Here is a 57,671-nt window from a genome sequence, read left to right as displayed (position 1 = left end):
GCGTATGGCAATCATACCCCACAAACGTTTACCCGCACCATCGAGCCTAAGTATTACCTGCGTCCCGTACCACAAGCACAGATTGATGGTATGGAGGCGACGGCCGAGGAGAAAGCCGCTTATCAAAACCCCGGTTACCAATAATAAGTGAACAGTCGTTTAATTGCAGAGATTGGTTGCCTTCGTGGCAGCCAGTCTCTTTTTTTTTGTGCGTACCTCAACCTTTTTTCAGGGAGGAGGCACGTACGATGAGGTCGGCCCGGAGTGTAATGGAATTGGTGCTGTAGAGGTCGCTGATGCCTTTGAGGTGATTGATCAGGTTGGTGACCGCCGTGATGCCCATGTTGTCGCCGCTGTAATCGACTGTCGTCAGGTTGGGGGCAATGATCTTGCTGATGGGGTCATTGTTGAAACCCGCTACAGCCAGGTCCTGCGGAATGCGTAGACCCGCTGCCTGTAACGCGATCATACCATGCACCGCGGCCGTATCGTTGGCAGCAAACAACCCATCTGGTCTTTTGGCGGGGGGAAGGCTGAGGATATGGCGGGCGGCGGCGTCACCTGCTTTTTCGGACAGCGTACTGACGAGGTGCCATTTGTCCTGGAAGGGCAGGTTATTGTCTTTAAGGGCCTGGCGATAACCATTGAAGCGGTCATTGTACACATTCCGCAGCAGGTTGCCGCCGAGGTGCATAATACGTTTGCAGCCCTGGTCGATCAGGTGTTGGGTGACATTGTAGGCGGCAGCATAGTTGTCGATGACCACCGATATGCTATCGTTGTGGGGGTGCACCCGATCGAAAAAGACGACGGGGATCTTTCGCTTGAAAAACGGTTCGAGGTGTTCGATGTCCTGCGTGTCGTACGCCAGGGAGATGAGCAGGCCATCGACCCGCTTGTTGAACATGGTAGCGGCATTGACCTTTTCTTTCTTCACGTCTTCCAGCGACTGGGCAATGATCAGGTGGTAGCCATGCAAGTTGGCGGCTTTTTCCATACCTGCCAGGGCAGATGACATGAAATAGCTGTTGAGCCTGGGTACAAGTACGCCCAGGGTGTTGGTGCTTTTGCTGCGCAGGCTGCTGGCAAAGGTGTTGGACTGGTAGCCCAGTGCAATGGCTGCGTCGGCTATCTTCTTCCGGGTATGCTTGTTGACAGAGGTGCTGTTCTTGAGTCCCCTGCTGACCGTAGCAGCAGAGATCTGGAGGTATTCCGCGATATCATAGATCGTAACTTCTTTGTCGTCGGCCATGCTGGGAGCAGTTGAAGGCCAAAGGAAACAAGGTTTTGTGAGAAAACAAAATTGGGTCGCAGTGACGCTTGTTTATGAATCAGGGCAAAGGCGTTGGTCTTGGTTGGCTACCCGCCCGGGCGGCTGGTGTCATAATTACGATGCGAAGTGTCGGTCTATTTTGTATGTTATGGATGCTGGGGGGCTGCCGGGAGCCGGTTCCTGTGACAAAGGATAATTTTGCCAGGGCAGAATCTCAATGGCATTTTGCCCGCTTTGTGGAGCGGGGTGCGTTGGGGCATTTCTACCATTTCAGGCGCTTGGGTATTACCGACCAACCGGGTATGCGGCCCAATACCGATGCTTACCACTCGGTAGCGGTCTTCGACCTGGATGCCGGGCCTGTTACCATCACGCTGCCGGAAGCCGGTGAGCGATTTGAGTCGATGAGCATCATCAATGAAGACAACCTGGTGGTGGGTACGGACTATACGCCGGGGCCTCATGTATACTCGAAAGTTCAGGCAGGATCCCGTTATGTGATCGCCATCGTGCGGTTTTTTACGGATGGAGACGTTTCACTTGACAGTCAGATCGTGCATGGGTTGCAGGACGAGCTGGTGGTACAACAAGCTGGTCCGGGCCAATTCGATATGCCAACGTATGATGCTGAAAGTCAGCAAGCCGTGCGGCATGGACTGCGTGCATTGGCCGGCTCCCTGACCAACTGGCGAAGAGCTGCGGGTAGTAAACAGGAGGTGGACCCGCAACAGCACCTGGCGGCTACTGCGGCCGATTGGGGGCTACCCGATGAAGATGACGCGCAATATTTTACCGGTTCTGCGGCGACCAATGATGGCAGTGGTGTTTTTCAGCTTGTTTTGCGGGAGGTGCCAGCTGATGGCTTCTGGTCGGTGAGCGTGTGTGATTCGACGGGGCATGTGCCACAAGGCGCGTATGACCAATTTACCATCAATAATACGACCGCGCATAGCGGACCTGACGGTGGCATTGTTATTCAGTTTGGTGGTTGTGATAGCGGGGTAGACAATTGTCTGCCCATCTTCCCGGGTTGGCGCTACACAGTACGGCTGTACCGGCCAAGGCCGACTGTATTGGATAGCACCTGGACCATGCCGCGGTTACAATGGCTACGTTAATTTGTTGAGGGCAGATGGCGGAATCGATGTTGGAGCAGTGTCTTCAATCTACACAATGGAAGACTAAATAAATCGAGATGCTACAGCAATTGTTCAACCGGATAATGATCATGAGCGTGATTTTCTTTTGTATGTCGCAAGTGGTTTTTGCGCAGGAAGGTAAACAAGAAGTAGATGAAGAAACCTTGAAGAAGGCAAACGATCCGATGGCCGATGTGAAAGCTTTCAATGTGCAAAGTTACCTGGTTTCCAAATTATACGGCTTGCCGGACAATAGTGTAACTCAAACGCTGGCGCGTTATTCCCAGCCTCTGGGCAAAGTCCTGTTGCGCGTGACGATGCCTTTCATTGTTTCATCTGAGGCTACAAAGGCGCCCACCACAGGATTCGGCGACCTCAGCCTTTTTGCGATCTATTCCTTTCCTGTTTCGGCGGGTAACAAGATCGGTATTGGCCCCAACCTGACTTTCCCGACGGGGTCGCATAATCTGGGTGCCGGCAAGTGGCAGGCGGGCTTATCCTTCCTGGCGTTTATGGCGAGCAATAAGCAGATACAATGGGGCACCTTATTGCAATGGCAAACTTCTTTTGCGGGTGATGATGACCGGCCGGATGTAAGTTTGCTGACTCCGCAGGTGTTTGGCATTTGGCAACTCGGCGGAGGCTGGAATTTGCGCAGTACGGGCATTTGGAGCTTCAATCTGCATACGGGCGATTATAGTGTGCCCATCGGGCTGGGGGCAGGAAAAGTTATGAAAGTAGGCAAGCTGGTATTCAATTTGTTTGCCGAACCACAGTTTACGGTATTCGCGGAAGGTGTGGGACAGCCCAAATATCAAACATTCGTAGGCTTTAATACGCAGTTTTAGCAATTGAGCTGAGTGTGATTGATGAGTGGGCCGGCCACCGTTAGGAGCCGGCCCAAATTTTCAAAATATGTAATGGATTCATGCGTCACAGTTCCCTTTTCAGAGCGCCTTCCTCGGGAGGCGCTTTTTGTGTATGGAATGGGATAGTTGTGCGGCGGCCTGGTGTCGCGATAAGTGTCATAACGTATATGAAACTTATCAGTGTTCCGCGAAGGACTCATTACACGATCATCGGTTGGCTTGTGTCCAGGCCGGTAGTAGTTATAGCGATGTGGCTTTGGCCGTCCTGCCTGTACGCCCAGACTCCTCCTTACGAACTGGGGTTTATTCCTGCTTCCGTTGAAGAAATAGACGTAGCCTTTCCCCTGGTGAATAAATGGCATTTGTCGGGCCAGGCAGATGTACAACTGGTAACGCAGGGCGCCTATACCAATTCAAATCCTTTTGCATATGCCCAGCGGTTCGTGTTTCGGCCCTGGTTGATATACTCCGGGTTCAATCACATGACTTTTTATGCGGGCTATGCACGAAACAAGAAGTATGCGATCAAAGAGGCGGGGAACCCGGAGATACTGGAGCACCGGATCATTTTGATGGGAACGTATTCACAAAAGCTGCCCAAAGGAAGTATGTTTGAGCAGGTACGGTTTGAGACCAAATTCTTCGAGGACCAGAACGGCGTACATCAAACCATCCCGCGCTTGCGCGCCAGATTTGGCGTCAATCATTTTCTGCGGCAGGGTGCCAGGTCTGCAATACAACAGCATAATGTCTCCTATTACATCGAGCTGATGCTCAAATTCCCTTCTAAAGATTATGCGAAGTCACGCTTCGATATTTTACGACAATCGGTGTATTACTCAGCGGGGCTGACCAAAAACCTGACCATGCTGGCCGGTATCATCGGTCAAATGCAATTGCGGACCAACGGCAAACAATTCGATGTGTACTGGGGGCCGACGGTTGCCCTGAAATGGAACTTCCGACCACGTGGCCGTGAAACCTTCGATCATATCGATGGAGGGGCAGACTAGGCGGACTTTGGTAATTCCTGCGTGACAGAAACCAACGGTAAGTTGCCCAGTGTGATGATGGCACCTCCTGTTGGCCGGTTGTCGATGGTGATGGCAATGTTCAACAGTTTGCAAAAGTCACCAATAAAATAATAGCCATAACCGCTGTTCTCCTTTACAGTTCCCAGGCTGTTGAAGGACTGTTGGGTGATCTTGCGCACATGGGCAAGGGCTATTGGGTTGAATCCACGACCTGTATCACTGACGGTTATTGATGCGGTATCGCCATTCGTCGCGACCTGTAGGGTGATGATCCCCTGCCGGGTATGTTTGTTGGCATTATCGACCAGGTTGCGCAGGATGATGAGTAACAGTTGCCTGTCTGATCGGATGGATACAGCCGGGGCGCTAACTATTTGCAGTGTGTTGCCTTTTGATCGTAGTTGTTCAGCTACAAACTCGTTGACATCGTTGAACAGGGAAGACAACAGCACTTCCTGCTGTTGTACCGAAAAATCTTTATTCAAGCTTTTGATCCAATAACCAAATTCCTGTAAAAAACGATGCACCGTGCGCGAGGTCTTCAGTAATTCACCACTTAATTCGGCCGCAGGTTGATCGCTGGAGCGCAGCGATTGATCGTGCAAAGTTGCCGATACATCTGCGAAGAATCGAAGCGGCGATTGCAGGTCGTGGGTGATGGTCATGGACAGCATTTCCAGTAGGCGGCTATAATGAGCCAACTCATTTTTGGATAACTCCAGGCTTTGCACTGTCGATTCCAGCTGGCTGATCAGCTTCAACTGTTCCCGGGTGCGGAATGCGACTTCGCCTTCGAGTCTTTTTTGCTGGCGGTTCATAAAGCGAAATCGGTATCGTACAATTGACCATAGCAACATCAACACTGCTAGCGTCAGTAATGCAACAAACCATCTTGTTTCATAAAAAGCAGGCCTTACGATAAACTCCTGGATGGCCATGGTCACGTTGTTGCCGAAACCAGTGCGTTTCCTAAATTGCAGGGAATACTTTCCGGCACTCATCCTTTCGAAACTCAGCAGTCCGTCAGCAGGTAATCTACGCCAGCTGTTGTCCATGCCTGCCATCCGGTATTCGATGACGTGATTGTGGTGATTGCCATAAAAAGGCGAAGAGACAGCGAACTGCAGGAGGTGAGTGCCTGATGGAATTTCCATGGATTTGCCATCCAGTAGTAAAACGGTGGAGTCGGCCAATACCTGGTCTATGTGTAGTTGATTGGCGGATAAGATAGGTTTGATCGATAGCGGATCAAATTGAACCACCCCCCGCATGGAAGGAAAGGAAAAAATGCCGCTGTTGGTCCGGATGGCGGCTGGAAAGCATCCGCCATTAAACTCATTCGTCAGAAAGCCATTGTCTGTATTGTAGTAGTGATAATAGATGTCTTGCTGGCTGCCGGACATGTACGCCCGCAGGTCTTGTGTACGGGCCTGGAATAGCCCTTTATTGGTACTCATCCAGGTATAGCCATGGTCATCCTGCATAAAGGCATGGACTCCCTCCATGAAGCCGCTGGGGTCAGTAGGGAATTTGGTGAGCCGATCATTTTTCAAAGCATAAAAGCCATTGCCATAGGTGCCGATCCAGAGTATGCCTGTCGAGTCGAGGTATATGGTACGTATGCCCTTGTTGCGCAAGGCCGGTATTGGCCCTATGCGATTGCTGGCCACATCATATCGGGCAAGCCCTTCGTGCCCGGCTAACCAAAACAGTTGCGGTGTGATTTCCTGCATAGCTTGTACGGCGATATGCTCCTGGGGTGACGGTGCAGGTTTCCAACTGATCGCGCTGTCTTTCAACTCGCCCAGGAATTGGTCTTCCGTCCCGACCCATATGCGGCCATCACTGGATTGAAAAAGACAGGTCGTCGATAAGCGGGGATGTGGCAGGAAACCATTTTGCCGAAAGTTGCTATCGAAGAAGATGAGCCCGTTGCGCGGTCTGTCGTACCATTTGGTGAGGATGTAGCCACCATTCTGCAGGTGTAAAATGGTTCTGCTGCGGAAGTTGCCAAAAGCCGGGGGCTGATGGATGGTGAGAATGCCCTTTTCTGTTACCACATCATGGCTGCCTATGGGTGCCTGTGCATAAAAAACGTTGTTGGGTGTACCCGGAAACAGCTTGGTGGTAAATTCTTTGCGTGAGAACTGATAAAAACCATCGGTCAGCGTACCTATAAAGAAAATATGCGGATTGGGTGTTTCCTGGATCACCGTCACCATGCCCAATCGACCTATGTATTTAATGTCCCTGACTGTAGTTTGTGGTTGACCACCTTCCAGGGTTATCGAACCAATATGATTTCCCCATTGCAGGTATAGTTTTTTGGTGTCCCAAATGATCCTCGCTACAGACTGACTATCGGTCAGCGGCGGAAGTCCGGTTAGCGTTATTCGTTGAAAATGATGCAGGGCCGTATCGCAAACCACCAGTTCGTGGTGACGATTGAGCCAGTAATAGTAGTTCCCGATGCTGGCATAGCTTTTGGCGGAGCGCAGCAGGTTGTCTTGCCAGTGAGGCGTGATCCAGTCGGGTTGTTTACGGTCGCGTACCAGCTGGTAGCAGGCATTGTAGATGGTTTCCTGCGACAGGTGTGGAGCGCGGTCTGGCGCAGCTGGGTAGGGAAGGAGGCTATCGTAGCCCGCCGGCCTGTAGTGGCGATCTTTGCCCCGGTACATAATAATGGTATCGTTGTTCAATTGCCCAAGGGAGGAGGGCCGTTGGCGGAAGCGACTACCGTCGCGTAATTTGTCGTAGGTGTGAAAGTTCTGTCCATCAAAGCGCAGCAGGCCTGATTCAGTAAGCAACCAGAGATATCCTTTGGAGTCGAGCTGCATGCCTTTGATGCTGTTTTGCGGAAGTCCGTTTTCTGCGTTGTAGTGGCGCAGAAAATAGCGGCTTGAATCCTGCCCATACATGGGCCAGGTAAACAAGGCAAGCAGCATAGCTGTCAGCACGGGGCAGATGTGACGTTGGCGGAGGCGTACGATCAATGGTTAAAGATTATGTTCGGTCGGGTAACGGTCTCAGAGAGTCGGATAGTCGGTTTCGTAATTGTTATGACACGAATTTAGTTGATTAGATGACAAAATAACCTGACAACCTGCTCTATATCATAAACACAGTTTACCAATTAATAATTCCTGTCAGAATCGATGTCCGGGTGGGGTAGTAGACCTGGATTTGAATTGTCTAAGACTGAAAAAGCTGGGTGTTGCCGGATATAGGCGGGTACGGTAGTGTTCTTGCCCGGCAGCATCAAGGGATCACGCGAATAAGGGTATGACCACCTATCTTTGCGGCGATCTCAACGTATTCGCTATGGCAACAAACACCCCCCGTAAATGGTCAGTCAGCAGTTTTATTCACCAGGAATTCTCCGGGGCCATCGTCCTGTTTGCCTGCGTCGTATTGGCCATCGGTTGGGCCAATTCACCCTGGAGCGACAGCTATCACCATTTTTGGGAGACGCGGTTTGCGGTCAGCTTTGACGACTACCGGCTCGATCAACCCTTGCACAGCTGGGTCAATGACGGCCTGATGGCCATCTTCTTTTTTCTGATCGGATTGGAGTTGAAGCGGGAATTCATGGCCGGCGAGTTGTCGACGGCGCAGAAAGCCACCTTGCCCGCCGTAGCTGCACTCGGTGGTATGCTGGTGCCGGGCTTGATCTATTTCCTGATCAACCGGGGCACGCCTTCTGAAGGTGGCTGGGGAATACCCATGGCCACTGATATTGCGTTTGCCCTGGCACTCATCTCTCTGGCGGGTAAACACATTCCCGCTTCCCTTAAAGTATTCCTATCGGCACTGGCAGTAGCAGACGATCTTGGTGCGGTATTGGTGATCGCTTTTTTTTATACGGCTAAGATCGCGCTGGTGCCCTTATTGATCGGCAGTGGCCTGCTGTTGGTGCTGGCTTGGGGCAACCGGATGGGGGTTCGCAGCCTGTTATTTTATGGCGTCATTGGTATGGCCATTTGGATCTGTTTTCTCCTTTCCGGCATCCACGCTACGATCGCCGGTGTGCTGGTTGCCTTTATGATCCCCGCACGTACCCGGATCAATGAAGACGAATACATGGACAGTATGCTACGGCTTACCGAACAATTTAGGCATGCTGACCGGTTGAATAGTCCCCTGATCACCCGCGACCAATTGCTGCTGATTGCCGAAGCTAAACAGGTGAACCTGGATGCAGAAACACCCTTACAGAAAATTGAATATGCCTTACACCCCTGGGTGACTTTCGTGATCATGCCTTTGTTTGCGCTGTGCAACGCGGGGATCCCTATCAAAGCCGATTTCTTTTCACAACTCGCCAACCCCGTGAGCGTAGGGGTAATGGCCGGTCTGGTGATCGGTAAATTCACGGGCGTATTTCTCTTTACCTGGATCATGGTCAAATTAAAACTCTCCTCGCTACCCCTCGGTGCCCGCTGGCCACAGATGGCAGGCGTTGCTTTGCTGGCGGGTGTTGGTTTTACGATGTCGTTGTTTGTAACGGAACTGGCTTTCGAAGATTCCGTGCTGATCGATTACTCCAAATATGGGATCCTGCTGGCGTCCATTGTATCAGGTGCCTTCGGCCTTTTCGTCCTGAAAAGGTCGGCGCGTCGACCAGGTTGAACCTCCGATAGATATTGCCGATGTTGCACCGTCTTACAAATAGGTGCGTGGGGTAGGCGGCAAAGCCTGCCCATCCGTGTCTTACGGGTGTGTTTTATCGGATTTATCAAAAAACTTATTATTTATGAAACTGTTTTCCACATCTCGGTGGGGCGGCGTCTGTATGCTGCTATCGGGCATGCTGTTATCGCTCACCACGCAGGCTCAAAAGAAGCCCAATATTCTCGTGATCTTTGGTGATGATATCGGGGTGCCACAGGTAAGCGCCTATACCATGGGTATGATGGGGTACCGTACCCCCAATATCGACCGTATCGCCAAAGAGGGTTGTCTGTTTACGGATGCTTATTCTCAAAACAGTTGCACGGCGGGCCGAGCATCATTCATCCTGGGCCAGGAACCTTTCCGTACTGGGCTTCTAACCATCGGTATGCCGGGCGATCCCCATGGTATCACCGACTGGATGCCTACCATTGCTGACGTTATGAAAGGACAAGGCTATGCGACCGGCCAGTTTGGAAAGAACCACCTCGGTGACCAGGACAAACACCTGCCGACCAAACATGGCTTTGACGAATTCTTTGGCAACCTGTATCACCTCAATGCCGAGGAAGAGCCGGAAGGATACTTCTATCCGAAAGACCCTGCTTTCAAAAAGAAATTTGGTCCGCGTGGCGTGATCCGCTCTACCGCTGATGGTAAGATCGAAGATACCGGTCCCCTCACCAGTACGCGCATGCCTACAGTCGATGAAGAATTTCTTGGTGCTGCCAAGACTTTCATCGACCGGCAAGCTAAGGCCAACAAGCCGTTCTTCGTGTGGTTCAACAGCACCCGGATGCACGTGTTCACACACCTGAAAAAAGAGTCACTGGGCAAGACCGGCGTAGGCATCCATGCAGACGGTATGGTAGAGCATGACGGCATGGTGGGTGAGTTGTTGAAACAACTGGATGACCTCGGCATCGCCGACAATACGATCGTCGTGTATACCACTGATAATGGCGCGGAGATCGCCCTTTGGCCTGATGGGGCGATGACGATGTTTCGTGGTGAAAAGGGAACTACCTGGGAAGGCGGTTTCCGTTGCCCCATGATGGTGCGTTGGCCTGGTCATATAAAACCTGGCATGGTATCCAATGAGATCATCTCATTGATAGATTGGTTCCCCACCCTGGCAGAGGCAGCCGGAGCCGGTGATATCAAGGCAAAAATGAAAACCGGATTCAATACAAATGGCAAGACGTTCAAAGTACACCTCGATGGTTATAGCTTTTTGCCCTATCTAGAAGGCAAGACTACCAAAGGCCCTCGCGATGTCATCTATTATTTTGACCAGGGTGGTAACCTGAATGCGTTACGCTGGAACGATTGGAAGCTTTCTTTTGCCACCTCCGACGGTAATATCGCCACCGGTACCCGCAAGGTTTCAGCCTGGGCATTGATTGCCAACCTGCGGATGGATCCTTATGAAAAGGGATTGGAGGAAGGTGGCGGTGCAGTTGATTTTCTCGCGCGCAATATGTGGCTATTGGTGCCCATTCAGCAAAAGATCAAAGAATTCTTCAGTGATTTCGACCAGTTTCCCTATCAGGCTGGTAGTACACTCAATCCCAGTGGAATAGGGTATGGCTTATTGCGACAGCAGGACGCGTTGAAGCGACTGAAAGAAGTGGAGGGCATGTCGACCCCAAGAAATTGACCCGCATAGGGGAAATCCGATTTCCTATTTGTTGTCTGTGTATAGAAAAGGCTGTTTCCGCAAAGGAAATGGCCTTTTTGTTGGGGGTGGCGGAAAGCTGCTCCTTCAGGTGTCTTACAGGTAGATGAGAAGCCTATACTTATTGTGGATATGTTTTCTGTTGGCCCGCTTCGTCGCCGCGCAGGATACGCAATACTGGACCCAGCAGTTCGGCACGCGCTCTGCCTTGATGGGCGGCGCCGTAGTTGGCGGGGTGAAAGACAATACCGCCATCTTCTACAATCCCGGCGGTATGGGCTTCATCGACACAACGTCGGTATCTATCAATGCCAACCTGTACCGGTTTGAAAATATCAATATTGAAAATGCCCTGGGCCAAACCAAGGGATTCAAGAGTGCGGGTTTCACCTCATTTCCTGTATTGGTTTCCGGTATGGTTGCCACCCGCAACCCAAGGCTTAAATTGGGATATGGCCTGGTGGTGCCTGTCGATTTCAGTTTCAAGGCAACGGCTCGGGTGGATGGCGATTATGCGGTGGTGCCCGACGATGAAAGTCCCGGACTGGAATCTTTCATTGGGCAGGTTGCCTTTAATTCGCGGGTAAACGAAACATCGGTGGGGTTGGCCATTGGTTACCGGCTGGGACAGCATTTTTCTATAGGGCTTACCAATTTATTTTCCCTCCATAGTCAATCGTTCACCAAAGCATCTCTATCGCGCTTTTACCTGAATACAACCGACCGCCGGTTGGTGAGCAGTGATGTGATCCAGAACTTCAGCTACAACAGTTTTCGCTACAACGCGCGTCTCGGGCTTACCTGGTTGAGTAAAAACGTTTCCATCGGCCTGGTCGCAACCAGTCCGGGGTTGCGTATGTTCGGTAAAGGCGTTGTGGCGGTCGATATTACTGCCAATGACATCAAATACAACGGTAACCGCATCGACCTACTGGCCAATGACCGGCAGGGAAAACTAAAAGCCGATTTTAAATCTCCATTCATGGTAGCAGCCGGCATCAATATACGTTTTCACCGTTCGGAAATTGGTGTAGCCACGCAATACAATGCGGCGCAGGATGTGTACGATGTACTGCAGGCGAAGCCGGCTGCGTTTGTGCGGCCGCCGGAAATTTATCCCAACCTGGGCAGTGATGAATTCATGCGCGTGAAAGGGGGTGCCAAAGCAGTGTGGAATGTCAGCGTGGGATATGAGTATTTGTTAAGTGATGTCGTGACGCTGAATGCCAGCGTACGATCAGACAGGAGCTATTTTGATAAGGATGTGCTGGCCACCCGCGGCATCAAACCGACCATCTCCACCTGGGATATCTATCATTTTGTAGGAGGCGCCACCCTGCGCAGCCGCCGAAGCACGTTGAGCCTCGGCGTGTTGATCGGTTCTGGCAAGGATAATAACCGCGAGCAGGAAGGGAACCTCAGCACGCCTTCCGAAGATAATTTCCTGTCGGGTTCTACGACGATTACCCAGGCCACCTATCATTCCATCGGACTATTGATAGGGTTCACTTTCAATTTTAAAAAGCCTTAAAAGACTTCAAATTCATACTTATGCAATGTAGATCAGTGTACACCTTTTGGGTAGGTATTATTGTGCTGGCCTTTGCCAGTTGCGCTGGTGACAATTCCACGGGCAGCAAGCCGGATACGTCTACCAGCGAGGCTGACCCACTGCCTTCCTGGAATGAAGGGGCGGCGAAGAAGGGCATTATCGATTATGTGCGGGCAGCTACCGATTCGGCGGGTGGTCAGTTTATCCCGGTGCCAGACCGCATTGCGACTTTCGACAACGATGGTACGTTGTGGAGCGAACAACCGGTGTATTTTCAACTCTTCTTTGCGATCGATCAAATAAAGGCCATGGCGGCCAGTCACCCGGAATGGAAAAACCAGCAGCCTTATAAGGCGCTGTTGGAAAATGATATGGGTACCTTGATGAAACAGGGGGAAAAGGGATTGGTAGAGATCATGATGACCAGTCATGTGAACAATACCTCGGATGAGTTTGCTGCGACCGTAAAGCAATGGGCCGATACGGCCCTGCATCCCACAAAAAAGAAGAAATATACCGAACTGGTGTTTCAACCCATGCTGGAACTGATCCACTACCTGCAGGCTAATCACTTCAAGACCTTTATCGTTTCGGGTGGGGGTATCGAATTCATGCGCCCCTGGGCCGAGCAGGTGTACGGTATTCCCAAAGACCAGATCGTGGGCAGTAGCATTGGCACGGCGTATGATTACAACAACGGTAAACCAGTATTGCGGCGACTGGCGAAGATCGATTTCATCGATGATAAGGTCGGCAAGCCGGTTGGCATCAACCGCTTTATCGGACGCAAACCCGTGTTTGCCTGTGGCAATTCAGATGGAGACCTGCAGATGTTGCAGTGGACAGATAGTAATCCATTGAAGAGTTTCAAGCTGTATGTTCACCATACCGACTCTACACGAGAGTGGGCTTATGACCGGCAATCTCATATCGGTACTTTGGACAAGGGCTGGGATGAAGCGGTAGCGAAGGGCTGGACGGTAGTAGATATGAAGAGTGATTGGAAGGTGATCTATCCTTTTGAACGTTAAAGCAGCTGCCTGATGAAAACATCATGGACATATGGCAGGCTGATTAGCTATGGTGTGACGCTGTGTTTACTACTGGCGGGAATCGGCATGAAAGCGCAGGAAAAGGAGGCATTCCGCCCGAAACACAGTCTTGGGCTGAACATTGGTCATGAACATTCCTTTCATGGTATCAATGAAGATGGTAGCAGCAAAACAATCATCCTGCCTTACTGGGGATTCGACTACAATTTTCAGTTTGCCCGGCATTGGGGGATGGGTGTGCATGTAGATTATATCAACGAAGAGTTTGAAGTGGAGAAGAACCTGGAATCGGGCGAGGAGTTGATAGAACGAAAGCGCCCCCTGGCTCCGGCATTGATGGCTTTTTACAAACCCACTGAACGGTGGAGTTTTGCCTTGGGGGCAGGTGGTGAATTTTCCGGTGGGGACAATTACTTCCTGAACCGGTTGGCCATTGAGTACGGGGTTGAGATCAGGAAGGGATGGGAAGTTTATGGGGTTTTACAATACGATATCCGGTGGAAGGCTTACGATACCTGGACGATTGGTTTGGGGATCAGCAAGGAGCTGGGCAAAAGCAAGGAATGATGGATAGGTTCCATACTTTGTTGATCCGAACAATTTGTTGCTGCCTGGTGATACCGGTTGGCTGGCAATCGGCGTTGGCGCAAAAGGAGATGGACTCGCTACCGAAGGCAACGGTGCAGTATGGCTCGAAAGGTTTTGAGTTCAATACGACGGATAATAAGTTTCTGCTTCAAATACAAAGCCGGCTGCAATTCCGGTTTGCTACACCGGAGGATGAGGATCCGGTGACCTTCGATGATTTCAGTGGTGAGAAAAAGCCGGTATTTAAGATCAACCGGGCACGTCTCAAAGTAGGTGGCCATGCTTTTGTGCCCTGGCTGAAGTATTACTGGGAATATGAATTGAGCCAGTCGAATTTGCTCAACTATACCATTAAGGTGGAGAAGTGGGACTGGCTGAAATTGCAGGTAGGGCAATGGAAGGTGGAATATTCCCGGGAGCGTCGAATCAGCAGCGGCGAACAACAAATGATAGACCGATCGGTGATCAACCGGCCTTTTACTGTTGACAGGCAGCAAGGGGCTGAGCTATATGGCCGGCTTAAAGGAAGGGGCGTGGCTGATTTTAATTACTGGCTGGCTGTGGCGACTGGTACAGGCCGGGGCAATACCGATAACGATGACAATCACCTGATGTACTTCGGCCGCGTTCAATGGAATTGTTTTGGTCGCTACCTGGATTTTGAAGGCAGTGATCTCGAGATCCATCAGGAACCTGCGGGTGTGGTGGCAATATCGGCCGTGACCAATCGAAGTCCGTATACCCGTTTTTCGCAGGCTGGTGGGGGCTCGCTGGAAGGATACGAAGATGGTCAGCCTGCTCAATACCGGGTAAACCAGGCCAATATAGAAACCGCTTTTATGTACAAAGGGTTCAGTTGCCAGGCAGAGGGGCATTGGAAAGAGATCATTGATAAACTGAATAGTGATGAAACCGATGAATTATATGGTTACTACTGGCAATTGGGCTATTTCTTTCACCAGTCACTCGACTGGTGGCCTAAACCGCTGGAGCTTGCTTTTCGCAATGCCGGTTACCGGCCAAATCGTGCTGCTGACGCTACGCGCAAAACAGAGTGGTCGGGGGCGGCCAACTGGTTCTTCAAAGGGCATAAGAATAAATTGACCTTTATGTGCAGCCATTATAACTACGATAAAACGGGTGGCATCCCCGCCACCCAATGGCGTTACCGGTTACAATGGGATATATCCCTGTAGCCAGCTGCTCTACTTATTTTCTTTCTTAGTTGATTCAGATTGTAACAGGAAGTTGGTGATGATGGCTTTCAGCCGGGTATTTTCCTGTTCCAGTTCGTCGATGCGTGCCTGCATTTTTTCGAGGTGGCGGGTAGCGTGTGAGGCTTTCAGTTGAAGCTTCCAGCGTGCGTACACACTGTACGAAAGATTGTACTCCTGTAGCACTCGTGCAACGCCGAGTTCCTGCGCCTGCGCGATTATGAGCAGTTTTTCATCGTTGGTGAAAGATCGCCGCTGCGCTGTCATGTGGGTGATTTTGTTAGCGTATGTGCATGCTGCGAGGCCCGTAGTGTTTCGTATAAGACACTGGCCGGGCTTTGTTGCCTCCAATCAATGCAATAAATATAGCAGTCTGTTAGTCTATGAAGCCATTGGCCTCCAGCAATTTTACCAGTGAAAGAAGATTCTCCACATGCAATTTGTCGAATATGCGGTTTTTATAGGTCACTACGGTGCTGTAGCCGATGTTCAATAGCCGGCCGATCTCGGGTAACGAGGTTCCTTTCTGCAAAAGCCTGGCAATCTCCATTTCCCGGGTAGATAATTGGTTGAGGGGATTGGCCTCCTGGTTGCCCTGCAATTGATTCACCATGATTTCCGCCAACTCGGATCCAATGTATTTTTTGCCTTCCAGAATCGTGTTGATGGCTTGTACGATCTGTTCATTGGTGGCCGATTTGTTGAGGAAGCCGTGGGCGCCGGACTGCAGGCTGCGCACACCATAGGTGTGGGCGGGATATGTTGTAAAGATCAGCATTCGGCACTCGGGATCGGTCGTTTTGATCCAGGGAATCAGGGAGGCAAAATCTGTGTCGGGCATGTTGATGTCGAGTATAGCCAGGTCGTAGTGGTTGCTTTTGATCAGCTCTGCGATCTCATAACCATCACTGGCTTCATCGATGGCCGGCTGAATGAATTGTTCGCGCAGCAAGTTTTTGATACCTGATCGTACAATACTGTGGTCGTCGGCTAAAAGGAAATGCTTCATGTTGTTGACTTGTCAGGTTAGTGTTGTGGTACTGGTAAAGTACAGGTGTTGAATAGCGTTGGTCCTATTGCGTGATGAGTGCGGGGAGCGGATAGCCGATGTCGTAGATTCTATGACACGAATTTACTTGTTTAAATGACAGATAAGCCAGTAATCAAGGCTTAAATTTGCCTGTATTCATGCTAGTTGGCGCATTTTAATGCCCAAAAGGATGATGTTCCTCTCTCCACGACTACTGATACGCTACAATGATCTATTTCTGCCCGTTTTACCGTATTTATAAAAACGAGCAATATTCAGCTTTACGTGTTCAATATATTGTAACCTTAATTCAATACTATGTCTATGTACTTTACATCTACTTCTTCGTGGAATCCGGACAGCTGGCGTGATGAGATCCTTTATCCTGTACAGGAAACTGCCACACGCAGAATTGCTTACAGGCCGCTCTCGCTGAGCGACGAGGCCGCAACCAATATAGCCAACCAATTGGCTACGCTGATGGAAGAGCAAAAGCCTTTTTTACAGGTTGGTTATTCGTTGAAAGCAATGAGCCGGGCTATTGGCATTCCGTACTACCTGTTGTCGTTTTACCTGAACCGGCAGGCGGGTATGCGGTTTACGGATTACCTCAATCAATACCGGGTGGCTTATTTTGTAGACCTGGTAGCGAAAGGTGAACTGAATAACCTTACGCTGAGCGGTATTGCGGCGCATTGTGGTTTTCAGAACCGCAATTCACTGGCGATGGCCGTAAAGCGTTTTACGGGAATGACGCCCTCTGACCTGGCGCGGGGTAACAAAATGGACCATTAAATAAAATCCTGGGCGAAAGTCTGTTCACCCTGACCAGTCAACACGCTAGCGGGTGTTGACTGGTCAGGGCTTTTATTTACATACTGGTTTCCGTTATGTAAAAAATACGAAGTAGTGTGCGTAAAAATACCTGTAGTTTATGGTGTTTTCTGAAGATTATGTGTATCTTGCCCCTGCTTAATTGATTGAAAGTTGCTGAGTCGTCTCATTTCCACTCATTTACCCTTTTCGTTGACAATTCCCTTCGTTTGTTTCGCACTGTAAGTCGTTTGTTGTGTGTCCTGCCGCCGAGGTATTGGGCATCGTACGATCTTGCCATCGAATGACCGTTCAAAAGGTGCTGTCCCTGGGGGGAGGAATGATTCTATTTGCCAAAACATTGTCAGATAGCCAGGGACACCCTTTTTAAATTATTGAAGCCACGCGCTGAAGCGCAATAGTACCCGGATGGCAATCCGTTTTTTTTATGCCCCTTTTTGCCTGCTGCGCAGGTATTCGGACGGACTGACGCCGGTCATTTTTTTGAACGCAATACTGAAAGTATTGCGGTTGTTGAATCCACATAGGGATGCGAGGCCATTGATGTTGAGGTGATCGGTCTGATTGCTGGCGATCATATCGAGGCAGTATGCGATCCGTTGCTGGTTCAGGTAGTCATTGAAGTTGCTGCCGTTCACGTTGTTGATGAAAGCCGATAGTTTATGTGGAGGCATACTCAGTTCATCGGCCAGTTGCTGCAGGCTGTAATCTCCATCCAGGTAGGGCTTTTTTTCCTGCATGACCCGGGCCATCTCCCGGTTGATCGACTCGATGTGGTCGTCTGAGAAAGACGGTTTGGGATTGGAGGAGGGTTCCCGGACCAAAGGAGCCGTGGCGGTGCCGTACAATATCCTGGGATACATGATGAGCGTGATACAGGTAAGGATCGACATGGTGGCCGGCGGCACCACGCTGGCCCATACGGATGGTTTTTGGGTAATCTGCGTCAGCAAGGCGGGAATGAAAACCGGTACCTGCAGAGTGGTATAAATGACCAGCCACCGGGTATATCCCGGGAACCGGGGCTGTTGTTGTTCCGTATACAACACGAGGGTGTGTACCTGCATGATCCAGTACAGTGCCATCGTGAGGCAGGTCGCGGGTACGTGAAAATTATCGGGGAAGATCCAGCCGCCCCAGATGGGGATCATCGCTTTTACCCGTGACCAACCCATAGGGTCGGTAGGGCGGATGCCATGCCCCTGGATGAAGTAGGGCAGGTAGTCGATAAGGAATACCAGTAGCGGCAGCAGGTGTACCAGGTCTTTCCAGCCCACCGGTTTTGCATCGTATAGGTACCGAACGTAGAGATAGGGCATGGGCAAGTAGATCAACCAAAGGATATGGGGGATCTTGTACCAGCGATGGTCTGCTTCCTGCGGATGTGCCATAAAGAAAAGCCCGAGACCAAAACAGAGCGCTAACAATACATAAGCTGTACCCAGCAGGCGATGGCCATACCTGACGGTGTGTGGTGGGCGTACGAGTAATATGAACCCGGTAAGAGCACACAATACAAAGGCCATACAGGACAGTAGGCCAGGTTGCAGGGCGATCAACAACATAGGCTCCAGGTGATTTCGATTTCTGTATGAGGGACAAGAGCACAACACACCTGAATGTCTGGCAAGGCAATCAGTGATGAAACAGTCGATTCGTACTTCCTGATACTCGACCACTTGCGTTGTAGCAGCGGCCGGGTTGCAAGGTAAAAACTATCGGGTCTATGCGTGGGGTAAAATGAGCAAACGGTAGCGGGATTTGATAATAGTCAAGCGGGGGTTACAGGCAACCGTTTGAGAATGCGGAAAATACGGTGGTGGATTTTCTTTCTTATTTACATGACCGGTAGTTACCTGGATATTGGCCTGGGCTGTACACTGGAATAAGGTTGTAACATTTATCGGGTGAAAGAGTAGGATAAACCGAAGACAATCCCATAGTCGAGGGTAGCCGCGTTGATGCCTGGTGGCTTGGAGTCGTAGTTGTCGTAAAGGGTAAGGGTCACGCTAAAGTCGGTGATGACTTTCCAGGTGAGTTTTATCTGTCCATCGTGCCGCACACGGCCTTTTGTAGACAAACTGAAATAAACGTTCTGTGTGCTGGACAAATCCATTTCGGGTTTACTGAAACTAAAAAAGTTGAAGGTGTTAACAAATGGTATTTCCACCTGGGTGGGAGAAGTTACGCCTTCTGTATTCAATTCCTGGTTGAGCACTATGCCGCTTCCTGTGCGTAGGCGCACATGATTGGTGGAAATGATCGAATAGGTAAAGCCCAATCCCTCCTGGTAACGGCGTGCCAAGCCCAGTTCGAGGTTACGCTGGTATTGCAGGAATGCGACTGCTTGCCAACGGGTATTGATAAAATAAGAGCCGGTCAGGGTACCTGTAGCATTGTCGCGGGTCCAGCCGGTGTCGGTTTGGGTAATTATGGTTGAGTAGGATGAAGATAGTTCAAGTCTCCGTGTGGTTCGTTTTAGTGAAAAGTCGCCGTTGAGGCGACCGATCTTGCTGGAACGGGTAAATGAGTAGCCGACCGAAGCTGATCCATCCCATTGCGCTGCCTTGGGATTCTTGAAGGATGACAGATTGGCGATGTCTTCTAATGCTATGGAAAGGATCGTGTCCTGATTGGCGATCCGGATATAGCCCGGCATGGTGTCTTCCAGTATGCGGGAGTAGTAGACTTTTTTATGGGTTGTCTCAATACGGTAGTAGTGCGATGCTGCCCGCAACGTTCGAATCTTGGTGGTCTTTATGTTGACCAATCCTACATCATCGGCATCGATGGTCAGTTTGCCCAGGGTGATGTTTTTTAGTTCGCCGATGAGCACCGATTGGTTGTATAGGAACAGCGTATCCTTCACCTGTGCATTTAATACAAAGGAGATCGATGAGGCGAGAACACTAAGTGTCCAGTTTCTGATATAAATGGATAGCATCAAGGATGGGGACACCAGCAATTCTATAAACACCCCAGTTACAGCCCGATTAATATGCCTGAATTTGTAAGTTGTGTCGCACCTAAACAGGCAAGGCTTCCAATCGGGAAGCCTTGCCTGTATTTTATGAACTACTGCTATTTTACTTTAATCACAGGCTTTAATTTATAGTTGCCCGTACCTTCCTGGATGACAGACATGGCCGCATCGAAATCAATGACCAATGAGTCAAGGTGTGCATGGAGTTGTTTGTCCAGTTTAATCTTTAAGCCAGATTCGCTACCGCTGGGTATGGTCAGGGGATATATTGTATTGGCAATTTTAATACTATTTTGAGTGCCCAACACAAAACGTATCTCTTTCAAGCGACCGGTGGGTACAATGCTCTGTGCAATGAGGGTATCAATGCCATTTTGATAATCCAGCAAATTATAGATACCCGCTCTTGTTTCCAGATTAACCCAACCACTGGAGTCGTCTTGCAGGTTTATACGTACCTGGCGAATGTCTACGTTGACTTCGGAAGCATCATAAGGGTTGTCAGTGAGCCGGATCCGGAGATCTGTAGTTGTTTCTTTGTCCTTTTTGCAAGCAATTGTGATGATTGTCAATAAGGCTGCAGGGATTAGGATGTGCAATGGTTTCATAAGTAGAAAATTTGACTGCGAAGGCGTAAAAATCATGCCAGATTTAGGGCGATGTGAAGCTAATGAATTCAAAATCAGTTATTAACTGTATGATTCGCAGCGACTAAGGTGAATGGGTAGAAAAGGTGCTATGATCTTTTAATAATATTTTCTATTTTGTTTGACAAATCTGTAACCCATGAAAGAACAGCTACTTTCATCTGATTCATTTATTTACATTGGCCGGTCATTATTTCCCGGACCGCGAGAACAGGAATGTTACCTGGGCTAAACTTATAACAATTACTCACTTCTGTGTGCTAGCCGGTTTATCGATCGGCGGGGCGATGTATTGTCTTGAATTGGCTGAACACGCCACTCGGATCCGTACACCAGTTATCATTCATAAAATCTCTACTTATGAAGAAAGCAGTGTTATTTTTTATTTACTGTTGCTTAACGATCGGGCTGTCAGCCCAGATCACAACACCGATCACCCGTGCAGGATTTGAGGTAGATGGCGGGTTGCGTGCCAACCTTTTTGGTGGCCCTGGCATATCAAATGGTGACGACTGGTATACTGATGGCGCTGCTGGTAGCGGCATCTTTGTCATTGACACCACAGGCGCCCATTATATCAATCAATTGTACCTGACGAACCCAGCCACGCGCATGTTGCCGTTATTCAGGGGCATGAGCTATCCACAGTTTTCGCTCGTCAACAACCGCATGCTTATCGATGCAGTATTCATACGAGACCACCATGGTGCAGATTCCACCACCTATGGGGCGGGATCTAACAAGAATGGAATGAATCCGGCAGATTGGGCGCCGGTATTCGTGCAAAGTGTTCCCAATAAGAACGATATTCTCGATATGTTTATGCATGTGCGTCGGGAAGGGGCCAATACAACGGACTCACTCTGGCTGTTTGGTGGTGTATCCCTGGAAGGTACCGGCGGCAACCGTTACTTCGATTTTGAGATGTACCAGACAGACATTTATTACGAACGATCGAGTTTGACTTTTAAAGGATACGGACCGGATGAAGGCCATACAGCCTGGCAGTTTGACGCGCTTGGTAATGTTACCAAGGCCGGAGACATCATCTTTACTGCCGAGTACGGCGGATCGGGGTTGAGCAACCTGGAAGCCAGGATCTGGGTAGACCGTAGTGCGGTTACCACAGTGTCTCCGGTGGCTTTTGCCTGGGGCGGCTCAATTGATGGTGGTACCGGCAGTTCCACCTACGGCTATGCTAATATATTACCGTCTACGGCCGGCACCTTTTATACCGGCCTGCAATGTGCCGACAATACCTGGGCGGGGCCGTTTGGCCTTGTAAGGGTGGACAACAGTGTCGTAACTCAATATGAAGCGGCACAGTTCCTGGAGTTTTCAGTTAACCTCAGTAAACTCGGTGTCGATCCGCTGGTCAGTGTAGGTGATGCCTGTAAAATGCCATTCCGCCGTATATTGGTAAAGTCACGTACGTCGAGCTCGTTTAGTTCGGAGTTGAAAGACTTCGTTGGACCGTTTGATTTTTTCCGTGCTCCTATGGCCTCTGCGTCCGCAGATATACCATTGTTTTGTGGTACTACCGGCATTAGCACGATCAGTGTGGCCACTCCCTTGCTGACTTCTCTATATACCTGGTCCACCTCCGATGGCCATTTTGCGAGTGATACCATCGGTCCGTCTGTCTCGGTAGATCAGCCAGGTACTTACATCGTGAGTCAATTACTCATGGATAGTTGCGGTTCCACTTATGCAAAAGACACAGTGGTGGTGACACTCGATCCATTTTGCACGCTGCTGCAACAAAAGGATGAGCGTGGCAAGTTTACTTTGAATCGTATTCCTGACAAAAGGATAGTTAAGCTTCTGTCCAATCCTGTTTCCCATCACCTTCGGTTGGGTATTGGTACACCCTTCACCGAAGAAATGGTGGTGCAGATCTATGACATGAATGGCCGCGTGTTGCTGCAGGAGAAAACACGTGTCACCAGCGGGTCCGTTTTGGTGGATTTACCTTGTCCCGTGCGTTGGAACAACGGTGCTTACATCGTAAAGGTGCTGTTGGGGCCGCAGGTGTTCTCCGAAAAAATGATACTTACCAGATAGTATTGGTTTTAATGAACATTGTGTATGACGGCGGCCATAAATGGTCGTCGTCTTTTTATATCCGGCTAATCCTTTCCAGCCGGTAAAGGGCTGCTGCCGTATATAAAATCAGGAGCAGGAGGAGGTGAATGAAGTGGTAGCCGTTTTGGAAAAGGGTGCCGCCTGCCTGCACGATGGATTGGTACATATTGATGAAGGGCGTGGTGGGTAACAGGGCCGATAGCCATTGCAAAGGCTGGGGAATATTTTGCAGCGGGAAGGTATACCCGGTAATAAGGAAAAAAGGGTAGGTGGAAAAAGCCATGAACTGCACGTTGAGGAGTGGATCTTTGAACAGGCTGCCGATCCATTGTGCCATCGGGATCAACGTGAGTATGAATAATGCGAAAGCTCCGGTCAGGTGCCATCCATTGCCACGCATAGGCAGTTCAAGCAAGGTGTAGTTGACCGTCATGAAGAAATACGCGTACACGGCATACAGGAGGATGTAGAACAAACCCTTGCCCCAGAGTGCCGCCGACAGACTGTAACGGGCGGTGGCCATCCAGGTGCCCACCCGGTTTTTCTTTCTTTCGGCGGACACGCTGGCCGAAAGGCCGATCAATAAGGTTTGTTGCAGGATGAGGGCCAGGAGGCCCGGCAGCAGGAAGGCTCCATAACTGCTACGACTGTTGAAGAGTGGCCGGTAATCGAGGTTGACGGGCATCACCTCCTGCATCGATGCACCGGTGTTCATGCCTTCCGATTTTTGCAGGTATTGCAGGCGTACGCCTGCTCCGATGGTCAGGCATGTTTGATTGATGCTCAGGAGCAGGTCGCTGGAGGGCAGGAAACGCGCCGCATTGAGGGCCACTACGACATGTGCCTGCCGAAGTGTCTTTACCCGTTGTTCCAGTCCTTTTTCGATGTATAAGAATCCCTGGCATTGTCCCTGGTACATAGCTTCCTTCGCATCTTCGATGGTGGGTACCATAAAGACGGCGGTTACCTGCGCATAGCCTATTTGTTGAGCAAGTAGCCTTGACAGGCTGGTACGGTCATCATCCACGATGGCGAGTTGAACCCCTTCCTCCTCTTTATAGGTATAGATGCTGCCGTAAAAGAAGGCATACAGCAAGGGGGCAATGAGCAAGGTCAGCAACAGACTATGGTCGCTGCCGATGCGGGCTGCTTCGCGTTTTGTCAGCTGCCAGACTGTAAATATGGTATTATTGGATAACAAGCCGGTAGCGGTTGATTTGTTGTTGGTATAGGAGGATGGCTATCGAAAACGTGATGGCGATAAATAACAGCAGGTAACCCATTTCGGTGCGGGCGTAGTGCAACGGCAGGTCCATGTAATAGATCTTGAAGAAGCCATCGAGAAAATGGGTATAGGGCATGATGTTGGCGTAATACTGATCGTACCAGGGCATGGCCCAGCGTGGAAAAGTAAAGCCACTGAATACAAATGCCGGTGATGTATAGAAAAGAGCCACATCCGTAGCCAGCATGGTATCGGTAAACAAGGCCGACAGCATACAACCAATACCGATGCATGCGAGGCTTAAAAACGTATACAATACAAAAAACTTTCCATTGGCAATCGGAAGGCCCAGTTGGAAGTAGGGAAATATCACATAGGCTACCAGAATGAAGTTCAGCCAAGCTACGACCAGGTGCGAGAGGGTTTTGCCGGCGATGATGGTCGATGCCGATCCTTTGGAGAGGCGCCATAATTCCTCCCGCGACTGAGTGGTCGTCTCGTAATTAAGCAGCAATACACTGACCATGATCATGATCATTTGCAAGCCTACGGTGATAAGGCCCGGTACCAGGTATTGCTGGTAGTTATAGGTTGGATTGTAGAGTGTGTAGGGGACCAGGGCAATGGGCTGTACCAGAGCCAGGGCTTTTCCTTTATCCATACCCGTTTTAACGAACTTCTGCAAAATGACCCCTGACCCGGCAGTAATGATCACCTGCGCTGCTTCTTTATAAATGAGTTTAGCCGGTACCACCGCGGCTGCATTGGTATAGACGACTACGTTGACAGGGTGGCGGCTTTTGATATCGCGTTCCATATGCTGCGGAAAATGAATGGCGCCCATGATCTCCCCTTTAAGAACCAGGTCCTGGAGTTCACCCAAACTGGATACCTGTCGCGATAACTGAATGGTTGCTACCTGTCCAAGCAAGAAGGTAAACTGACGGGATACGGCAGAGTGATCTTCATCCCAGACAGCTACGGGCAGGTGATCGGCCTGCTGTTCATCGTAGATAAAAGCATACAGGAAGAACAGTAAGGGCGGAATCACCAGCAATACCAGGCAATGCGCCGGCAATACCAGTATCCGTTTCCACTCGCGCCATATGATCCTCAGGATAGTCATGGTAGTTGTAGCGAGGCCGTCATGCCGGAGCGCAGGCCATTAACGGTGTTGGGTTGACTGGGTTTGAATTCTATGGTGAAGGTGCGCAGCTCGAATTGTCCTTTGTCTTTGGACGGCACCCAATTGGCAAAAGTGAGCGATGGCGCGATACTGGTGACAGTGACCGGAAAGGTTTCCGGACTGCAGCCCGGTACGCGAACGGTGGTGGTTGTGCCGGGCCGGAAGGCTGCTGCCTGGTCTTGTCTGATATTGAACCGTAGCACAAAACTGTTTTCTTTTTCCACGCTCATGATGGGATAACCGATGGAGACGATCTCGCCCTGGTGAATGACGAGCGACGTGATGACGCCATTGGCCGGGGAATAGATGCGCGTATTCTCTTTCAGTACTTTGGTGAGTTCATAGGCTTGCTCTGCCTGTTGCACGATGGCGCGGGCGCTTCTCAATAGTTCGGGACGCGTACCTTTTTGCAGCATCTCGAGGTTGAGTTTAGCGGTTTCCATTTCTTTCTGTGCCGCCTGGTATTTAAAGAAAAAAATATCACGTTCCTGCCCGCTGATGACATCGGCATTGTACAGACGTTGCATACGCTGGTAGGTTTTGCTGAAGAGGTCATATTGATCTTCGGCGATCTCATACAGTTTGCCGGTCGCACCTACCAACTCCTGCCGTGGGCCTGCCTGCAGCAATTCGAGTTGCCCTTTGGCCGCATCTACAGCGGCGAGGGCTTGTGATCGGATAGCTTCGATCTCGTTCGTGCGTAGTACTCCTAGTAGTTGTCCGGCTTTCACCGTATCGCCCTGCGCTATGAAGAGGCTGTCGAGGCGGCCCGGGAATTCGGCGGCGACATCTACGCTGGTGGCATCGATCATACCAATGGGGGCATCATTGGTGCTGCCCGAGCGGCGGAATAGGAACCAGATGGCAATTGCCAGGATGAAGAGGGGGATGAAAAGGGCCCAGTATTGTCTGAAGAATGCATTCATGGATTGACTATTTAGTATGTCTTTATGGAATGGACTCGGTGAGGCGTTTGGGGTCGCCATAGATATTCCAGTAAGTGGCCAGTGCGATATAGTATCCCAGCAGGGCGGTGTAATAAGCCTTGTCTACTTCACCTTGTATCAATACCACCTCATTGAGGTCTTTGAGAGAGCTTAGTTGATTGTCTACCCGCTCCTTAATGAGTCGCCGGGTGGTGGCAATATCCGTACGCGCGCTATCGGCCGTGCTGATCTCGTTGTGGGCTGCCGCCACTTTGTTGCGTGCCACCCGCAGTTGCAATTGCAGGGTTTCCCGGGTGTTTTCTGCGGCCAACTTTACTTCCTGTACCAGCTGCCGGGCCGCCTGTTTGCGCTTGTGCGTTTGGGTACCACTGAATAGGTTCCATTGCATTTCTACGCCTACCATCCAGGGGGCAATCGTGATGGGCAGGTCATTTTGGTAGAGATTGAGGTTGCCTATGGCAAATATATTGGGCAGGTTAAAAGAGCGGGCGATCGTTTCTGTCGTCTGTGCCGTAGCGATTTTGCTTTTCACCAGTTGATAGGCAGGATGCTGTTCATAAACCTGCTGGTCATCGGCGAATGTATTGACGGATCGATAACGTAGGGTATCAGTAATGGTGAGGGATGAATCGAGCGGAATGCCGATGAGTTTGTTGAGCTCGAGCTGGGCGTTTTGTCTATCCATCAGCAGATTGTTGTATGCTGTGCGTGCCTGCGACAACAAAACTTTCGTCCAGCTTTTCTGGTAAGGGGGGAGTATCTCGTTTTTGACCAGTTCTTCTCCGTAATCCCGGTTTCTGGTAAAGGCATCGACCAGATTACGCTGGGTCCGCAGCAGGGTATTGATGTACAGTATCCGCACGTATTGCACGGCAATCGCGTACTGTACATCTTTTTCGACGAGGTCGGTATTGATATGTCCGGCGACGACTTCCGACTCGGCGAAATTGCGCGCTGCAGTCAGTTTATTACCCAGGTAGATGGGTTGCCGTACTGCGAGTCCCGCCAGAAAATAAGATTGTTTGGATAGCGGTGGATTATAGTCGGGGTATACGGCACCCAAAATGTTTTTTGAGGTGTTGTACAGGCCATCCTGGATATTTTGGGGCAATGGGTTGCCTGTGATCTCCTGGAAAACGGTATTTGCCGCATTGACGGCTTGTTGGGAGCTGCCATCGAGTATACCGTTGCGTACCTGTTGCAGGTTCACTTCGAGTGGCCGGCTTAGGTAGGTGTAGCTGGCCAGGGCGTCTATCTTTGGCAAATACCGCTGCTTCTCAGCTGCCAGGTTGTATTGCCGTGCCAGCAGGGAGGCGCGGGATTGTTGTACCAGGCTGTTGCGATTGCCCGCCAGGGCAAAGCATTGCTTGAGGCTGACTGGTTGTGCCAGGAGCCAGACGGGCAGCAAGCCCAGGAACAGCACAATGGGTGCTATAGGTTTCATACGCTCGGTGATTTATCGTGAACTGGTTATGGGGCGGGGCGTATGAGACGAGCGGTGAAAGCAGCAGTGGGTCGATTTACGGGTTGTAAGGGAGCTGGCTACCAAAGTCCCATTACTTTCCACCATAAGCCGCCTACGGCAAACCAGATCACCAGGAACAACACGCTGATGAAAAAGCCATGTTTCCACCAATCTTTCATGTCTACATAGGTGCTGCCAAAAAAGATGGGGGCGGGTCCGTGGGCATAGTGGGTAAGCGATCCCATGAGGGTAGCGCAGGCACCCAGGAAAATTGCCAGCATAGTACCGGGTACGCCAACGGCGATCCCTACGGCCAAAAATACCGGGTACATGGCGGCTGCGTGTGCGGTGGCGCTTGCAAACATATAATGGCTATACGAATACACCAGGATGAGGATGGGGAAAGCGAACTGCCAGCTGAAATGGGCCATCTTGCCACCAATGAGCTGACCAAACCAACCTACAAAACCCAGGGAGTTGAGGTAGGAGCCCATCATCACGAGGGAGGAGAACCATACGATGGTGTCCCAGGCCCCTTTCTCGGCTTTCACGTCTTCCCAGGTCAGTACACCACAAAGCAACAGTATACAGAGACCAATTAGGGCACCGGTAGTAGCATCTATCGAGATCAGGTTACCAAAGATCCACAGCACCAGCAGGATGATAAACGTGGCCACCATGAGCCATTCTTGCAAGGTGACCGGGCCCATCTCTTTCAGCTTTTGCGCGGCCATCGCAGGTGCTTCTTTGGTATTCTTTATTTCGGGCGGATAGAATTTATAGAGGAACAGAGGCAATAGAAAGAAACATACGAGGCCGGGTAATAAAGCGGCCACAGCCCAGCTTCCCCAGGTGATCGTGATACCGAGGTCTTTGGCAAATTTTTGCGCCATGGGGTTGCTGGCAGTAGCGGTGAGGAACATGACGGAAGTGATCATGTTGGCATTGTAACTGCCGAGCGTAAGAAAGGCGCCGATGCGCCGGTGGGTTTCCGGTTTATCGGGAAACGAGCCCATGTTGACGGCAATGGATTTCATGATGGGAAAGATGACGCCGCCAGCGCGTGCTGTATTGCTGGGGATGGCAGGGGCCAGCAGCAGGTCGGCCGTATTGAGACCGTAGGCCAATCCCAAAGGTCCACGGCCAAAGATGCGGATAAAGTTGTAAGCCAGCCGGGTACCAAGCCCCGTTTTGATAAAGCCACGGGCAATGAAAAAAGCCAGCCCGATCAACCAGATGGTAGAGTTGCCAAAACCGCTGAGGGCTGCTGCCACAGCATGGGCGGGGTCACCAGGAGCCAGTACCTGGGTGGCGGCACAGGCGGTGATCCCAATCATAGCCATGGTGCCCATAGAGGCAGCTTTCAGGATGATGCCGAAGATGGTGCCGAGGAAAATGGCCAGCAGGTGCCAGGCATTGGGTTTTACGCCTTCCGGCGCGGGTATGAACCAGATAATGAGGGCTATGACGAGGGTGATGAGCAGTGCTTTGGGCCTTATTTCTTTCATACTGTTGGTTTAAAACCTGATCTGCAATTGTGCATATGCCAGGTTATTGCTATAAGCAGTCGTGTTCTCTACATCGTGTTTGTACATATCGATGGCTACACCGACCTGCAGGGCGGCGTAAAAATTATCGGCGAAAATGAGCGATACGTTGGGTATCACGGTCTGACGAGGATTGCTATTTTGTCGATGATTATCATCCAGCCATTCGTATCGGGAGGAGAATTCGATGGCCCGCACACGCGGATGTTTGTATTCATAACGCAGCGTAGGGAAGAAGTAAAAACCCTGCATACGGAACTCGCGCAGCGATGGGCGTGGTGTTTGGGTGCTGGCATTGTAAGCCAGGAAGTTGGAGCCAGATTTGTATTCCGCCATCAACAACAAGTGCCAGGCGGTTGACAGGTCGATTTTGGCAGTGAGATCGCCACCATACGCATTGCCGGTGGTACTGCCTCCCAGACTGCCGGTTCCCGCATTGGCGGCCACCGTGAAGTTGGGTAACGGTGTGGCTTCCAGGCGGGCATATAGGTTCTTTGTATTGTCGTCGTCGGTGATCTGGTTGCGGTTGTTGCCATTGTAGGCGCCGGCGAAATATTTGAGTTTACCATCTTTGGTGACGTCGCCAAAAAGCGAAAGGCCTATCTGGAAGCTCTGCCAGCCGTTACGGCCAAAGGCATAGTACTGGTTGGAAAAATCAAGCGTACGGATGATATCGGCAGCGATGGCATCTTCAATACCAAAGAACGGCCGGAACTGGCCTGCCTGTATATTGAAATGTTGGTTGAGTGCATATTTGATGTAGGCGTTTTCGAGCACTTTATTGGTGGGGGAGCTGTTGAATTCAGCGAGGTTGACGAGCACGTTTGCCGAAAAGTGGTCATTGATGTTGGCTTTGACCATCACACGGGCTCGCTTGACCAGGAAGGTGTTGCGTACACCTGCAGGGTCGGCGCCGGTATTGAAATGCTTACCGTTGACGTCAACATTGTTACGTAAAGAGGCTACAAACCGCGTTTGTAGTACCCCGGCAAATGACAGGGAGCGCTTGAAGGCCGAAAAATTAGTCATTGTGTCAACCGTGGTGAGGGAAGTTTGATCGGTCTGTTGTGCCTGCGTGTTGATACAGAGCAGTAGCGTGCTGGCTTTGACTAGAGTCCGGTATAGTCTCATGCAGTGTCGAACTTAATGGTTCTCATAAAATTATTGAATAATTGCTTACAAGAACCGCTTATGTTGAACGAAGATAGTGGGATGCGTACTAAATGTTGCACTGTTTTATAAATAGCCGGGAGAGGCTGTCTTAATTAATATGGTGTGTACAATTGTGCTATCGTATTGTTGAGTGGGGATACTGTTATGGTGTATAAAATAAGGGAGTCCCGCAAAAGCGGAACTCCGGGCACAAATAAAAAACTCTGATATGAAAAGAACCCCTTACTAAACTGATTGATTGGAAAAAAGTTTCACAGGGCACGGAGCCTTTAAACTAAAACATGAAAAGAAAAGTTTATGATCGGCCACTTCCAATGGCCTTGACAGAGCTTATGCGTTTGTGTTAGTTGCTGTATTGAAGTTACAAAGCTCGGATACGCATACAAAATAATGCAAGGAGTTTGGTGCTCAATCTTATAAAGAAAGGCAACGAGGCCTCAAGGTACCTAGGCATCAAGGGAAAGAAAATATCGAGGCTTCAACGCAAAGGGGGGGGCAAGGTATCGAGGCACCGTCGAGGTTAGCCGGATGGGCGCCGGATGTCATGAGTTCAGGTGGACCAATGGCGCTATAATTTTCCTTTAAAGACGGTAGCGGAGCCGGCGCCCATGCGTCGAATGGTGCGGATGGCTTCTTTTCGGGTAATGTCCAGGTGCCGGACCTTGTCTTTTTCTGCGTAGACGATTGCTCCATCCCGCAGGCTGGGGGCATTGGGTATAAAGACAACAAACAGGTTGTCGTTGACTGTTTCGATCAAAAAACCCAGCTGCCAGCCCGCATCTGTTTGTGCCAGCACTACCTGCAGATCGCTTGCGCCCTGCTCCTCTGTGAGCTGATCGCCCATAATCGTCTTCATCACCTCGTACCCAGGCAAGTGAACGAGGATGCCGGTTTCGATCTTTTTCAGAAAAGATCTGGCCACAGCTGTCCGGGCAAATAAGCCAGCGGCCAGGCACAGGAGCAGCAATAATATTACTGCCAGAATTTCATGAAATGCAATGCCTCCGACTGTCCATTGTTCGAGCGATTTCATCATGGGCTGAGTTATTTTTTGCAACAGGGTTACTGCTTTGCTGAAAACAATCAGCAGCAACACGAGCGGAGCCAAAAAGAAAAGCCCCCCTATGACGGTGGTACTGGCGACCTGTAATAGCTTTTTCATAGACGTTTGATATAAGTAAATGTATGATGGTAAAGGTCCCCTGCCTCCATTTATAAATGGAGGCAACTGAGGTGATTTGATTTATGTCAAAGCTTTTGCCTGGTTGTGGAAAATCAGCCCGTACTGGCGTTGTGGCCTTTCCGATATACCCATTTTCCCCGGCTGGTACAGGGATGGTTTAACGAACCTTAAGGGTTTTGTCTTATTAACTACACAGTGTTACTCGAACGTTACGCCTTTGTGTAAGTTTTTTAATCATGTTTAAAAAAAAGTAAAACACCATTATAGGATGCCTCATGTAATGGAATCCATGGAGATATTCTCAATTTTGGAAATGCTGCCAATAATTATAAAACAATGCTGCTTTCGGGTATTTTAATTAGGCTTGGGTATGCATAACATTGTAAATTGTTAGAGCATTAATCAACCAGCGACTCCCCGCGAATCCCATTGTGTAACACCAAAAATGTGAATTATGAAACAATCATTCGAACCATTAGACCAATCCAGCGGAAGATGCCCAGTTTTATCAACCTTATCCCCGTTTTATCAATCAGCCTTTCAAAACCTTCGACGCAGCGTACTGGCCAAATCGGTAACCTGCGGTAATCCATTCAGTAATTGCTGCCTTAGCGATTAAGCTCACAACAACATTGTTTAAACGAGCGCTCAGAATCGCCGTAGGAACAAAGAAGCAACTTCTCCTTCATTTATTTAAATGCCATTTAGTCAGTATTAACCCCATCCAGATTTAATGCGTGTACGGGTTGGTGATGCAGCGCGCGCATAGGCCAAACCGGACGTTTACCGATGTAGAAACATGCCTCGATAGCACCCTGACCGGAGTTATTGAAATCCATTCATTCTACGTAACATTAAATTTTTCACCATGCGTCACGATTTATTACAATACCTGTCATTCCAGGTTAAAAACGAAAGACCTGGCTACACTTATGAACTTTCATCAGACCGGATTGAGAACATTGAAGCACGATTACATCGTTTTATGCGTGAACAGAAGCCCTTTCTGCGGTTCGGGTATTCGATCCGGTGCCTGGCCGACGATATAGACATTCCTTCTTACCAACTTTCTGCCTATCTCAACCGCGAGATCGGTCTTAACTTCAACGATTACCTGAACCAGTTCAGGGTTCGTTATTGCGAAGAACTGATGCAGGGCGGGTTGGTCGGTCAGTTGAACCTGAAAGGTTTAGCCCTCAAATGCGGTTTCAGCAACCGCAACACACTAACGACTGCCTTTAAGAAATTCACCGGCTTTACCCCTTCGGTGTATACGCGTAATATTTTATCGTTCAGGCGACCTGTGGGCCTTGCCGGCTTGCGTGCCACGAGTGAGTAAGCCATGAAAAATTACCGGCGCGGCCCCTATGCTGTGCCGGTAATTTTCCAGCAGTTTTTCACTGGTAGTGTTACTTGTTGCTGCCGGCTTTACAGGGCATTGCTATGCTACTTCAGCCAGTTGCTGCCGAATACAATGTACCAGGCCCAGGTGTCGGGTCCCCGGGCGATATCGATGCCTACCCGCAGTTTAAACTTTCTTGCCAACAGGTAGCGAACACCGGTACCACCACTGTAGACCCAGGTTGCCGGACCAAATTCACTCCATTTGTCAAATGCCTTTCCGGTTCCGCCAAAGGCCATGACACTCCATCTGCTCACGATATCCCAGCGTAGTTCGGCTTCCGCCAGTATATCTGCATTACCCTGATAACGGTTGGCAGCTACCCCCCGCATATCTATATAAGGCAGCATGAAAAAAGGCGGATCGCTGATGGCCTGTTGTCCATCGATCCTTAGGCCGCCAATGAGGTTGTGTGTCAGTTTCGTATACATGTAGGTATAGTAATTGATCCGCCAGAAATCATAGTCGCTGCCGAAGATGTTGTCTGAGCATATTCCTTCTACATGGAACTTGATCCCTTTGTCGGGCGTGAAGACGTTATCACGGTTGTCGAGTTCAATCACTGCCCCCAGTTGGCTGATGATACTACTGAACTCCATTGGCTTGGCCAGGATGGCAAGGCTGGTGTCTCCCGCAAAGCTGATGTCTGTCTTCAGAAATAGGTATTTAAAACCGGCATACCAATGTGATCGGCCGATCCTTTTGGTGGCCTGCAAAATGGCGGGAATGGCCTTGATATTGAATTTCAATTCCTTTTCACCCAGCCGCTCGAAGGTGCGGAAGTAAGACATGTTGACGTTGCTGTATCCCCCGCCGATAATATATTTGATCCTGCTTTTAATGAGGGTGCCCGACCGGAAGCCAGCCAGCATCCATGTCTTATTGGCTGTGTAAGCGCCCATGCCACCGGTAATATCCGGCGCCACAGGCGTTCTTTGTACGTGACCATCCACGGAGTCGATATAGGGTGGCCTTTTCTTAATGAATACCGGGATCAGCGCCCCTCCGAATCCGCCGAGTGAGGGTTCAGTGATGATATAGGGAACCGGAACAAAGCCATTGGCGTCGATGATATAATCACTGAGGTCAAATTTTCCGTCCAGTGAATCCTTGAGCGATATACGCTTTTTCTGGGCTTCGAGGTGGGTGGCCAGGAGCAGTAGGCAGGTGGTGGTATACAATAATACCCGGTTGAATGGCTTCATGGCAGATCAATTTGTTGATGTTGATGGAGTGGGTGAGGGGGGGCGGGGCTTGCCGGTTCCGATGGGGATCGTTACATTGAACTGCCACATGCTGTTGCGCTGCGATCCGACTGTATTCTTCTGGACATCGGTGAGTCCGGCGTAGTAGCGGATGCCGACACCCATGCCACGGACTTCGCGTAGCCTATACAATACTCCCGCAGCCATGCCGATATCCAGCAGGGTGATGTCATCCCGTATATCGGTGGTGTAGGTCAGGTCATTATCGTTGACCTTGCCGTTGAAGATGTCTTTGGGCTGTACCAGCAGGTTGACCTGAGGCCCAAGCTCCGCAAACCATTTACCTTTTATCCGGTAGTGCATCAATACCGGCAAACTGAGTGATCCGATCTTCCGTTTGATATCCCCACCCTGAAAAAACTGATCGAGGCTGTCGTTGCCGGTTCCATACGGTGGTATTTTTCTCGCACCAAAGCCTCCTTTGGCCACGCCTTCCGGGTGAATAAACCACCGGTCACTGAGGCGGATGTTGAAATACAAACCAAGGTTTAGCCCTGCTTTGGCTTTGCCATCTATTCCACTTATATTGGTAAGGGACGGTCCCACGGTAAGGCCAAACTCCAGTTTGCCCGAATTGAGTTTATCGCCAAATAACAGGGCGATCAACACCTGGGAGCGGGCAGCCCGATGCATCATCATGAGCAGGCATAGTATGCAGAAGACCTTTAGCATATAGCATTATTTTCCAGTATTGAATCAATCCACTTTTTGGGGCAACGGTTGTTGCCAATTGCCGTTCATGACCTCTTGCCCCGGTCCGTATAACCTCAGTACATAGTTGAAAGGTCCTTGCTGTGGTGTTGGTAGCCAGTTTCCCTCCTTACCCGGGCCAGGCGACGTTGATTGCAGGTAAATGACGAGGGAACCATCCGGGTCTCGCTTCAGGGAAGGCGTGCGATCTCCGATTGAATAACGTCCGATCGGGTTTTTGACCAGGTATCGTTGTGGCAACACGTAGGCAGTTATGCTCCAAAAGAACTTAACAGGCGGTAGCTGGTTGCCTTGAAAACGCAAGGTGTAGCGGCGCTCACCGACCAACTGTTGTCCCTCCCGGTCCTTTAAGCTGCCAACATATACGGCTTCTTCTTTATTGTTGCCGTATAGGCCCATGGCGGCTGCGATGGCGCGCTTGAGGTAATTGTTGCCGAGTTCGGCCCTGCTACCAAACAGCCCGAGCGAACTGGTTGTTTGTGCAATGGCTGTTTCCATGTCCTTTTTGCCCAGTGTTATTCCCTCCCGGATCGCAGCGAGTGTTTCCTTTGAATAGTTGGTGCTATCGAATGGTTTTCCTGCTTCGATGCCCAATCGGGCAAACTGCGCTTTCAACTTTTCTTCACTGGGATCGGTTGAGCAGTATTGCAGCAATGCGTTGAGAACGCCGATGAATCCCGGAGCATTGTAGTCCGCTTCCTGCCAGGCGGGTAATGGCATGGGGTAATCCTTCTTTGCGGGAGCTGCCTGACCGGTATACTCGTGTAGTGGTATCAGTTTGTATTGCTGCTGAATAGCTTTGACCTTTTCAAGATCGGATGCGTCAGATAGTTGGGTTCGACCCAGTATCGTGACGAGGTTGGTTTCGGACTGCATGACACGTGTGATGCCTGCGGGCGTTTCGCCCTTCCATTGCGGCCCTGCAATGAGGTATTTACCGGGTCCGTTGCCGGTGGCCCTGGTGCCCACATAGGCAAAGTTGAAGGTGTACAGGTCGACTAACTGCATTACATAATACCGGTTGTCGGCGATGGCGGGTACCTCCAGAACAACTGGTTCTTCATCGGTCCTGACCACAGCCCAGGAGTACGGCGTATCGTTGTTGGGCGTGACCACCGCGGTATCGGTATCGGTAAAACTTTTAGCGTAATGTTTGAAACGATTGAAGCCACCTGCATAGTCTGAATATGATTTGTCGAGTGCGTAGAGATAGATCGACCTGTAGTTGTAAAACATCGGGTATCCATAGGTCCACGCCTCCCTGGCGATGGCCCTGGCCGAGTCGGGTGCAATCTCGATCGCGGCGTTGCTTGTGTTACGTTGCTGGCAACTCAGTAACAAGCCGATGAGGGCAATAGTAAAGCATATTTGTTTCATACTAAATGGTTATATTATTGAATGCCTACCTGCGACGAAAGCCGCCGCGACCTCCACCGAAGGAGGGGCGACTGTGTTGCTGAAAACGCTGAGTTTGTACCTGGCCCCGTTGCCGCGCTTGTGCAGCATGATCCAGTCCACGCATGGTGTGATCGCTGGTGCCGGTGGGTTGTTGCCAGCTGCCATGGTTGTACTGACTCCAGTTGCCCGTGCCATTTTTCCGGTATACATTGCCATCGTGGCCGGCATAGACCCCATTGTTGGTGTGCACCACGGTGTTACCTCGTGGTCCTGTGTTGATGGTCCCGTGCTGGCCGCTGGCTGTGCGGTATCCGAACGCTGTTCCGTTGGCGGTGGAGATATGCCCTGTTTGAACCCATTGATTGCCCCGTGAGGCTACCGAAGTGCCCCACTGTGCGTAGGCATTGTGGCCCTGCCGGGTAGCGCCATAGCCACCTGTCCATGGATTGTAGGTACTGGCGGCGGTACGGCCACCATACCAACCCTGCACGCTGGCTGACCGGCCGTAGCGCCCTGTAGCTGGATTGTACCAGGCTGCAGTGCGGGCAGCGCCATAAGGACCGTATATGGCCCTACCTGCCGCAAATCCTCCAGTCCAGGGATTGTATACGGCACCGATACCATAGGTCATGGGCCAGGGACGGTAAATAGGGTATAGCATCCCGGGCCCCCACCAGAGATAAGGAGGATAATACCACCCGGTACCAAAAGCTATACACGCGCCAATGGTCGCACCAAGGATAAACATGCCGAGATAGCCACTGGTATAGCTACTTTCCACGGTAGTTTCTGTGCTGTTGGTTTGCGTTACATAGGTCACATTATACACGGGCGAACCGGGTGGTATGGTGTAGATCTCATTGGGTACGGAGTCGGCGACCTTCCAGGGACCATTGGGCGTGGTGGACATAAACCAAACGGCCTGGAAACAGAGATAGTACAGATCGCCCACTTTAATCACTTTGTCCTGGGTGTTGGTGGCATATTGCAGGTCGGTTTTTTCGATGGGCTTAAACTGGGGGGCACCATCGTAACTCACTTTCGCTTTCGCTTCCACCTCCGCTTTGTTCACGATCGCCGTGGTAGGGATCTGTGCCAGCATCACGGCATCGGAGGCTTCTATGGTGCCGGGTACAGAGGCGAGCACATGGGCCTTGGTGGAAGTTGCCGGTATCTTTTTAAAATCGTCTGCCAGGGCGTCGCTGGCAAATGTCCAGGGACCATTGAAGCTGGCAGATTTGAACCACCGGCCAGAGAACAACACGTAATACGCTTTAGTGGCGTTGTCCACAAACAGATCATTGTCGGTATTGGCTACGTACAGTAATTGAGTGCCTGGAATGGTACTATATACCGGAGCTCCTTTTAATTGTATTAGTTCGGCGGGTTTGTTGCTAAAGAAGATCTGGGGGTTGTTGCCGGACGGGGCTGGCGGGGGGATGTATTTTTTGACCTCATCGAAGTTTTGACCAGCTGGTAGCTTACTCATGTCCTTCGGTATTGTTCGTGTGTATTTCCACGGCCCTTCCAGGTTGGTGGCGGTATACCAATTGCGGTTGATGAGCAGGTAGTAGTCTTTTTTCTTTTCCTGAAACAGGTCCCAGTTGGTATTGACGATAAATGTCAGGTTGGTTTTTTCAACCGGCGCGGGTACAGGATCTCCTTCCACGATCAATAATACTGCCGGTCCGGCACTATAATATATGGTGGGTGGATCATTGTTTAAGGGTACTCCCGGTGTTTGTTGCTGCTGTTGTTGCAGGTCGGCGAGGATGCGGTCGACCGCCACAGGATCACCACCAGAAGGTGCAAGCTGTTTGAACAGGTCTGACATCATTTGTACAGAATCGCCCTGTAGTGAAGGAAAGCGAACATCCGTATAGTTGACCGTTCTGAAAAAGGCGGTGCGTGTTTCTTTATCAACAAGGGTAGTGGCCTGCAGGGAGGCCACCCCCATCAGTGGGTTGCCCCCCTTAGGTACCAATGAAAATGCAAAACGACCGGATAATTCTTTGTAATCTTTCCAGGCATCGATCTGTGGCTGGTAGTAGGTGAGCGTTGCGCCGTTTTTTGATGCCAGCCTTGGCCAGCCGATATCCTGCACGTGATTGGCAGACTGGGCCATAGCGGTGGCCCGTAAAATGGTTACCAGTACAGCTAAACAATAGTAGCGTTTTGCATGATGCGTTTTCATGTTATTTCGTTGATGGTGAGTAACCGGTAATGGTTAGTTGCCGATATTATCCCACAGTTTGTCGAGGTCGGGATTGAGGATGATGTCGGTGCGCCTGTTTTTCGCCTTACCTGCGGCGGTGCTATTATCGGCGACAGGATTGTATTTACTTCGGCCGGCAGCGGTGAGGCGGGCAGGGTCTATCTTGTAGTCGTCCCTGAAGGCGCGGACCACGCCGTTCGCCCGCTCGGTGCTGAGGCTCCAGTTGTCCATACTCCCTTTTTTGAAAGGTGCGTCATCGGTGTTGCCTACAATCACGATTTTTAGATTGGGGTAATCGTCCAACACGCCGGCCAGAGAGCTGAGTGCTTTTTTACCCTCGGTGCCCAGGGCTGAACTGCCACTTTTGTACAGCAGGTTGTCTTCCATGCTGACATAAACATATCCGTTCTTGTAGTAAACATCCACCCCTTTGTTTTCAAAGTCCGCCAGTGCAGTTTCGATCTTCGTTTCCAGTTCCTGCAGGCTTCTTACCTGTTCGCGGAGCACGGCTTGTGTGACTTGCAGGCGTGATTGGGTGGCTTCGCATTCTGCCCTGTATTTGGCAAATGCATCAATCGCTACCTGTCTTTCATTGTTGAACTGCTGCAACTGCTGTTGCATCTGTGTGTTGGAGGCTTGCAGTTTACCGCGTTCGTCTTCAAGTTTATGAACATGCTCTGTAAGTCCCCTGCTTTCTTCTTCCATGGCTTTTATGCGTTTGGATGAAGAACAGGAACAAGTCAAGGCAATGACTACTGATGTGAAAATGAGTTTCATGATTGTAGATTTTGGTGATGGTGATGGGTGCTAATAGGAACGGACAGTTACTTACGTGGAGTTCCAAGGTTGTTGGTGGTCGTCGATTGGTGGACCAACATTTGCCACGGATGGATGGTTTAATTGTTTACGATAATGGGCAAGGTTGCGTTTAAATGCTTTAAGCTTTGGACGACCTGTGGTAGCGGCGGTATCCCGGACATCGTTGTGGTTAAACGCCATCGAGTTGATCGTCCCCCAGTCGTTTAGTAGGGTGTGCTGTTTTTGCTGTCGCCAATACTGTTTGCCCGTATCGGGCAGGTTGCTGCGTGTTGGCAGGTGATCCCACCAGGAATAGAAATGATGGATCAATTGCAGCGGTGTCGTGGATAAATGAAGCAGACGGCGGTACCAGTAGGTTTCCCTTTGATGATAGGCAGCACGCCAATTACGGATCTTTCTGATGGCGCGTATCAATAATCGGGTGGCCAGGTAAGTCACTACAATGGCAACCAGGGTATACAAGGCAAAATAATACCAGGGAATACCGAATATTTTATACGGCGTTTTTACAGTTGTAGTATGGATCTTTAGTGAGGTTGCCAGGCTGTCTTTAATAGTCGTCATCATGCCGAGGTCTGGATTGGGCACTACATGTATTTGTACAGCCGGGGCAGATTGTTGATAGCGGCGGCTGGTTAAAGGATTCCACCAATTGATCATTACGGGAGGTAGTTCAAAATCACCCGCTTTCTCCAGCAGGTAGGTGATGCTTTGCGTAAGGCGGCCGTTGGCATCATAATCATCCCGCTTGTCTTCCAGTTCAGGATCCTGCGGGTAGGTAGCGGCGAAGGCGGGTTCGTCATATTCGGGCACAGGAATGAATTGTGGTAAAGTGCCTTTGGCATCGATAACAATGGTTCTTTCGATGACGTCACCCACCTTTAGCTGGTGAAGCGACCGGTTCCAATGTTCTTGTACGTAAACGTTTTTAGCCACTAGCCAATTGCTGCCCTGCCATTGATCCGGCACGGGCTTTACGGTAAAAGTATGGGCAGACGTATGAATTTCTACTTTGGTCGCCGTCGAACTGCCTTTAGTCGGTGTGGTGGCAACGATATGAATGGGCGGGATGGTGAATTGTCCGGCCTGATAGGGAAATACAATGAAATAGAACTCGAGGCCGGCATATTGATCCCCCTTGATGTCATACATGCCCGGAATGGTTTGATCGAAAGGCAGGGTAAATGCATTGGGTATTTGCAGGTTGTCGAACTCAAGGGGATGGGTGAACCATGTCGCCGTTAGTACTTTGATGGTAACCTTGAAGGGCTGTTGTACATAGACCGTATTGCGATCTAGGCTGATTTGCGCAAAACAGCTTGTCTGACTCGAAGCAATATTCGTCAGTAATACGAGGAAGATTATCGTGGCTGCGTATCTCACCAGGTTTGTTTGCTTTTTGGTATGTGTTTGTAGTAGCGTTTTTGTTGTAGTTCAAACCGGCGGTGCAGGAACTCTGCAGGATCAGCTGCTACCTGCTGCATGATGATCTTGGTGGCGTCTGGTGGTTTTTGCTCCTGTTGGTTAACATCTTTGGGTGGCCATTTGGCCTCCTTGCCACGGTGTATGTCGGATGCAACCTCATCGGTAGCGCGGTTACCGAACCTGGGTAACTTCTTAACACGGGTATCCGAACTGAGCTGCTCGTCTTTGCCTTCCGGCTTATGGGTTTTAAGCGAATCTTGCTTCTCTTTCTCCTTGTCTTCTTTTAAGTCTTTGGCATTTTTGCTGGTGGAGGTAGTGGAGAGCTGCAGTACGCTGTCTGCGCGTTGTTGCGCTTTTTGTGTGCGGGCGAGGGAGTGGTGAACCTTGTCTTGCAGGGATGGGTCCCTGTCGGAGGCAATGCCGAAGGCCAGCCTGGCTTCGTTGTACCGGCCCAGGTGTACCAGGGCCAATCCTCGGTTGTAGCTGGCGGCGCCACTGCTGTCAAGCGACCAGAGATCGGCAGCGGCATTGAAGTTGCCCGCTTTGTAGAAGGCAACAGCTTTGCGGTTATCCTGCTCAAAACGATCTGCCGCCTCCGTGTATTGCTGCTGGTTGGCCAGTAACTGTCCCTGGTAGTCGCGGCTGTACCACCAGTCGGGGTGTTTGCTTTTCAGACCGCATGAGGTCAATAAACAACCTGTAATGGGTAACCAGCACCATTGAATGACCCATCCTTTGCGGAACGAGAACAGGGTGATGGCCAATACGGGGAAGAGCAACAACCAACCCTGATCATCCCAATCCTTATCGTCTTTGGTGGTATCTTTTTGAAAGACCAGTTTCTTGCTGATGCGTGCAGCGATGCTGCCCACATCGGTGGTGTCGAGGGTGAGCGGTGTAATGGTAATCGATGTATCCTGCCGCAGGTTGGCGAGGACAATAGCGTTCTGGGCAGATCGTACGTGGGGGTGGCCGGGCACTGTAGCACCGTTGGGCGTACTTAGTAGTAATACTTCTATATGATGGATTGAATTCCTCGAAAATTGGCTGAGCCGGGCAGCGTCGTCATTGGTCAGTTCATCGGTCATCAGGAGGATCGTGCTGGGTGCCTGTATACTTTTTAGCATGGTGTCTGCCACTTGCAGCAATAGGGGAAGGTTGCTGCCAGCTACCGGCATAATCCGGTTGGTAAGACTGACTGCGTGGTGCTTTATTAATTTGTAATCAGGCGTGAAAGGCAACACGGGATGCGCAGTGCCGGCAAAGGCGATCAGGCCAGCGCGGGCACGCGGATTGGCATCGAGAAAGTCACTGATCTTGAATTTGGCCCGTTCGAGGCGATTGGGTTGAATGTCGGAGGCCAGCATGGAGCGCGAACAATCGAGGGCAATCAATACGACAGCTTCGATCTTTTGACCGGGTATCTTTTTCTTTTCCCAGGCGGGGCCGGCAAGAGAGCAGATGCCGGTGGCGGATGCGATGAGGAAGAGCAGCAGCGGCAGCACAATGGCCCAGGGATTGTTGCGGGTGAACATAAATGGACGCAATACAGGTTGGATCAATTGTTTCCAGCGTTTGTGCTCCCGGTTGCCGGCCAGCAGTAAGACTGTCACAATTGCCACCGGTATGAATAAATAGAATGCATGGGGCCGCAGGAAATGAAATTGCTCCCAATCGATGTGTGTGATCATATGTTTCAGTTCGCTCCACATAGTCAACTCAGTTCCACCGGATAACCTGCACCAATCCATTGAGCAGGTGAAAGACCAATCCGAGCGCCAGTGCCCAGGCTAACGGGTACATATACAATAGTTTTACAGGTTTGTAGGTTTCTTCCTCAAACTGGATGGGTTGCAAACGGTCAAGGGCTTTGTAAACTTCTTTCAGCTGACCTTCATTCATCGCATTGAAATACTGACCACCTGTGATGTGGGCGATCTGTTGCAATGTTTTTTCGTCGAGGTCGTAGCCGCCGCTTCCTTTGGCTTTGCCAATACCCAGGGTGTAAATGATGATCGAATCTTTGCGCGCCTGCTGGGCTGCATCTAATGGTTGCAATTGCTGACCGGCGTCCAATCCATCGGTGAGGAGCAACATGATCTTTTGTTTGATGGTATCTTCCCGGAATATCTTTATGCTGAAGCCGATGGCTTCGCCAATGCTGGTCATTTGACCGGCCATGCCCACTTCTGTTTGATCGAGCAGCCAGTTAATGGCGCCGAGATCGGTGGTGAGGGGTGCCTGCAGGTAGGCGTGGGTGCCAAACATTACCAAACCAATCTGGTCACTTTGGCGGTGTTGTACAAAATCTTTCATGATGGTTTTCACGGCATCCCAGCGGGAGGTTCTTTTACCATGCAATACCCAATCTGTTTGCGCCATGCTGAAGGAGATGTCGGCAGCGATGAGAAAGCTGCGAACGGTTTTTACGCGCTTACCGGGTTGCCCAACATACCGGGGTGAAGCAGCGGCTCCCAATAGTAATATCCAGCAAAGGAAGAGGGTAGTCCAGTTAATCCAGCTTCTTCCGGTGATCCAGGCGCTTTGGGCAGGGCGTTGGCCCGATGCTTTCGCTGCCCGGTCAAAGAAGGGCACCAGGAGTGCCGCTCTTTTTTTTCGCCAGGCTGGCAGCAGCCAGTATACCAGCAAGGGCAGGGGTAACAGGAGGAATATCCATTTATAGGCTATCTCAAAATGCATAGTGGTGACGGTGGTGTTGAAGCCAGTTTTTTGAATGGGCCACGAAGTTGGCCGCGTCTGCAGTGTTGATTTTACGTTGTGGTTGATACAATACCTGTTGGAGCAGGTCCTGTTCCTGAACAGTGAATAGGCTTCGGTTCATTGTTTGGTTGAGCAGGTTTATCCAGGCGTCACCGCGAATAGCCGCTATGGGGCTGCGACCATATTGACGCATGGCCACCCGTTTCAGCAACATATTGGTTTCATATACCAATAAGGTAGTGTCGGACTGCTGTAGCTCCTGTTCCCGCAAACGCAGCCAGGCCAGCGCATGTCGGCGGTATTGATTACGCTGGTAGCGCCGGATGAATAGACCTGTAATGATCGCCAGCAACAGGATGACCGCAATGGCCAGAACATACCAGCCCGGTGCTCCAAAGCTGAAGGTGACAGGGGCGGGTTCTATCAGGCTTCCATAATCATCCATAGTCTTTGTATTTAATGATCAATCGAGCAGGATGCCCATTGAGCGGCGTACCTGTTCTTCTACTGGTTGGGCAGTGGTAAAGAATACGATGGGAATACGGGTATGACGGAAGGCGCTGGTGATTTCCTGTTGCCATTGTTTAAATTGGTTGCTGTAGGTGTCCTCTGCCTGTCGCCGGTTGTTGCGCCAAAGCAGCTGATGTGGGCCATTGGAAAGCACCAGTTTTCCATCGGGCAGTGCTTCCTCAAACGGATCATATAGATGGATCAGGATAACGTCATTGTGGTAGCTGAGGCTGCGCAGCCGTTCCTGCGTTTCGTCATCGATCCGGCTGAAATCACTGATCACCGTGATGACGTAGTCGTGGGTGACGGACGCCTGCACCTGGTGTAATGCCTTGTTGAGGTGGGGGGTATTGTTTTGTACTGACTGCCGTTGCGGAAGTTGTTGGTTGCGGTTGACCACGCACTGCAGGAAATGCTCCACGGCTGCTTTACTACGCCGTGGTGGAATATAGTCTGCTCCTGATTCGTTGAAAATGATGCCGCCCACGCGATCGCCTCTTTTGATGGTGTAATAGGCGCCCAACGCGGCTGCATGGGCACCAATAACGGATTTTACATATCGTTGGGATCCGAAGAACAGGCTGGTAGTCTGATCAAGCACGATAAAGGTGGGCCGTTCTTTTTCTTCGTTGAAGACCTTGGAGTGGGTTTTGCCCGTTCGGGCAGTTACATGCCAGTCGATGTTGCGAATATCGTCTCCGGGTATATACAATCGTACTTCTTCAAAATCGAGTCCGCGACCGCGTAGCTTGGAAGCGTGACGGCCGGCAAGTAGTGAATACACGGGGTGAGCAGGGAGGAGGTGGCCTGCTTGCACGAGGTATTCAAAGCGCAACAGATCAGGCAGCGTAGTGACCACTTCGGGTGGATATTCAGCGATAGTATGTTGGGTAGGAAGTGCCATCAGCTGACGGATACATTTTTTAATAGTTCATCGATTACCTGGTTGACATTCATGCCGTCAGCATTTGCGTTGTAACTAAGGATGAGCCGGTGCCGTAATACATCTTTGGCAATAAAACGGATATCATCGGGCGTTACATAGTCCCGGCCTTCGAGCCACGCGGTAACGCGGGCGCATTTGTCGAGGGCGATGGTGCCGCGCGGGCTGGCGCCATAACTGATCCATTTTTTTAGCTTTTCACCAAACTGATCGGGATAACGGGTGGCGGAAATGATGTCGACCATGTATTTTTCTGCGGGCTCGTTGACTTTTACTTCGCTGATCTCCTGCCGTGCCGCAAAGACGACTTCCTGGGGTATCGGAGAGGGCCCCTGCTGGCTATTTTTTTGTTGCTTGCTTTCTTCCCGAACGAGCCGTACTATTTTAATTTCTTCATCGTAACCAGGATATGTGACCTCAATCTTCATGATGAAGCGATCGAGCTGGGCTTCCGGCAGTGGATAGGTCCCCTCCTGCTCGATGGGATTTTCGGTGGCCAGCACCATGAACAGGGGCTCCATGGGATGTGTTTTACCTGCTACAGATACCTGCCTTTCTTCCATAGCTTCCAGCAGGGCTGCCTGTACTTTGGCTGGTGCCCGGTTGATCTCGTCGGCCAGTACGAGGTTGCTGAAGATAGGACCCGGTTGAAAACGAAATTTCTCTTCTCCCTCGGGTTGGTATATTTCCGTACCGGTAATATCAGCGGGTAGCAGATCGGGGGTAAATTGTATGCGGCTGAGTTTACACGAGAGGTGCTTTGCCAGGCTTTTAACGGCTCTTGTTTTGGCCAGGCCGGGCAGCCCTTCGAGCAAAACATTGCCATCGGTCAATAGTCCGATCAGGATCTTGGTGATCACATCCTCCTGGCCGATGATGTTTTCGCCGATCTGTTTCTTCAAATCCAGTATTTGATCGCGAGTTGCCATATTTAGTACTGTTGTACCGTCTGTTTTACGTCAATCGAATGCGGTTTAAGTGTCTTTCGATCACCTTGTATCATGTATCTAACGGTTGGTATATCGGAGAGTTATATGGTTTATGTCAATCTGGTGAACGATTTGTATGATTGATGTTTTTCTTGAATCCCAGGAACCGGTAATTGATAGACAACATCAGCGAGAACCGGTCCTGGCTGATCAAGTTGCATTCTGTACGCAGCTGCCAGCGTTTGTTGAATTGGTATTGGGCGCCTACCAGCCCCGCCCATCTCGATTTAACGGCCTTATTCATTTCGTAGTTGATGGATACATCATCGATCGGGTGGCCGTCTATCTTGTCCTGCAGCTTTTCGACGATCTTGTCCACCACTTTTTGTTGCACTGGCCTGAGACCGTTGTACCATTGATCATAGCTGTTCTTGATCTCATTGATTTTGTCCTGGGATATGTCTGGGAAAACATCGGCTAATTTGATCTGCCCTTTGGTGTCATTGTTGATGAAGAGGCCCATCATACCCACCCACAGGGAGATGTTTTTTTCAGGGCTTCCCTGGAGGGGAAATACATGGCCTACGCGTATGCCCACGATCTGCGTAAAGACCTTGTTGTCGAGCAGCTGCATGTCGGCCCAATTGACATTGTAATCAGCCTGGATCCATACCGGCCCCACACCGCCAGCCCCCATGATGCCAAATCCATAGGCCCAGCCCTGCTGCGTGGCGTTGGTAGAGAGCTGCACAGGTTTTACCAGGGTGACATCGGTGCTGGCCTTCGGCAGGTACGACAACATGGCGTACACGTTGAGGAAAGGAAGCACGTAGAGATCCGCACGCATATTGAGTGTAAGACCTTTGGCTTTAACATCACCAAACTGCACTACCTGGCTGAGGTCGACGGGTCCCAGGGTGGTGTCTGCCCCCTGAATGCCTACGCGGATGTCGGAGATGTTGATGCCCTGGTTGGCGTAGAAGGTATTGAACATGATACCGATAGGCCAGGGTATGTCGAAGCCGCGTTTGTAAACCTTGGTGCCCAGCAGCGGGAACACCCTGTCGTAGTTCATTTTCGTCAGGCTGTCGTAGTAATCCTGGTGCTTGTCGCCCAGGTGCTTGCGGGAAGGGTTCTGGGCAGTTGCCTGCTGCGTCATGATGAGCGTCAGGATCAGCAGGCAACCCCAAACCGGGAGAAGGATGATGCTGCGTGTTGCGGGCAATAAGATGTACCGGATGTGTAAATGCATGATGCGGATGTTAGCCTTTTACTTTTACGATGGTGCCATCGGGCGCATAGAAAAGGGTCTTCTTGTTTTTGCCATTGGTGGCCACTACTTCGTAATACTCTTTCTTTTTACTGTGGTTGGTATTCTTGTAGTAGGTCTTGGAAACAACGCTGTAACCAGGATGTTGGGTGCCGAGTGATTTGAGCGAGGTAGAAATGGCGCGTGGCAATTGGGTCACATTCTGGCGCAGTCGCGAACTGACGAGCTCACCATTGGCCCGGTACAGGCCATAGTATTTCATGTTGTTACGGGTAAAACTGATGGTGTAGTAGTCGACATCATCTGTGGGGCCCAGGTCATTTTGTTCGGTGACCGTCCAACCCGATTGGGCTACTGATTTCGGCGTTTTGTAGTATTGGACGGCTTTGGCATTGGGGAATGTTTTGTTGAGCGAGTCGATCACTACCTTGGGCGCGAGGTTTTTGCTGACCTTGGTAGTGCCGTGGATGATGAGCTCGTCGTCTTGCGCCCAGGCACTGCTTACTATAACGGCAGTAAGCAGGAGAATGAGATACTTTTTCATTTTGTTGTATTTTGTTTGGGTGACTAATGGTGTCCCGCGTATAGGAGCACCCGGCACATGGCCGGGTACTGCTGGTGTTACTTTTTGTATTTTCTCAGGTCTTCTTCCCTTCTCTCCAGTTCCAGCGCCTGGTCGGCGATGATCTTTTTCAACCTGGCGTTTTCTTCCAGTAGTTGCTTCAGTTCGCTTCTGACCTTGTTGGCGGCAGCATGTTCTGCGGCGCTGGCGTTTGCCTGTTGGTATTGTTTTCTCCAGCGAGCAAACACGCTATAAGATAGATGGTGTTCATGTAGTACGGCGGTGACCCCCAATTGGCCGGCTTTCTGAACGATGCCAATCTTCTCATCGGTGCTGAACTTCCTTCGTTGGGTAGCCATCGGTTTGGTTGTGATTTATTAAATACGGTTGGCAAGCTTGTATTAGTTATTTAGCTGCTCCCGGAGGAAAGCCGGCCAGTATCTTGTTAACCGCCTGGGGTACCTGTGTGTCGGGATCTTTCAAGGGTTTGTCGATCTCGCTGTTGCCGGTGCCTTGCCAGAGCAGTTTTTTAGTACTGGCATCTACAATGTCGATGATGAGCGATCCGTCTTTATAATTCTGGACATTGTAATTGGTGGTAGAGGAAACACCCATACCGGTACCCCAGTAGTAGGGCCGGTATACCCCTCCATATCCGTAATAATCGGTATTTGAGCTGAGCGCCACTTTGTTCTTGATGACGGTGACGGTATTCACCAGCAGGTCAGGATTACTGCCCACGAGCTGGTAGCCCTTGCTTTGCATGGCTTGTGTTACAGCACTGGTGATACGTTGCTGATTGAGTGGGCTAATGGCAGAACTCGTACTGTCGCTCATGTACAGGCTGAATGTTTTGTACTTGTTGAAGTCGGTGCTTTTGTCATAGTCGGTGTTGACCTTCAACGTGGGGCCGCAGGCCGCATTGAATAAGAGGGTGGCCAGGCAGATAGCTGGCAGCATATTTTTTTTCATACTCATACTGTTTTTAGCTTTTAGCTGATAAGACACCTTTACCTAAATCGTTCCGCCATCTCTGCCAAAAAATAGAGATATCTCTATTTTTTGGCAGAGGATCGTGTTTCCAGTGCTTCCTGCCGGCGGAGATAAGTACGCAGCAAGACCATTACACGCCTGAACTGTTTTTCGACCGTGTCGACAGGTCGTTGCAACAGTGATGAGGTCTTTTTTAAGGTATATCCATATTGCCTGTGCAAAACATATACTTCCCGGTATTTATTGGGCATGGTCGTCAGGCACTCTTCGATGATGCGGTGCAGCTCGAGCATGTCGAGTGTCTGCTGCATGCTGTTGTCGACCGTTGTCATCCACCGTGCGCGGGATGCTCCCTTTACATGTTTGTTGTAGACTGATTGATCACGTATATAATTATAGATGCGGTTGCGTAGTGATCCATACAGATAGGCCGATACAGAGGTGTTTACATTCAGTTGCTGTCGTTTCAAATGAAGGGTGATGAAAAGTTCCTGTACGACTTCCTGACAGGTGTCCTCATCCGGTATGAAATGCGACGCAAAATGGAGTAATGGCTTCCAGTATTTCTCATATAGCAGCCTGAATGCGTTGTCGTCTTTTTGGTGAATGCGGTCAATGAGGGATTGGTCGGATACTTGAGTGGTAGTTGATGGTTTGTTCATGACTGATGAAGTTTTGTCCGTTAGAGATACGGCCGGTGCAGGGGGGTGATGGCAGCGCAAAGGAGCACAGTAAGGAGCATAGTTAAGTGCGATGCCGACAAGATAGAACCTTTGATAAGTATTTGCTTGAGATACCTTCCGTGTTTGGCTTCTATTTAGAAAAGCAGGCAACAAAAAGATAGCTCAATTTTTACGGCATGGACCGTGCACAGGTGTCATTAATGCGTGCAGCTATTATCTCAAACGCCGCGATATGTGCTATGGGTAATTTGCTTTGTATTGTTTGTACTGCGGATTTCCGTCGTTCAATGCCAGGTGCGTGATTCCTTGTTCCTGTACAATGGTCAGGTACTGATCGGTGAGATACAGAGCATATCGCTGGGGGAAGTGTCAATTGATGATATAGACCTTAAAATGATGAATGTGAAGTTGTATAAGATACGGGTGCTCAAATCAAGCCGGAGGTTCAAATTTGAATTGGATGACAAGGAGTTATTCTATGGTACGATGGTCGGTGGCGTTAAAGATGGGTGGGTAGATATACATGCCGATAACGGAAATACCATACCCGTCACGATGGAGCAGCTGCATGTCGTCATTCCGCTGGAGAAGCAGTTTTTTAAGAGTCTGCATGGTAACCTGTCAACTGGTTTCAGCTATACAAAGTCAAGTGGGGTTGGGCAGGTGAACCTAAGCTCATCCGTCGTGTACGCCGCCAGTAAATTTGAGTATCAGTTGACCGCGTCTGCCAACTATTCGATCGATTCGGCGTCTTTCAGCCGTGACCGGGAAGACCTGAGCCTGATGGCTGGTTATAGTGTGACACCCACCTGGTTTATATCGGCTACTGCCAGTTATCAGCGTAACCTGGAGTTGTCTATTGCGCGCCGGTTCCAGGAGTCGGTGGGGGCAGGCAATAAGCTGGTGGTTCGAAAACGCTGGCAGTTGTACGGTATCTCGGGCATATCGTTTAATCAGGAGTTGAGTACTGCTGGTGAATCGGAGGGGATGTTGCTGGAGGTTCCGGTGATGTTCCGGTTTAATTATTTTAAGTTTCATCATCCCAACATCCAGATCAGTTCAACGCAATCGGCTTATTTGGGATTGACACAGTTTGGTCGTTTCCGGATGGAAGGGAATACCAGTTTTTCCTGGCAGGTCATCCGCTATTTCTACATCACGCTCAATCCTTACACCAATTTCGACAGTCAGCCGCCTGCAGGCGGCAATAAATACGATTATGGGGTAGTATTAAGTGTTACCTACAAGTTTTAAGGTGTTCGTTTTTTGTAAACTCTTCATATTAAACATTTAAACCTACGTATTATGACAAGTAAATCTCGTTACTGGCTGGCTGTGTTCCTGCTTCCGGTGATGTGGGGCTGTTATCCCAAGGGAGCGGAGTACGACGAAGACCTGGATCTGGTGTACACCAACTATTATGATCAGTTCGACTTCAAGGCAAAGAAAACTTATGCAATGTCGGACAGTGTGATCAAGATCACGGGTGATCAATTTACGGACCCGGATGGTGATGGCAAGCCAACGTTCCTAAGTGCCACCTATGCAGTGCCAATCGTTACGGAGTTGAAAAAACAAATGGCCGAGAATGGTTGGACATTGGTCAATAAGAATGCCAATCCCGATGTGATCCTGCTGACCTCTTCCATGACTACGACCAATGTTTACTACTATTATGACTGGTGGTATTGGGATTGGTGGTATCCAGGCTGGTACGATTGGGGTTGGTATTATCCGGGATACTATTATCCGGCCTATGTGACGGGGTATCGCTCAGGCTCTGTATTCGTTCAGATGGTGGACCATCAGGCTGGCAAAAATGCTGACAATATTCCTGTCGTATGGAGTTCGATCATCAATGGGCTGGCGGAAGGTAGTACTACTAACCTCGTAGGACGCATAACCAATAGCATTGATAAAGCGTTTGCACAATCTCCTTATCTAAAACATTAAATGAAAGTATATGAGATCAATAATATGGACGGTAGCGCTGGCCCTCTGCTCGATGAGTGCGCTGGCGCAAGGTGGGAATATTACGGTTTCCTATCCGATCGCTTTCCCCATGGGTGATTTGAATGATTACATTAGCAAGACCAGTTTCCGGGGGATTAATTTTGAATTCAACCGTCAGATAAAGCCGCAGGTGTCGGTGGGGCTGGAGGTTGGCTGGAATGTCTTTTACCAAGATGCCGGCGAAGTGCAATACCAGGATAAAACGGTTACGGTAACCGGTAAGCAATACCGGTACACCAATTCGGTGCCGATCCTGGTGGGTGCACAATACTGGCCCAATTCCAAGAGCAAGAAAGCGGCGCCCTATGTAGGGATTGGTTTGGGTACGGTATATTCCAACCGTTCTACGGACCTGGGCTTGTACCGCATTACCAATGAGGCCTGGCAATTTGCCTTGCGTCCGGAAGCAGGCTTTGTATTTAAAACGGCGTCCGGGGTAAGTCCTTTCGTGGGTGTTAAATACTACTGGCCTTTCAACAGCAGTGACCTGGACGGTCAAACCTTTCTCTCTTTGAACGTTGGGATTAAATTCTCCCGGTTCTAGTCGAGGTGGTTCGTTACAGTGATTTGTACGGTGAATATATGCGTGTACAGCGAACAGCGAAAGTGTCCCCCTATACTACGGGGGCACTTTTCTTTCAGGGTATTATGGTTGGTTGGTGATTGCAACTGATCTAAATCAATTGTATGAGCAATAATGTGTGGAGTTGGTTGCGGAATCTTTTCACGAATAAACGAAGAGGTGCAGCTTTGCCGCCCGATATCCGGCCGGTCGATATGCTGCAGTATCGCCTGGAACAGTGGATGCATGAGAAGAAGCCATTCCTGAAACCTGGCTACACCATCAAGCAGATGGCGGAGGACCTGCAGGTGCCTGCCTGGCAGCTGTCGGCTCATATCAATCAGCGTATGGGCTTGCATTTCAGCGATTACATGAATCAGTACCGTGTTAAGTATTGCGAGTCCCTTATTCAAAGCGGAGCGGCGTCGCGGCTGTCTCTCAATGAAGTAGCAGCAAGATGTGGCTTCCAGCATCGTACTACTTTTTCTACTGCTTTTAAGAAGTTTACGGGGCAGAGTTTCGCTGATTATTCAAAGCGCTATTTTAAATTTTGAACAGTGCCAAACATTATAAATGTTGGCATAGAACAAGCCTCAATATTTGGTAAGCGCGAGGTTGGTATGTAACTTCGATTCAGAGATAACAGATATGTGTAGATGAATTGAAATCCGGTTGTTGGCATTTAAGTTTTATAGAATTTTTTTTAACGCCTTTCACTTTTTTGTGCTTCCGGTATTAGTGTTGACGAATCTGGCGATAGGAGCGCTGATACCGGGGCACTTTTTGAAAACAGTCAGGAAAGCAACGAGGTACCCCAGCAACGAGTGAGGAAAGGCAAAAAGGCAACTGGGAAAATATGTCGGCGAGCTGAAATGAAAAGATCTTTAAGTGTTTGCTATATAGAACGATTTGGGGTCGGGGATTAAAAAAAAGAAAGGCCGGTGCCAGCCATCGGTCTTCTTTCTTCAAAAGTTCTTCGTCCTCGTCAGTGGTAAAACAACGACACATTTATCTAAATAATAAATAAAGTTTTGGACAGAGCAGGAATAGCAGTAAGTCGATTAGCAAGCTGTGTATGTCTATACATAGCTTTTTTTTCTTTACCTGCCTGCAATGATCTCAATTCTGCGGAAACACTTCAACAACAACAAGTAGCACAGGCCATTTCCTGTACGAGTAATGGTCTTACTCACTCTGATAGCCTCCTGTACAGCCAGGGTGGCGGTCTCGATTTCGACAGCACGATTGTACATATTGTTAAAGCACCGGTAGTTCCTGACGGAATGGTGTGGATACCCGGTGGTGAATTCAGCATGGGCGGTGTAGACCCTGCCGGTATGCAGGATGGTGGCAAAGAGAATATGCGGGATGCACGACCGGTGCATCGGGTATACCTCGATGGTTTCCTGATGGATGCAACAGAAGTGACGAATGCACAATTCGCCGCTTTTGTGGCAGCGACCGGATATGTGACGGTTGCCGAACAGCGACCACGGCCGGAAGAGTTTCCCGGAGCTCCTGCCGAGAACCTGGTGGCCGGGTCTGTTGTATTTGTTCCGCCTGCGATGGAGGTAAAGTTGAACGATCACCTGCAATGGTGGACTTATATCAAAGGAGCCAACTGGCGGCATCCCGAAGGGCCGGGTAGCACGATTGCAGGTAAAGGTGATTACCCGGTCGTACAGGTAGCCTGGGAAGATGCGGCCGCTTATGCCAAATGGGCTGGAAAGCGATTGCCGTCGGAGGCCGAGTGGGAATATGCAGCGCGTGCCGGCAAGGCGGGCAATCTATACGCCTGGGGTAACCAGTTTAAACCCGATGGCCAATGGATGGCCAATACCTACCAGGGTAAGTTTCCGGTACAGGATATTGCTGCGGACGGTTTCCGCGGACTGGCACCTGTCAGGCATTTTCCGGCTAATGGATTTGGCCTTTATGATATGGCCGGCAATGTATGGGAGTGGTGTGGCGACTGGTACCGGCCAGATTATTACCAGGACCTTCAACGTAAAGGTACAGTAGTCAATCCGCGTGGACCGATGGCGCCCTGGGACCCTGCCGAGCCCACCGAACGCAAGAAAGTGCAACGGGGTGGATCTTTTCTCTGTACCGATGAATATTGTACCCGGTATATGGTAGGTACCCGGGGCAAGGGGGAATGGCGGTCCGGTGCCAACCACCTGGGTTTTCGTTGTGTAAAGGACCTGCCCACCAGTATAGCCATGAACAAATGATCATCAGCCTTTTGTTTTGATAAAGCAGGTGTTTTCAATGATGAAAAGGATCCCTCGTCGCGGGATCCTTTTTGCATTTATTTATTTGTTGGCAGTATCATAGCTGCGTTTGTATGGATCGCTGATTTGTGGAGTGGCACGCTATGGGTATTTGTAATTAACTTAAACATGAGGCCCGTTTTTATAACAATTGGCATCATATGTTTCTGAATTTCCACAATAGAGTATTATATTTGTATCGCACCGTATGGTGTAGGCATATTACCTTGTCAACTTACGCAACCTCCGGCAACTGATTGTAGCAGCAACTCACCAACCAACCTTTTTGCACATGCTTTACGGATACTGGTAGCCAGTAGCTATCTGTCCTTCTGAACGTTCGTGTAACGACCGTGTTGTTCATTGGTACGAACCTTATTTTTTCATAATCCAAAATGCGCTTATGAATACCCGCCGGCTTTTCCTTGTAGACGACGATATAGACGAGCAGTGGATCTTTAATACAGCCTTGAACGCCGTAGATCCTACCATTCAATTATCGGGGGCTGCCAATGGGCAGGATGCGATCCGCCAACTGGCCGGCTCGATGGCACAACCCGATGTCATCTTTCTTGATCTTAACATGCCTGTTATGAATGGCCTGGAGTGTTTGCAACAGCTCAAATCCAATCCGGGTCTCTCCGGTATACCAACGATTATGTATTCCACGACGGCCGATCCGTTGACCATCTCCCGGGTGCGGGCAATGGGCGCGGAAGATTTTATCACCAAGCCTTATAATTTCGATGAACTGGTCGATAAACTACGGTCGGTGCTGGGACGCATCGTAGCCTGATAACGACTGCCATACAGAGCAAACAGATAACCGTATTACACCGGCAATTTTTGAATGATGACCAGTACAACCCCACAGTGGCAGTTTCTGCAGGGTGGAGGAGAGATGGGAGCATTGATCCGTTCCTTCAACTGGGAGGCAACCTCCCTGGGTCCGCCCGAGGCGTGGCCACAAAGTCTCCGCACCACCATCAGCATCGTGCTGAACAATCGCTTTCCCATGTTCCTTTTCTGGGGCGATGATCTCCTTTGTTTTTATAACGATGCCTACCGGCCTATTCTTGGCAATGACGGAAAACATCCCGCTGCGCTCGGCAAAACAGCCGTAGGGGTGTGGCCGGAGATCTGGTCGATCGTAAAGCCTTATATCGACCAGGTGATGGCTGGTGGCCCGGCCGTATGGCGGGAAGATCAACTCATACCTATTTATCGCAATGGCCGGTTGGAAGATGTATACTGGACCTATAGCTTCAGCCCGGTTGCTGATGAAAACAACCAGGTGGCCGGCATCCTGGTCACTTGTACAGAAACCACCGAGAAAGTACAACAACTGGCTACGGTGGTGGAATTTTCCCGCGAACTGAAAAAGCAGGTGACAGAGCGAACGGCCGAATTGGCTGCCTCTAACCTGCGACTGCGGAGATCGAACCTGGAGCTGGAGCAGTTTGCCTGGGTGGCCTCGCACGACTTGCAGGAGCCATTGCGCAAAGTGCGGGTATTTACGGGGATCTTAAAGAAGAACAGCCAGGCCCCCAATGAACTGGTCGATAAAATCGATGCTTCTACTGCCCGCATGAGCAAACTCATACAGGATGTGCTGGATTTTTCGCGGTTGTCGGGGCCGGGAGAATTGTTTTGCCCGGTAGACCTGACGCATGTGTTGCATGGGGTGCTCACCGACCTCGAGCTGCTGATAGCTGAAAAGCAGGCCCTGGTACAAGCTACCGGTTTGCCGGTGATCAAGGGTATTCCCCTGCAGATCAACCAGCTGTTCACCAACCTGCTGAGCAACGCGTTGAAGTTCAGTCACCCCGGGCGAACTCCCCAGGTGACGATTACCGCCTGTGTCGGAGAGCCGCAGGAATTGCTGGCCTATCCCGAACTGGTACCCGATAAAAAATATTGTATTCTACAGGTAGCAGACAATGGGATCGGGTTTGGCCAAGAGCATGCGGAGCAGATCTTCAACCTCTTTCAACGACTGCACTCCAAAGAGGCTTTTGCCGGCACCGGTATTGGCCTTCCTTTATGCAAGAAGATCGTATTGAACCACCAGGGGAGCATTAGTGCCCGCGCAGTGCTGGGCGAAGGAGCCGTGTTTACCGTAGTGCTGCCTTACGAATAACCTCATCATCTTGTTTTTTAGTGTTTGTGCGTAACTGCGGCGCGTCAGGTGCGCCCGCTGGTGTTTTTGCTGGTTGTGTATTATCTTTATGAACAATGGAAGCGTTTTTCCCAACTGAACCATTGCAACCTTTCGTTCATCGTTACCTGTTGATAGAAAGCCGCGAGGGTATGGTCAACCGGTTGTTGCCCGATACCTCCCTGGTATTGTCCATCCGGCTACAGGGAAAGGTAAGTCTCGCTGCTCACGACACCATTGTCGATCTGCCCACCTTTACGTTATCGGGTTTGCGCAAAACGAATCGTATCGCCAATTATGGCGAGTATACGGCCAATTTGTTGGTGGTATTCCGCGTGGGGGCAGCAACTGCTTTCTTCAAAGAGCCTTTGCATGGGTTGTTTGAAGCGCATGTGCCGCTCGATCAGCTGGAAGGCCATAGCGGTCTTCACTTGTTGGAAGAGCAATTGGGGGAAGCTGTCCATACCACCGACCGGGTGGCGCTGGTAGAGCGCTACCTGCTGCAGCAACTGCTAGGGACCAAATCCGATCCGTTGATCCTGGAATCGATCCGCCGCATACAGGCAAAGCAAGGCCAGGTAAAGATCCGTGAACTGGCTGGTTCGCTCTATATCAGTCAGGATGCTTTTGAAAAACGTTTCCGCCGGCTGGCGGGCGTTACGCCCAAACAGTTCGCCTTTATTACAAAAATGCGTGCGATCGTGCTGCGTGCGCAACAACAAGATTCCCTGGCCGACATGGCTTTCGATGCCGGCTATTACGACCTGCCTCACTTCAACAAAGACTTCAAGCTGTTTACGGGGCAAACGCCTACCGCCTTTCAACAACAGCCCATCATCATGTAATCGCAGCGATCAATTTTTTACCCCGCTCAGTCATTGTCTCTCCGCACAACATCGATCTTCACCAGGGTGCCCCCCACATCATAGAAAAAGCGCTGCATGTTGGCGCCCCGCTCGGCCACCACTTCGTAGTAGAGCTGTCGAGACTGGCTTTCATTGGTGTAACACGACGAAGAGCGCACCTTGTAGCCCGGATAGTCGCGCCGGATATCCTGCATGGATTGCTGAACCATTACCGGTAAAATGGCGGCTGTTTCCTTCTTCTTCGTCATGATCAACTGTCCCGTAGCAGAGAATACACTGTAAAACTTCAGGTCGCCGCGTTTGATGACCAGCAGGTAATAGCTGGTCGTGTCGCGGTAAGAAACCAGGCTATCGACATCGGCGATGGCCCAGGCATTCTTGGCAACGTACGGCGGCATGGAGTAATACTCTATGGCCACTGATCGCGGGAAGATCTTGTTGAGCGAATCAATGACTGGTTTTGGTGTCAGTTGGCGGTTAATTTTGGTAGTTTCTTTAACGACGAGTGCGTCTTCCTGCCCAGCTACATAGCTGCAGATAGCTATGCTGAGCACTAACAGGAGGTACTGTTTCATGGC

General features: G+C 50.2%; 52 protein-coding genes (1 of these 52 only partly in view). 21 read left to right on the top strand and 31 right to left on the bottom strand.

All coding sequences use genetic code 11. The annotated features are described in order from the left end of the window. Positions 1–144, top strand: partial view of a RagB/SusD family nutrient uptake outer membrane protein gene (locus P2W70_RS22820; protein WP_276483847.1) — the 3' portion only. 1,836 nt of this gene lie to the left of the window's left edge; 144 of the gene's 1,980 nt are visible here — the last part of the coding sequence; its start codon lies off the left edge, out of view; the stop codon is at positions 142–144. A gap of 73 nt (positions 145–217) precedes the next feature. Here P2W70_RS22820 and P2W70_RS22815 read toward each other — a convergent pair whose 3' ends face one another. Continuing rightward, the gene (locus P2W70_RS22815; RefSeq protein WP_276483846.1) at positions 218–1,252 is read right to left on the bottom strand and encodes a LacI family DNA-binding transcriptional regulator; all 1,035 of its coding nucleotides are present in this window, start codon (positions 1,250–1,252) and stop codon (positions 218–220) included. A 164-nt stretch (positions 1,253–1,416) separates the two neighbouring features. On the opposite strand from P2W70_RS22815, the gene P2W70_RS22810 reads away from it, so the two are divergent. The 3 genes from P2W70_RS22810 (at position 1,417) to P2W70_RS22800 (ending at position 4,294) form a co-directional block, all read left to right on the top strand. Continuing rightward, complete coding sequence (locus tag P2W70_RS22810) at positions 1,417–2,391, top strand: DUF1254 domain-containing protein (RefSeq protein ID WP_276483845.1); 975 nt, start codon at positions 1,417–1,419, stop codon at positions 2,389–2,391. 77 nt (positions 2,392–2,468) lie between these two features. Then, entirely contained in the window at positions 2,469–3,260 is a 792-nt protein-coding gene (locus tag P2W70_RS22805; protein WP_276483844.1) for a hypothetical protein, read from the top strand. 188 nt (positions 3,261–3,448) lie between these two features. Beyond that, on the top strand, positions 3,449–4,294 hold the full coding sequence (locus P2W70_RS22800; RefSeq protein ID WP_276483843.1) for a DUF2490 domain-containing protein: 846 nt from the start codon (positions 3,449–3,451) through the stop codon (positions 4,292–4,294). On the opposite strand, the gene P2W70_RS22795 is transcribed toward P2W70_RS22800, so the two are convergent. Continuing rightward, positions 4,291–7,308, bottom strand: a complete 3,018-nt coding sequence (locus P2W70_RS22795) for a sensor histidine kinase (protein ID WP_276483842.1) — start codon at positions 7,306–7,308, stop codon at positions 4,291–4,293. The genes P2W70_RS22800 and P2W70_RS22795 overlap by 4 nt on opposite strands. A 328-nt stretch (positions 7,309–7,636) precedes the next feature. On the opposite strand from P2W70_RS22795, the gene nhaA reads away from it, so the two are divergent. From nhaA to P2W70_RS22765, 6 genes are all read left to right on the top strand, one after another. Continuing rightward, positions 7,637–8,944, top strand: coding sequence for a Na+/H+ antiporter NhaA (nhaA, locus tag P2W70_RS22790; protein ID WP_276483841.1), 1,308 nt, complete (start codon positions 7,637–7,639; stop codon positions 8,942–8,944). A gap of 124 nt (positions 8,945–9,068) precedes the next feature. After that, complete coding sequence (locus P2W70_RS22785; protein ID WP_276483840.1) at positions 9,069–10,646, top strand: arylsulfatase; 1,578 nt, start codon at positions 9,069–9,071, stop codon at positions 10,644–10,646. Positions 10,647–10,770: 124 nt separating this feature from the next. Then, positions 10,771–12,195 carry an OmpP1/FadL family transporter gene (locus P2W70_RS22780; RefSeq protein WP_276483839.1) on the top strand — a complete coding sequence of 475 codons (1,425 nt, stop codon included), beginning with the start codon at positions 10,771–10,773 and terminating at the stop codon, positions 12,193–12,195. A gap of 20 nt (positions 12,196–12,215) precedes the next feature. Next, positions 12,216–13,247: an HAD family hydrolase gene (locus P2W70_RS22775; RefSeq protein ID WP_276483838.1), complete on the top strand. Its 1,032-nt coding sequence runs from the start codon at positions 12,216–12,218 to the stop codon at positions 13,245–13,247. A 12-nt stretch (positions 13,248–13,259) separates the two neighbouring features. After that, the gene (locus P2W70_RS22770) at positions 13,260–13,835 is read left to right on the top strand and encodes a hypothetical protein (protein ID WP_276483837.1); all 576 of its coding nucleotides are present in this window, start codon (positions 13,260–13,262) and stop codon (positions 13,833–13,835) included. Further along, entirely contained in the window at positions 13,832–15,052 is a 1,221-nt protein-coding gene (locus tag P2W70_RS22765) for a porin (RefSeq protein ID WP_276483836.1), read from the top strand. Before P2W70_RS22770 ends, P2W70_RS22765 begins: the two co-directional genes overlap by 4 nt. Positions 15,053–15,061: 9 nt before the next feature. Here P2W70_RS22765 and P2W70_RS22760 read toward each other — a convergent pair whose 3' ends face one another. Continuing rightward, positions 15,062–15,337: a transposase gene (locus P2W70_RS22760; RefSeq protein ID WP_276483835.1), complete on the bottom strand. Its 276-nt coding sequence runs from the start codon at positions 15,335–15,337 to the stop codon at positions 15,062–15,064. 109 nt (positions 15,338–15,446) lie between these two features. Then, entirely contained in the window at positions 15,447–16,079 is a 633-nt protein-coding gene (locus P2W70_RS22755; protein WP_276483834.1) for a response regulator, read from the bottom strand. A 339-nt stretch (positions 16,080–16,418) separates the two neighbouring features. Between P2W70_RS22755 and P2W70_RS22750 the strand changes: the two genes are divergently transcribed. Then, on the top strand, positions 16,419–16,895 hold the full coding sequence (locus P2W70_RS22750; RefSeq protein WP_276483833.1) for a helix-turn-helix domain-containing protein: 477 nt from the start codon (positions 16,419–16,421) through the stop codon (positions 16,893–16,895). A gap of 464 nt (positions 16,896–17,359) precedes the next feature. On the opposite strand, the gene P2W70_RS22745 is transcribed toward P2W70_RS22750, so the two are convergent. The 3 genes from P2W70_RS22745 to P2W70_RS22735 form a co-directional block, all read right to left on the bottom strand. Next, on the bottom strand, positions 17,360–18,499 hold the full coding sequence (locus P2W70_RS22745; RefSeq protein WP_276483832.1) for a helix-turn-helix domain-containing protein: 1,140 nt from the start codon (positions 18,497–18,499) through the stop codon (positions 17,360–17,362). Positions 18,500–18,834: 335 nt separating this feature from the next. Further along, a complete protein-coding gene (locus P2W70_RS22740; RefSeq protein WP_276483831.1) occupies positions 18,835–19,878 on the bottom strand; it encodes a DUF481 domain-containing protein in 1,044 nt (347 codons plus the stop codon). Between the two features lie 137 nt (positions 19,879–20,015). Further along, entirely contained in the window at positions 20,016–20,525 is a 510-nt protein-coding gene (locus tag P2W70_RS22735) for a DUF4382 domain-containing protein (RefSeq protein WP_276483830.1), read from the bottom strand. 399 nt (positions 20,526–20,924) lie between these two features. Between P2W70_RS22735 and P2W70_RS22730 the strand changes: the two genes are divergently transcribed. After that, positions 20,925–22,628 carry a T9SS type A sorting domain-containing protein gene (locus P2W70_RS22730; RefSeq protein WP_276483829.1) on the top strand — a complete coding sequence of 568 codons (1,704 nt, stop codon included), beginning with the start codon at positions 20,925–20,927 and terminating at the stop codon, positions 22,626–22,628. 55 nt (positions 22,629–22,683) lie between these two features. Here the strand turns inward: P2W70_RS22730 and P2W70_RS22725 are convergent, their stop codons facing one another. From P2W70_RS22725 to P2W70_RS22695, 7 genes are all read right to left on the bottom strand, one after another. Continuing rightward, entirely contained in the window at positions 22,684–23,850 is a 1,167-nt protein-coding gene (locus tag P2W70_RS22725) for an ABC transporter permease (RefSeq protein ID WP_276483828.1), read from the bottom strand. Further along, positions 23,837–25,000 carry an ABC transporter permease gene (locus tag P2W70_RS22720; protein ID WP_276483827.1) on the bottom strand — a complete coding sequence of 388 codons (1,164 nt, stop codon included), beginning with the start codon at positions 24,998–25,000 and terminating at the stop codon, positions 23,837–23,839. Before P2W70_RS22720 ends, P2W70_RS22725 begins: the two co-directional genes overlap by 14 nt. Further along, the gene (locus P2W70_RS22715) at positions 24,997–25,986 is read right to left on the bottom strand and encodes an HlyD family secretion protein (protein ID WP_276483826.1); all 990 of its coding nucleotides are present in this window, start codon (positions 25,984–25,986) and stop codon (positions 24,997–24,999) included. The genes P2W70_RS22720 and P2W70_RS22715 overlap by 4 nt, the downstream gene beginning before the upstream one ends. A 22-nt stretch (positions 25,987–26,008) precedes the next feature. Further along, positions 26,009–27,451 carry a TolC family protein gene (locus P2W70_RS22710; protein ID WP_276483825.1) on the bottom strand — a complete coding sequence of 481 codons (1,443 nt, stop codon included), beginning with the start codon at positions 27,449–27,451 and terminating at the stop codon, positions 26,009–26,011. A gap of 98 nt (positions 27,452–27,549) precedes the next feature. Next, on the bottom strand, positions 27,550–28,980 hold the full coding sequence (locus P2W70_RS22705; RefSeq protein WP_276483824.1) for an anion permease: 1,431 nt from the start codon (positions 28,978–28,980) through the stop codon (positions 27,550–27,552). A 9-nt stretch (positions 28,981–28,989) separates the two neighbouring features. Further along, positions 28,990–30,150 carry a porin gene (locus P2W70_RS22700; RefSeq protein WP_276483823.1) on the bottom strand — a complete coding sequence of 387 codons (1,161 nt, stop codon included), beginning with the start codon at positions 30,148–30,150 and terminating at the stop codon, positions 28,990–28,992. Positions 30,151–30,760: 610 nt separating this feature from the next. Further along, positions 30,761–31,354, bottom strand: coding sequence for a DUF502 domain-containing protein (locus P2W70_RS22695; protein WP_276483822.1), 594 nt, complete (start codon positions 31,352–31,354; stop codon positions 30,761–30,763). An 889-nt stretch (positions 31,355–32,243) separates the two neighbouring features. Here P2W70_RS22695 and P2W70_RS22690 point away from each other — a divergent pair. Next, positions 32,244–32,714, top strand: a complete 471-nt coding sequence (locus P2W70_RS22690) for a helix-turn-helix domain-containing protein (protein ID WP_276483821.1) — start codon at positions 32,244–32,246, stop codon at positions 32,712–32,714. Between the two features lie 107 nt (positions 32,715–32,821). Here P2W70_RS22690 and P2W70_RS22685 read toward each other — a convergent pair whose 3' ends face one another. From P2W70_RS22685 to P2W70_RS22610, 16 genes are all read right to left on the bottom strand, one after another. Then, positions 32,822–33,982, bottom strand: a complete 1,161-nt coding sequence (locus tag P2W70_RS22685) for a BamA/TamA family outer membrane protein (RefSeq protein ID WP_276483820.1) — start codon at positions 33,980–33,982, stop codon at positions 32,822–32,824. Positions 33,983–33,988: 6 nt separating this feature from the next. Continuing rightward, positions 33,989–34,714, bottom strand: a complete 726-nt coding sequence (locus P2W70_RS22680; protein WP_276483819.1) for a porin family protein — start codon at positions 34,712–34,714, stop codon at positions 33,989–33,991. A gap of 24 nt (positions 34,715–34,738) precedes the next feature. After that, positions 34,739–36,130, bottom strand: a complete 1,392-nt coding sequence (locus P2W70_RS22675) for a DUF1254 domain-containing protein (RefSeq protein ID WP_276483818.1) — start codon at positions 36,128–36,130, stop codon at positions 34,739–34,741. A 25-nt stretch (positions 36,131–36,155) separates the two neighbouring features. Next, complete coding sequence (locus tag P2W70_RS22670) at positions 36,156–38,345, bottom strand: hypothetical protein (RefSeq protein ID WP_276483817.1); 2,190 nt, start codon at positions 38,343–38,345, stop codon at positions 36,156–36,158. A gap of 33 nt (positions 38,346–38,378) precedes the next feature. Continuing rightward, positions 38,379–39,143: an OmpA/MotB family protein gene (locus tag P2W70_RS22665; RefSeq protein WP_276483816.1), complete on the bottom strand. Its 765-nt coding sequence runs from the start codon at positions 39,141–39,143 to the stop codon at positions 38,379–38,381. A 51-nt stretch (positions 39,144–39,194) separates the two neighbouring features. After that, positions 39,195–40,568 carry a BatD family protein gene (locus tag P2W70_RS22660; protein WP_276483815.1) on the bottom strand — a complete coding sequence of 458 codons (1,374 nt, stop codon included), beginning with the start codon at positions 40,566–40,568 and terminating at the stop codon, positions 39,195–39,197. After that, positions 40,565–42,301: a VWA domain-containing protein gene (locus P2W70_RS22655; RefSeq protein ID WP_276483814.1), complete on the bottom strand. Its 1,737-nt coding sequence runs from the start codon at positions 42,299–42,301 to the stop codon at positions 40,565–40,567. The genes P2W70_RS22660 and P2W70_RS22655 overlap by 4 nt, the downstream gene beginning before the upstream one ends. A gap of 28 nt (positions 42,302–42,329) precedes the next feature. After that, positions 42,330–43,310 carry a VWA domain-containing protein gene (locus P2W70_RS22650; RefSeq protein ID WP_276483813.1) on the bottom strand — a complete coding sequence of 327 codons (981 nt, stop codon included), beginning with the start codon at positions 43,308–43,310 and terminating at the stop codon, positions 42,330–42,332. After that, positions 43,300–43,776: a DUF4381 domain-containing protein gene (locus P2W70_RS22645; protein WP_276483812.1), complete on the bottom strand. Its 477-nt coding sequence runs from the start codon at positions 43,774–43,776 to the stop codon at positions 43,300–43,302. The genes P2W70_RS22650 and P2W70_RS22645 overlap by 11 nt, the downstream gene beginning before the upstream one ends. Before the next feature lie 18 nt (positions 43,777–43,794). Then, entirely contained in the window at positions 43,795–44,745 is a 951-nt protein-coding gene (locus P2W70_RS22640) for a DUF58 domain-containing protein (RefSeq protein ID WP_276483811.1), read from the bottom strand. After that, entirely contained in the window at positions 44,745–45,686 is a 942-nt protein-coding gene (locus P2W70_RS22635) for an AAA family ATPase (protein WP_276483810.1), read from the bottom strand. Before P2W70_RS22635 ends, P2W70_RS22640 begins: the two co-directional genes overlap by 1 nt. A 142-nt stretch (positions 45,687–45,828) precedes the next feature. Beyond that, a complete protein-coding gene (locus tag P2W70_RS22630) occupies positions 45,829–46,965 on the bottom strand; it encodes a hypothetical protein (protein ID WP_276483809.1) in 1,137 nt (378 codons plus the stop codon). Positions 46,966–46,975: 10 nt separating this feature from the next. Continuing rightward, entirely contained in the window at positions 46,976–47,527 is a 552-nt protein-coding gene (locus tag P2W70_RS22625) for a hypothetical protein (RefSeq protein WP_276483808.1), read from the bottom strand. A 77-nt stretch (positions 47,528–47,604) separates the two neighbouring features. Further along, positions 47,605–47,904 carry a transposase gene (locus P2W70_RS22620; protein WP_276483807.1) on the bottom strand — a complete coding sequence of 100 codons (300 nt, stop codon included), beginning with the start codon at positions 47,902–47,904 and terminating at the stop codon, positions 47,605–47,607. A 46-nt stretch (positions 47,905–47,950) separates the two neighbouring features. Continuing rightward, a complete protein-coding gene (locus P2W70_RS22615; RefSeq protein WP_276483806.1) occupies positions 47,951–48,517 on the bottom strand; it encodes a DUF4136 domain-containing protein in 567 nt (188 codons plus the stop codon). Between the two features lie 83 nt (positions 48,518–48,600). After that, positions 48,601–49,200, bottom strand: coding sequence for an RNA polymerase sigma factor (locus tag P2W70_RS22610; protein WP_276483805.1), 600 nt, complete (start codon positions 49,198–49,200; stop codon positions 48,601–48,603). A 255-nt stretch (positions 49,201–49,455) separates the two neighbouring features. On the opposite strand from P2W70_RS22610, the gene P2W70_RS22605 reads away from it, so the two are divergent. The 8 genes from P2W70_RS22605 to P2W70_RS22570 all read left to right on the top strand — a co-directional run bounded on the left by P2W70_RS22605 (position 49,456) and on the right by P2W70_RS22570 (position 57,072). Beyond that, positions 49,456–50,475, top strand: coding sequence for a DUF481 domain-containing protein (locus P2W70_RS22605; RefSeq protein WP_276483804.1), 1,020 nt, complete (start codon positions 49,456–49,458; stop codon positions 50,473–50,475). A gap of 51 nt (positions 50,476–50,526) precedes the next feature. After that, positions 50,527–51,174: a DUF4136 domain-containing protein gene (locus P2W70_RS22600; protein WP_276483803.1), complete on the top strand. Its 648-nt coding sequence runs from the start codon at positions 50,527–50,529 to the stop codon at positions 51,172–51,174. Positions 51,175–51,184: 10 nt separating this feature from the next. Beyond that, positions 51,185–51,778: an outer membrane beta-barrel protein gene (locus tag P2W70_RS22595; protein WP_276483802.1), complete on the top strand. Its 594-nt coding sequence runs from the start codon at positions 51,185–51,187 to the stop codon at positions 51,776–51,778. Between the two features lie 143 nt (positions 51,779–51,921). Next, complete coding sequence (locus tag P2W70_RS22590) at positions 51,922–52,350, top strand: helix-turn-helix domain-containing protein (protein ID WP_276483801.1); 429 nt, start codon at positions 51,922–51,924, stop codon at positions 52,348–52,350. A gap of 477 nt (positions 52,351–52,827) precedes the next feature. Next, the gene (locus P2W70_RS22585; protein ID WP_276483800.1) at positions 52,828–54,030 is read left to right on the top strand and encodes a formylglycine-generating enzyme family protein; all 1,203 of its coding nucleotides are present in this window, start codon (positions 52,828–52,830) and stop codon (positions 54,028–54,030) included. A 442-nt stretch (positions 54,031–54,472) separates the two neighbouring features. Continuing rightward, positions 54,473–54,865 carry a response regulator gene (locus P2W70_RS22580; protein ID WP_276483799.1) on the top strand — a complete coding sequence of 131 codons (393 nt, stop codon included), beginning with the start codon at positions 54,473–54,475 and terminating at the stop codon, positions 54,863–54,865. Positions 54,866–54,922: 57 nt separating this feature from the next. Further along, a complete protein-coding gene (locus P2W70_RS22575; protein ID WP_276483798.1) occupies positions 54,923–56,209 on the top strand; it encodes a PAS domain-containing sensor histidine kinase in 1,287 nt (428 codons plus the stop codon). Between the two features lie 95 nt (positions 56,210–56,304). After that, positions 56,305–57,072, top strand: a complete 768-nt coding sequence (locus P2W70_RS22570; protein ID WP_276483797.1) for a helix-turn-helix transcriptional regulator — start codon at positions 56,305–56,307, stop codon at positions 57,070–57,072. 26 nt (positions 57,073–57,098) lie between these two features. On the opposite strand, the gene P2W70_RS22565 is transcribed toward P2W70_RS22570, so the two are convergent. Beyond that, on the bottom strand, positions 57,099–57,668 hold the full coding sequence (locus tag P2W70_RS22565) for a hypothetical protein (protein WP_276483796.1): 570 nt from the start codon (positions 57,666–57,668) through the stop codon (positions 57,099–57,101). Positions 57,669–57,671: the final 3 nt, after the last annotated feature.

This window comes from Paraflavitalea pollutisoli, from assembly GCF_029360705.1.
Classification (GTDB): Bacteria; Bacteroidota; Bacteroidia; order Chitinophagales; family Chitinophagaceae; genus Paraflavitalea; species Paraflavitalea pollutisoli.
The sequence above is the reverse complement of the archived record's forward strand: the minus strand, read 5'-3'. Positions and strand labels throughout refer to the sequence as shown.

Coding starts and splice junctions, on each gene's coding strand:
- P2W70_RS22675 (WP_276483818.1), bottom strand. CDS start 36,130: ATGAAACAAATATGCTTTACTATTGCCCTCATCGGCTTGTTACTGAGT.
- P2W70_RS22770 (WP_276483837.1), top strand. CDS start 13,260: ATGAAAACATCATGGACATATGGCAGGCTGATTAGCTATGGTGTGACG.
- P2W70_RS22565 (WP_276483796.1), bottom strand. CDS start 57,668: ATGAAACAGTACCTCCTGTTAGTGCTCAGCATAGCTATCTGCAGCTAT.
- P2W70_RS22685 (WP_276483820.1), bottom strand. CDS start 33,982: ATGAAGCCATTCAACCGGGTATTATTGTATACCACCACCTGCCTACTG.
- P2W70_RS22745 (WP_276483832.1), bottom strand. CDS start 18,499: ATGTTGTTGATCGCCCTGCAACCTGGCCTACTGTCCTGTATGGCCTTT.
- P2W70_RS22800 (WP_276483843.1), top strand. CDS start 3,449: ATGAAACTTATCAGTGTTCCGCGAAGGACTCATTACACGATCATCGGT.
- P2W70_RS22600 (WP_276483803.1), top strand. CDS start 50,527: ATGACAAGTAAATCTCGTTACTGGCTGGCTGTGTTCCTGCTTCCGGTG.
- P2W70_RS22665 (WP_276483816.1), bottom strand. CDS start 39,143: ATGAAACTCATTTTCACATCAGTAGTCATTGCCTTGACTTGTTCCTGT.
- P2W70_RS22810 (WP_276483845.1), top strand. CDS start 1,417: ATGTTATGGATGCTGGGGGGCTGCCGGGAGCCGGTTCCTGTGACAAAG.
- P2W70_RS22775 (WP_276483838.1), top strand. CDS start 12,216: ATGCAATGTAGATCAGTGTACACCTTTTGGGTAGGTATTATTGTGCTG.
- P2W70_RS22595 (WP_276483802.1), top strand. CDS start 51,185: ATGAGATCAATAATATGGACGGTAGCGCTGGCCCTCTGCTCGATGAGT.
- P2W70_RS22765 (WP_276483836.1), top strand. CDS start 13,832: ATGATGGATAGGTTCCATACTTTGTTGATCCGAACAATTTGTTGCTGC.
- P2W70_RS22655 (WP_276483814.1), bottom strand. CDS start 42,301: ATGATCACACACATCGATTGGGAGCAATTTCATTTCCTGCGGCCCCAT.
- P2W70_RS22715 (WP_276483826.1), bottom strand. CDS start 25,986: ATGAATGCATTCTTCAGACAATACTGGGCCCTTTTCATCCCCCTCTTC.
- P2W70_RS22735 (WP_276483830.1), bottom strand. CDS start 20,525: ATGAAACCATTGCACATCCTAATCCCTGCAGCCTTATTGACAATCATC.
- P2W70_RS22785 (WP_276483840.1), top strand. CDS start 9,069: ATGAAACTGTTTTCCACATCTCGGTGGGGCGGCGTCTGTATGCTGCTA.
- P2W70_RS22575 (WP_276483798.1), top strand. CDS start 54,923: ATGACCAGTACAACCCCACAGTGGCAGTTTCTGCAGGGTGGAGGAGAG.
- P2W70_RS22670 (WP_276483817.1), bottom strand. CDS start 38,345: ATGAAAACGCATCATGCAAAACGCTACTATTGTTTAGCTGTACTGGTA.
- P2W70_RS22610 (WP_276483805.1), bottom strand. CDS start 49,200: ATGAACAAACCATCAACTACCACTCAAGTATCCGACCAATCCCTCATT.
- P2W70_RS22750 (WP_276483833.1), top strand. CDS start 16,419: ATGTCTATGTACTTTACATCTACTTCTTCGTGGAATCCGGACAGCTGG.
- P2W70_RS22680 (WP_276483819.1), bottom strand. CDS start 34,714: ATGCTAAAGGTCTTCTGCATACTATGCCTGCTCATGATGATGCATCGG.
- P2W70_RS22705 (WP_276483824.1), bottom strand. CDS start 28,980: ATGAAAGAAATAAGGCCCAAAGCACTGCTCATCACCCTCGTCATAGCC.
- P2W70_RS22740 (WP_276483831.1), bottom strand. CDS start 19,878: ATGCTATCCATTTATATCAGAAACTGGACACTTAGTGTTCTCGCCTCA.
- P2W70_RS22620 (WP_276483807.1), bottom strand. CDS start 47,904: ATGGCTACCCAACGAAGGAAGTTCAGCACCGATGAGAAGATTGGCATC.
- P2W70_RS22815 (WP_276483846.1), bottom strand. CDS start 1,252: ATGGCCGACGACAAAGAAGTTACGATCTATGATATCGCGGAATACCTC.
- P2W70_RS22760 (WP_276483835.1), bottom strand. CDS start 15,337: ATGACAGCGCAGCGGCGATCTTTCACCAACGATGAAAAACTGCTCATA.
- P2W70_RS22590 (WP_276483801.1), top strand. CDS start 51,922: ATGAGCAATAATGTGTGGAGTTGGTTGCGGAATCTTTTCACGAATAAA.
- P2W70_RS22570 (WP_276483797.1), top strand. CDS start 56,305: ATGGAAGCGTTTTTCCCAACTGAACCATTGCAACCTTTCGTTCATCGT.
- P2W70_RS22720 (WP_276483827.1), bottom strand. CDS start 25,000: ATGACTATCCTGAGGATCATATGGCGCGAGTGGAAACGGATACTGGTA.
- P2W70_RS22625 (WP_276483808.1), bottom strand. CDS start 47,527: ATGAAAAAGTATCTCATTCTCCTGCTTACTGCCGTTATAGTAAGCAGT.
- P2W70_RS22780 (WP_276483839.1), top strand. CDS start 10,771: ATGAGAAGCCTATACTTATTGTGGATATGTTTTCTGTTGGCCCGCTTC.
- P2W70_RS22615 (WP_276483806.1), bottom strand. CDS start 48,517: ATGAAAAAAAATATGCTGCCAGCTATCTGCCTGGCCACCCTCTTATTC.
- P2W70_RS22645 (WP_276483812.1), bottom strand. CDS start 43,776: ATGGATGATTATGGAAGCCTGATAGAACCCGCCCCTGTCACCTTCAGC.
- P2W70_RS22730 (WP_276483829.1), top strand. CDS start 20,925: ATGAAGAAAGCAGTGTTATTTTTTATTTACTGTTGCTTAACGATCGGG.
- P2W70_RS22580 (WP_276483799.1), top strand. CDS start 54,473: ATGAATACCCGCCGGCTTTTCCTTGTAGACGACGATATAGACGAGCAG.
- P2W70_RS22700 (WP_276483823.1), bottom strand. CDS start 30,150: ATGAGACTATACCGGACTCTAGTCAAAGCCAGCACGCTACTGCTCTGT.
- P2W70_RS22640 (WP_276483811.1), bottom strand. CDS start 44,745: ATGGCACTTCCTACCCAACATACTATCGCTGAATATCCACCCGAAGTG.
- P2W70_RS22710 (WP_276483825.1), bottom strand. CDS start 27,451: ATGAAACCTATAGCACCCATTGTGCTGTTCCTGGGCTTGCTGCCCGTC.
- P2W70_RS22650 (WP_276483813.1), bottom strand. CDS start 43,310: ATGCATTTTGAGATAGCCTATAAATGGATATTCCTCCTGTTACCCCTG.
- P2W70_RS22690 (WP_276483821.1), top strand. CDS start 32,244: ATGCGTCACGATTTATTACAATACCTGTCATTCCAGGTTAAAAACGAA.
- P2W70_RS22630 (WP_276483809.1), bottom strand. CDS start 46,965: ATGCATTTACACATCCGGTACATCTTATTGCCCGCAACACGCAGCATC.
- P2W70_RS22755 (WP_276483834.1), bottom strand. CDS start 16,079: ATGAAGCATTTCCTTTTAGCCGACGACCACAGTATTGTACGATCAGGT.
- P2W70_RS22805 (WP_276483844.1), top strand. CDS start 2,469: ATGCTACAGCAATTGTTCAACCGGATAATGATCATGAGCGTGATTTTC.
- P2W70_RS22695 (WP_276483822.1), bottom strand. CDS start 31,354: ATGAAAAAGCTATTACAGGTCGCCAGTACCACCGTCATAGGGGGGCTT.
- nhaA (WP_276483841.1), top strand. CDS start 7,637: ATGGCAACAAACACCCCCCGTAAATGGTCAGTCAGCAGTTTTATTCAC.